Genomic DNA, 53,824 nt, shown 5'->3' with positions numbered 1-53,824 from the left:
TTATGAATTCCAAACTTTTTTATCTGTCCATGATATTGATTTCCTCACTCGGTTATTTGTCCAGCGTTTTGATTTCTCGTTTCCAAATTCATTTCAATGGTTGTCCATTTTTTAGGGTGCATATCAGAGGTATCGGGATCCTTGACCCAGGCATAGCCGTCATTGAAGTGGTCTGCCTGAGGGTAGGGGCCAACATCGTAAATGGGGGGAATGACCTCGTTGCCGTTGACGTCCACATAGCCGATCCGGACGGTATTGGTGGAGTCATATGCGGTGACCATTGCCATCCCGTCCTGATAGTCGTAGACCTTGAGATATTTGGGCGGCACCACTACATTGCCCTTCATGTCCAGAACGCCGTAGCCGGTCTTGCCGGTGTAGGGGTCGATGCCCTCGAAGACCTCCCGTCCGTCGTACCAGCTTCTGCTCTCCCAGAGCACGGTATCACTGATGAAATCCGCTTTGGGGGATTCGAAGAGAATGGTGTTGTTCTTCACGTCATAGAAGCCGTAGCCGATGCCGTCTCCGGTGGCTTTGTCCGTACGTATAAAACTCAGATAGCCGCCTTCGTACAGCTGGCCCCAGGTCAGGGAGCGGTCCAAACGCTGGACAGAGATGGTGGTCCCGTCCGACAGGGTGTAGCCGGTGGGGATGGGGTTTCCGTCGTAGTCGGTGTAGGCTGCCTCTGCTGCCGGGACGGTGGGGATGAGCGTGAGAACCAGCGCGCAGGTCAGCAGCGATGTGAGGATACGCTTTTTCAAGGCTTCGTTCTCCTCCTTTTTGCGTTTCCGCGTGGATTCTGATATGGGTTAGCCGGCGTAAGTGAAAACCGGCTCCCCGTTATCCCAGTCAAGATAATAGCACACCTGACAGGGGACGCCCAGATAGTCCATAAAGACGTCATCAAAGACATACCATGTATCCTGGATGGAAGCCTCAATACCAGCGCGGGAATTGGCGTCAACGGAGGACAGAAATTCCTCCGGCGTCAGGGCGCTGCCCGGACTCATATTGTATGCCACGGTCACCAGCTGGTTCTCTGCATCATAGGTGGCCTTCCAGCGGTCGTCATCGCCGATGCCGAAATCTTCTTTTATACATTCAAAGATCTTGGAAACCGCCAGACTGGCCAGTCCCTGGCTGTCCTCATAATCGCCAATATCCATGAGTGTCCAAAAGGCGTCTATATAGTCTTCGATATACTGGCCGTTCTCCAACTGTTCGAGAACGTTATTGTATGCGCCGGACTTCACACTCTGATCCAGATAATACTGTGCGCTGTCGGCCATTTTCCGGCTGTCCTTGTAGGTGTCCAGGGACTCAAAAATCTCAATTGCTTCCTGATAATACAGCTTGGAGAGATTGGCGTCGGAAGAGATGGCCTCGCCTTCAGGTACGATGAGAGGCAGACCTTCATCACTGCCGCTCTCGCCGTAGGACATGAGGGCCATGGCCTTGTCGTACATGGCCTGCTTGGCCTGGTCGGCGCTGTCCTTGTAGTCGCCCAGGGCCTCAAAGGCGGCGGCTGCGCCGTCATAGTCCCCGGACGCCAGAAGGCCGGCCGCATTGTTGTATGCGGAGCTGTTTTTTATGCTTCCGAAGATCAGCGAGCCGGCCACAATCACAACGATGGCGGCGGGGACCAGAATCATGGCCAGCTTGCGCGTCTTTTTGGCTTTGGCCTCCGCAACGGCTTTTTCCGCGGACTCTCTTTGCAGCCGCTCATCCCGGTCGGCCTTCAGCTGCTCCAGATCCAGGTCTGACAGGGAAGCGAACGTCCTACGGCAGTTGTGGCAGGACTCCTCGCTCCGGTGGTTGAGTGCGCCGCAGGAGCAATACCACAGATCCTGCTCCGCTTTGAAGGCGAATTTGCAGTCGCTGCCGAACTTGATCTGATACTGCTTTATAAGCTCAGAGTCGAGGAACGCGTTCAACAGCGGCACAGGGGCGGAGAGGGGCTCCCAGGGCGCCCCGGAGCTGGTCCATATGCTGTTGTCGGAAAAGATCACCTGGGTCACCGTGGCTGAAAAGGCCCGTGTAGCCGCATCCGGGAGGGAGATGGGGACTTTTTGGCCGAAATCCATGTTTCGTGCCGCGTTCAGGTCCAGGTACTGGTGATCAACCGGGCTGCCCAGGGGCTGATTCACCGTGTCCAGCGGGGTAATGGTGACGGTAGCCGCCTTGATGGTCTTGTTTTGAATGTTGCGGATCTTCAGCTGTGCCAGAACCTTGCCCGTCTGGTTGTCCTTGAGGAGCGCGCCTGCCGCAATGATGACGGGAGACCCCACAGAATACAGATTTTCAGGCAGGGAAGAAAGCCTTGCGTATCTTTCGCTCATGGCTCCCCTCTCCTTTACAGCTCGGGGAGGTCGTCAGCGGGTGCAGCAGGGGCCTGAACGCCGCCGTTGCCCGCCATCTGATGGACGTCATCCACCAGCTGACCGAAGGCGTACAGCGGCCAGGAGGACAGCAGAGCGAGCAGACCGGAGAGGCCGCAGCTCAGCAGCAGGACGCCGTTGAAGGAGTCGAAGAAGGTGAGCAGTTCCACGATAACACCGACCGCTATGCAGAAAATGCCGATGCCGCCGCATACCATTGCCAGGGTTCTCAGTTTTTTGCCGATGTTGGAGTACAGTTTGTTCATGATAGTTTTCCTTCCTTTCCGCACGACCTTTGAAAAGGCATGCTTTGCAATTTGTGTGCCCTCGCTATGCTTCGTGTGCATTACAGCAATGGAACAACCTAGCTTCATTTTATGGCTACAGAAAGAAAAAACAATATTCTGGCTGCATAGTGTTTTCCTGACCAGGGGTTTGGAGCCGGGAACTTTGACACGTTCCGCCCAATTTGGGAATTGTGACACACACAGGGAGAATATGATATATTGTAACTGGTACGGCAGCAGTGAAGCGTTTGGCTCACAGATGACGAAAACGCGAGGTGAATGAAATGACACATGAGGAATTTCAGGCAGCGGCAAACTATTGGAAAGAAAAAGATGCCAAGAGTGTCAAGATGGAGCGAACAAAGCTGGCGGAGGCGGTCGAGGCGTATATCCGATCCAGGAACACCTGTGCACTGGCCACCGGCGCGGGGGACTTTGTCCGCTGTACACCCCTTGAGTACAGCTATCACGATGGGTTCTTCTGGATTTTCTCTGAGGGCGGGGAGAAGTTCATCGCCCTGGAGAAGAACAGCAATGTGTGCCTGGCCATCTTTGACGGCTACGGCGCCTCCGGAGGGCTGCACGGAATGCAGGTCATGGGCAGAGCGGAGATGGTGGAGCCCTTCTCCGAGGAGTACATGGCCCATGCTGCATACCGGAAGGTATCCACTGAATTCCTGGAGAAGCAGAAGCCTCCTATGAACCTTATCCGCATCAAGCCCGCAAGAATCGACTATCTGTGCTCCGACTTCAAAAAGGCAGGCTGCTCCAGCAGGCAGTCCCTGGTGCTGGAGGAGTAACCTGCTCAGAGCCAGAAAAGAAAAAGAACAACAGACCGGGCAGAGCGCTTTGGTGCTCTGCCCGGTCTGTTGTTTTATCCGGAAGACTCCGTATTTTCCTCATCTTTGGGGCCGCCGGGGGAGAAGGGAATCATGATATTGACATAAAAGATATTTTCAGCCGTACCCACGGAAAGATTGCCGCCGTACTTTTCCGCCATGAGCCGGACGCTCTTGAGACCAAAGCCGTGATAAGCGGCCTGGTCCTTTGTAGTGCGGGGCAGGCCGTCCACAAAATCCAGGGGACCGGAAAAGTAGTTTTCAATATGAATATAGATGAGGCTGCCCTTCCGCTTCACGATCAGGGCGATAATTCGCTGCTCCGGAACGGTGAGCTTCATGACCGCCTCCACTGCATTGTCTATCAGGTTGCCAAACATGGAGTACAGGTCGGTGGTCTGAATAAAATCCAAATCCTCACCGTCGGCCATACAGGTGAGTTTAATGTGGTTTTTGCTGCAGAACATGCTCTTTTCTGTGAGAATCACGTTGAGCACGTGGTTGTTGGTGGTAATGGATGCATCAAAGTCCCGCAGGGCTTCGGACAGATTTTGGCGGTAGGCGTCATCCACCGGTGCGGCGGATCCGTCGCGGACAATGTGCTTCAGGTCGTGGCAGTAAATGTTCAGCAGCTCCATATTCTCCTGAGCACTTTCGAATTGCTTTTTGTCATCGGTCCACAGCCGCTTTACAATGTCCAGCTCGTCCAGCAGACGGCCTTTCTGAAATATGCCCAGCAGCAGCGCCAACTCCAGCAGGCAGCAGAAGAGCGCGTAAAGGGAGGCAATGAGATTCAACTCCACATTGTCCGCACTGGTGTACATGCTGCGCATGGAATTGAGGAAGATATTCAGCAGGATGACCACAGCGGACACCACCACCAGGGACTTGTGCTGACTTTTCAGCATGGGGTCCTTCCTGGTCTGTCTGGTGATGAAGAGGTATTCGGCCAGGTACACCAGGCCATACACCAGAACGGTGAAGGGCATGGAAAACTGAAGGTTGAAATTTACGGTGCTGAAGGCGGCTATGACGGAGTAGCCGGTGTGCTGGAGGATCAGGCCTGCAATGCCCCAGTAGAGAGTGCTCCACAGATTCATACGGAAGCAGGAATGGATGGTAAGGAGGGTAAGCAGCAGCACAAGGCAGTACCGGAAGGGGGCAAAGACGCCGGTGGCGGGGATGGGGATGAAGATAGCGGCCCCATAGCTCAGGGCCAGGGACACCACTACCCGAAGAGGAAACCAATTCCGCCTGGGCTGGTAGATGGTGAGAACAAAGTCGGCGAGAAAAAGTTCGGTCAGGACGATGAGAACTTCGATGGAGATGTGCATCAGGGGGTACCTCCGAGAAAATTGGTCAGCTCATTGATAAAATATTTCTTTTTGGGCCGGCTGATGGCCAACGCCTCTCCGCCCACCAATACTGTGTTGTCCTGAATACCGGTGACGTGCATCAGGTTGACCAGGTAGCAGTTGTTGCAGCGGCGGAAATGGTGCTGCTCCAGGGTGGCCTCAATCTCCTTCATGGAACCGCGGGAAGTGTATGTTCCGTGCTCCGTGTGAAAGGAGAGCTGATGGGCCGCCACCTCTACATAGAGAATCTGAGAGACGGCGAAGCGGTGCACACTGTTCTTGGTGGTGATGGTGATGGTTTTCTCAACGTTGTTCTCAATCATCCGCAGAACCTTGGGCATCTTCAGCGCCAGAGAGTAGGTGTCGATGGGCTTGAGGAGATAGTCGGCGGCATTGACCTCATAGCCGTTGATGGCAAAGCGGGACAGGTTGGTCAGAAACACCAGCGCCACCGAGGTGTCGGTTTTCCGCAGCTCTTTGGCGGCTCTGATCCCATCCATGCCGGGCAGGTCGATGTCCAAAAACAGCAGATCGAACTGGGACTGGTAGGCCTGGAGAAAGGTCTCTGCGTCGGCGTAGCGGGTAATGCGGCAGGCGGTTTCCCGCTGTTGGAAGAACTCCGTCAGTGCCAGCTTAAGCTGGGAAAAATCCCCTGTATTGTCCTCAACCACGGCAATCTGAATCATGGCTGCGTCGTGTCCTCCCTACCTGAAAAATATAGCCCGCAGATCACCGGAAAGAGGCTCTGCCGGGGGAAAAGACTGCTGGGGGCAATGCGATATTCCGGATGATTTTGTTAAAAAGCCGGGGACCGTGCCCGAGCGAATAGGCTTTCATATGACATTTTCGTATCTCTTATTATACAGCATTTTTTCCGCCTGTGGAACAGGATGTGGCGTTTGAAATACAGGACGTGCCAGAAGATTGCAAAGGCCGGAAGAATCTTTTAGACTGCATTTCGAAACAGGCAGATACCCGTAAATTTCCAGGGCAGACTGCCAGATTTGCAAAGGAGATGGAAGTATGTTGGGAATCAACATGGAAGACGTTATGAACGTCCTCCGCAGCTGCATGCCGTACCTGATCTTCTTCGGCGTGGTGCTGGTGCTGGCGATCATCGCCATGGTATTCAGCGCCGTGACCAAGAAACTGGGCCGGCCCGGCAAGTACATGGTGCGCGCCCAGGCCGGCGTGGCCATTCTGCTGGCATTTGTCATCGCGGCCAACCTCATTGCCCTTGGCCCCGTGTCCAACCTCATTGACCTGGCTGCCGCCAAGGAGGAGATCAGCCAGGAGTCCATTGATGAGGCCAGCCGCTTCGGCGTGGAGGTGGCGGAAGAGGGCATCATGCTGCTGGAAAACAAGGACAGCGCTCTGCCGCTGGCCCAGGGGAGCAACCTGAACGTGTTCGGCTGGGCCTCCACCAACCCCTGCTATGGCGGCAGCGGTTCCGGCGGCATCTCCGACGCCTATGACACCAAGAGCATCCTGGAGGGCCTGACCGACGCCGGCTTCCAGCTCAACACCGAGCTGTCCGACTTCTACACTGCCTACCGCTCCGACCGTCCCGTGGTGGACATGTTCGGCCAGGACTGGACCCTGCCCGAGCCCCCTGTTGACACCTACACCGATGAGATGATCCAGAACGCCGTGAACTTCTCCGACACCGCTCTGGTGGTCCTGGCCCGCACCGGCTGTGAGAATGCCGACCTGCCCATGGACGTAAGCACGGTCAACTATACCAACAACTCCGACCAGTATGAGGACTTTGGCTCCGACCGGCACTATCTGGAGCTGAGCCGCAGCGAGGAGAACCTGCTGGCCATGGTCTGCGAGAACTTTGAGAATGTTATCGTGGTCTACAACGGCTCCAGCGCCTTTGAGTTCGGCTTTGTGGACGACTATGACAACGTCAAGGGCCTGATCTGGTGCCCCGGCGCCGGTCAGACCGGCTTTGAGGCCCTGGGCGAGATCCTTGCCGGTGAGGTGAATCCCTCCGGCAAGACCACCGATATCCTGCCCCGGGACTTCACCCAGGCCCCCAGCTACAACAACTTCCGCATCACCAACTACGACAACATGGACGAGTTCGGCGTCCAGAGCGTGGACTTTACCACCGGCGAGAACGTGACCAAGGTTCCCTCCTTCGTCAACTACGTGGAGGGCATCTACGTGGGCTACCGGTACTACGAGACCGCCGCTGAGGAGGGTTTCATCGACTACGACGAGGCGGTTCTCTATCCCTTCGGCTACGGCCTGAGCTACACCACCTTTGAGCAGGAGATGGGTCAGCTTCAGACCGACAGCGAGGGCAACATCACCGTGGACGTGACTGTCACCAATACCGGTTCCGTGGCGGGCAAGGACGTGGTAGAGATCTACTACAATCCTCCCTACACCAACGGCGGCATTGAGAAGTCCTCCGTGAACCTGGTGGCCTTCAGCAAGACCGACCTGCTCCAGCCCGGCGACAGCCAGACCCTGACCCTCAGCTTCACCGCCGAGGATATGGCCTCCTATGATACCTACGGTGCGGGCTGCTACGTGCTGGAGGCCGGCGAGTACAAGATTTCTCTGCGCACCGACTCCCACACCGTTGTGGACGAGCAGAGCTACACCGTGATGTCCGATATTGTGTACGACGAGAGCAATCCCCGTTCCACCGACGACGTGGCCGCCACCAACCAGTTCGGCTTTGCCGAGGGCGACGTGGTGTACCTCTCCCGTGCCGACCACTTCGCCAACTACGCTGAGGCCACTGCCGCTCCCGCCAGCCACAGCATGAGCGAGGAGTACAAATCCGTCTACCTGGACAACAGCAACTACGATCCCAATAACTACAATAATCCCGACGACGTGATGCCCACCACCGGCGCAGACAACGGCCTGAAGCTGGCCGACCTGCGGGGCAAGGACTACGATGACCCCATGTGGGACGACCTGCTGGACCAGATGACCGTATCTGAGATGGCCGAGATGATCGCCTATGGCGGCTATCAGACCATCGCCGTCAAGAGCATTGACAAGGTGGCCACCATCGACTGCGACGGCCCTGTGGACATCTATAACAACTTCACCGGCGTCAGCTCCATCGGCCTGCCCGCCGTGGTCATGCTGGCCAGCAGCTGGAACACCGACCTGGCCCAGCGTTACGGCTCCTGCATTGGCAAGATGGCCGCCGAGATGAACGTGAGCGGCTGGTATGCCCCCTCCATGAACATGCACCGCTCCGCCTTTGCCGGCCGTAACTTCGAGTACTACTCTGAAGACGGCTTCCTGTCCGGCAAGATGGCCGCAAGCGTGGTCAAGGGCGCTGCCGAGCACGGCGTGTACAGCTACATCAAGCATTTCGCCCTCAACGACTTTGAGACCGACAGATGGTACAAGGACAGCGTGTGGGCCAACGAGCAGTCCATCCGCGAGATCTACCTCAAGCCCTTTGAACTGGCTGTAAAGGAGGGCGGCGCCACCGCCGTCATGTCCTCCTACAACTACATCGGAACTGTCTGGGCCGGTGCCTGTGCGCCCATGCTCCAGAACGTGCTCCGTGATGAGTGGGGCTTCCGCGGCATGGTCATCACGGACTACTTCCTGGCTGCCGGCGGCGCCATGAACTCTGACCAGGCCATCCGGGGCGGCTCCGACCTGATGCTCACCAACATCGACGCGGGCACCAATAACCTGGTGGACACCACCAGTGCCACCGGCGTGCTGGCCATGCGCAACGCCTCCCACAACATCCTCTACACCGTGGTCAACAGCCGCGCCTACGCATCTGAGAACCAGGGCAGCAGCTTTACCTGGCGTCAGGGCCTGGCTGTGGGCGACGTAGTCCTGGCCGCTCTGGTGGTAGTGCTGGAGGCCGTTGTCATTCGCAGCGTCTATAAGAAGAAAAAACAGCGCCAGACGGTGTAACAGAATACCGCTGAGACAATGTTGAAACCCCCGCCGGGGACCGCTCTGTGCAGTCCCCGGCGGGGGTTTTGTTAGTCTTGCAGCCTATTGATAAGCTCCTCTACCTTGCTGTGAATCCGGCAAATGACGTCCAGAAAGACCTGGTCGCTCTGGCCGGTGGGGTCGGGCAGCTGCCAGTTGTCGTCAAAGGCCCGGCCGATATAGGGGCAGCCCACGTCGCAGCCCATGGAGATGACCAGATCGGGGGTGGGAATCTTGTCAATGGTCTTGCTGTACTGCTCCCTCTCCATGTCGATGCCGTAGACCTGCTTCATCAGCCGTACCGCATCCTGGTTGATCCGGGGCTTGGTCTCGGTACCGGCGGAGTAAAAGTCAAACCGGTCTCCGGCCAGGTGGCGGCCCAGAGCCTCGGCCATCTGGCTGCGGCAGGAGTTGTGCACGCACAGAAAGGCAATCCGCTTTTTGGCCATACTCACCGTCCCCAGTCCTCCAGCAGCTTCACCACCTGGCTGGCCTTGAGTACCCGGCCGCCGGAGGCGATTCTGCCGTTGATCTCCAGGGCGGGCATCATCATGGCGCCGCTGGCCATAATCTCCTTCATGTCGGTTACATACTCTACCTGGACGGGCAGACCCAGGGCGCGCACTGCCTCCTGGGTGCTCTCCAGCAGGGTGTGGCAGTTTTTGCAGCCGGAGCCCAGCACCCGCACCCTGGTGATGGGACCCAGGTCGGAGGGGGCGGCGGACGGCTCACAGCTGCACCCGCAGCCGCAGGTGCAGGAGGGCTTCTCTTCCTCATTTTTCTTTCCAAATCCAAACAGTGCCATAAAATTCGCTCCTTTTATAATAGTAGTGTTTTTATAAAAGCTGTGTTTTCATACCAGCAGGGGCTGGAGGGCGTTGAAGAAGTAGCCCACCAGGATGATGCCTGCGGTGCAGATTGCAATGAAAATCCCCAGCAGCTTGGGCTTGACCGCCTTGCGCAGGAGGATGAGGGAGGGGAGGGACAGGGTGGTCACCCCCATCATGAAAGACAGTACCACGCCCAGCAGAGCCCCCTTGCCCAGCAGGGCCTCGGCGATGGGGATGGTGCCGAAGATATCGGCGTACATGGGCACACCCACCAGGGTGGCCAGAATCACGCCCAGAGGGTTGCTGCTGCCCAGCAGGGCCACCACATAGTCGGCGGGAATCCAGTTGTGGATGACAGCGCCGATGCCCACGCCGACCAGCACATAGGGGAACACCTTTTTGGCCGTGGAGACCACCTGCTCCCAGGCGTAGGCCAGCCGATCCCGGACCGTCAGAGTCTCCTGGGGCTGGTCCAGAACCTTGCCGCCCCGGATGTAGGCCTCCACCTGATTGTCCAGGTGCAGAGCCTCAATCAGCGTGCCGCCGGCCACGGCCACAATCAGCCCAAAAACCACATAGACTACCGCGACTTTCCAGCCGAACACCCCCATCAGCAGCACCAGGCTGCCCAGGTCCACCATGGGGGAGGAGATGAGGAAGGAGAAGGTGACGCCCAGAGGCAGCCCGGCGGCGGTGAAGCCCATGAACAGGGGGATGGAGGAGCAGGAGCAGAAGGGGGTCACGGTCCCCAGCAGGGCGGCCAGGCAGTTGGCCCCCAGGCCGTGGAACCGGCCCAGAATCCGTCTGGTCCGCTCCGGCGGGAAAAAGCTCTGAATATAGGAGATGAGAAAAATCAGGCAGCCCAGCAGCACCATGATTTTAATGGTGTCGTAGAGAAAAAACTGCACGCTTCCGCCCAGACGGCTCCCGGGGTCCAGCCCCAGCTTTGCCACCAGGGCGGTCATCAGGCGGCTGAGCCAGCCCATGCCCAGAATTTCATTCTGGAAAAAGTACCATATCGCTTCCAGCTGTTCCATAAAACCTCCCAATACAATAAATCAAAAATTTTCGATTTGATATTCCGGAAAAAGCGCCGCCTCCTTTCGGGGTGGCGCCGGAATATTCCGTTATCTGGAGCAGCCGCAGCCGCTCTGCCCCTCCTCCACACTGGTGATCTCCCGCAGCAGCGCCACGGCTCTGTCGCTGCCCTGGGGGCTGATGCGGTAGTGGGTCCATTTGCCCTCCTCACGGCCCACCACAATGCCTGACTCGCAGAGAATTTTCATGTGGTAGGACAGGGAGGACTGGGGCATGTTCAGGGCGTCGGTCAGCTTGCAGGCGCAGGTCTCACCGCTCCGCAGCAGCTCCAGGATCTGCTGCCGCCGGGGGTCGCACAGGGCCTTGAACACCGCTGCCCGCTCCTCGTATACTGTGGCCATGTGCACACCTCAAATCTAAAAATCTTGATTTATTATAAAACGAACCGCCGCCGCTGTCAAGGGGAATTCCCGGAGACGCGGCGGCGTGTTACAGGGCGACCTGCTGGAGCTGGCTGTGGATAAGTCCGTTGGAGGCCAGCAGAGTGCTGCCATGGGTGAGGGGGAGGGGAGAACCGTCCAGAGCGGTGACGGCGCCGCCCGCCTCGGTGATCAGCAGCAGCCCGGCGGCGTAGTCCCAGGGCTGGAGACACAGCTCCACATAGCCGTCCAACCGTCCGCAGGCCACATAGCTCAGGTCCAGGGAGGCGCAGCCGGTACGGCGGACGTCCTGGCAGCTGTCATAGATGCGCCGGATCTGGGCAAAGGCCTGGTCGGCCAGCTCCCGGTGGCCGGGCACCGTGCCTACTGAGATCATGCTGTCCGCCAAAGATGCCGCACCGCTGACATGGATGGGCGCGCCGTTGAGGAAGGCTCCCTCGCCGGCACGGGCGGTAAAGCACTCTCCGGTGTAGGGCTGGAGCACCACGCCGAAGGTGACCTTGCCTTCCTCCGCCAGGGCCAGGGAGATGGCGCTGTGGCGGAAGCTGTGAATCAGGTTGGTGGTGCCGTCCACCGGGTCCAGAATCCAGAAAGGACGGGCGGGGTCAATCTCCCGGCTGTCCCCCTCTTCGCCCAGCAGCTGGGCCTCGGGAGTCAGAGCCGCCAGGCGTGTGTGCAGCAGTGACTGGACCGCCAGGTCCACGTTGGTAACGAAATCCGTCTTGCTCTTGGCCGTCACCTGCCGGACGGCGTCAGGGTCACTCAGCAATGCTCCCGCCTCGCGGACGGCCTGGAGTACCTGCTGGATAAGCTGTTCTGTAAGGATGGTCATGCGCAGCCTCCTATGTCTGATGAATGGTAAGCGTATCACGCGGGCGTGGGGGTGCCCGCCTGTTTCCCCATTATAGCGCCCGGGGCAGTCTTGTCAATGGGACTCGGGCGGACGTTTTTTAACATTGCACTAACAAAACAGGAAACAGCCGTCAACATTGGGAGGCTACAATACGGTCATCAGGCAGGGAAAGATTCCACTGCATCAACAATGGAGGTATAAAAATGTCCAAAAAGAACTTTGTCTCTCTGGTTTTCGCCACAGTGGGCGGAATCCTGTTCGCACTCGGCATGTGCATGGCCCTGCTGCCCGCATGGGACGCCTTTCAGCAGGGCGTGGTGCTGGGGGCGGCAGGTCTTGCGGTACTGCTGATCATGGCGCTGGTGCGCCACAAGATGGCGGGCAAGCCCGTAATCGTGGCTCCCACGGCCAGAACGGTGGGCACTGTCCTGCTGGGCGCCGCGGGTGCGCTGGCGCTGGGGGTGGGTATGTGCATGACCATGGTCTGGAACATGATGACCGGCGGCATTGCGGTGGGCATCGTGGGAATTGTCCTGCTGCTGTGCCTGATTCCCGCGGTAAAGGGGCTGAAATGATGAGAAAAATGAAGATGAATCCCATTTTCTGCGTGACGGTGCTGGCTGGGGCGGCAGCGGTTGTGGCCGGTGCTCTTCTCAAAAACCGGCCCAGATACTTGAAAGGAGCATTTGAATGAAAAAGTCAAAGCTGGTTCAGACAAACGAGCGTATTGCAGAACATGTGGTCCAGGACTACAAGAAGATAGAGGACGGCGTGGTAGGCGGCTACAAGCGGGTGGAGCAGGGGGCCGTGGACGGCTTCCAGAAGGTCTCCGACTCGTTCGTGGAGCGGTTTTTCACCCGGGAGGGGGAGACTGTGGAGGAGGCCAAAGCCCGGATGGCCGGAGAAAAGGGCAGGTGAGAAGGTGGGGACGGCGCTCACGCCGTCCCCACTTTCCGCCACGGGGAAAAGCAGGACAGCTGAAAACTTCTTTGCCGGAAGCGGCGGCCGAAAACAAAACTTTAACATTTGCATGGTATCATACTCCAGAACATCGCACATGGGAGGGGTATTCATGTTTAAAATTCTGGTGGTGGAGGACGACAAGGCGCTCAACCGGGGCGTGTGCGCCTTTCTCAACCGCAACGGCTATGAGGCCGTGGGGTGCCTGGGCGCCGCTGAGGCCTATGATGCCATGTATGAGACGGTATTTGACCTGATTGTGTCCGACATTATGATGCCGGACATTGACGGCTTTGAATTTGTGCAGTCGGTGCGCACGCTCAATGAGAATATCCCCATTCTCTTCATGACGGCCCGGGACGACTTTACCGCCAAGCAGCGGGGCTACCGGGTCGGGATTGACGACTACATGGTCAAGCCCATTGACCTGGACGAGCTGATGCTGCGCATCGGCGCGCTGCTGCGCCGGGCCAAGATTGCGGCCAGCCGGAAGATTGAGGTGGGCAGCTTTGTGATGGACGCCGACGAGCACACAGCCTGCCTGAACGGAGAGGAAATTCCGCTGACCGCGCGGGAATTCAGCCTGCTGTACAAGCTCCTGTCCTATCCGAAGAAGACCTTCACCCGCAGCCAGCTCATGGACGAGTTCTGGGGGGTGGACACAGCCTCCGGCCCCAGGACGGTGGACGTGTATATGACCAAGCTGCGCAGTAAGCTGGCCGCCTGTGATTCGTTTGAGATTGTGACCGTCCACGGCCTGGGTTACAAGGCGGTGCTGAAATGAAGGGGAAGCTCCGGATGGCGCTGGCGACGCTGTACCGCTACCTGCTCTTTTTCCTGCTGATGGCCTTTGTCATCACCTGCTGCATGCTGCTCTTTTTCAACGCCCTGGCCGCCCGTATGGACCTGGTGCTGACGGAGGAGAATGTGAGCATGGCGGCCAAGCTGACCTTCGGCAATGTTATGCTGCTCAGTCTGGCCTGCACCGTCATTGACAGCATACGCCGCAAAATAACCGTGGATCGGCCGGTCAGGCAGATCACCGAGGGCGCCCAGCGGATTATGAGGGGCGACTTCACCGTCAGGCTGCGGCCCATCCCCAGCCCGGTGGGGGAGAACCGGTTCAACGAGATCATCGCCTGCTTCAACAAGATGGCGGAGGAGCTGGCTGGCACCGAGACGCTGCGGACGGACTTCATCGCCAACGTGTCCCACGAGCTGAAAACCCCGCTGGCGGTTATGCAGAACTACGCCTCCATGCTCCAGCAGCCGGGGCTGCCGGAGGAGGAGCGGATGGAGTACGCCGGCGCCATTGACGCCGCGTCCCGCCGGCTGGCCGACCTTATCTCCAACATCCTGCGGCTGAACAAGCTGGAGAACCAGCAGATTTTCCCCCAGACCCAGGTCTGCGACCTGAGTGAGCAGCTGTGCCAGTGCCTGCTGGGCTTTGAGGAGCTGTGGGAGCGCAAGGGCATTGAGATTGAGGCCGACATCCAGCCCGACGTGCTGGTGCGCACGGACAGCGAGATGATGAGCCTTGTGTGGAACAACCTGTTCTCCAACGCCCTGAAATTCACGGAGCCGGGGGGGCGTGTGACCCTGCGTCTGAGGACGGAGGGGGAGCTGGCGGTGGTGGAGGTGTCGGACACCGGGTGCGGCATCTCGCCGGAGACGGGCAAACGCATATTCGACAAATTCTATCAGGGCGACACCTCCCACGCCACCCAGGGCAACGGGCTGGGCCTGGCGCTGGTAAAGCGGATCATCGACATTACCGGAGGTGAGATCTCCGTGACCAGCCAGGTGGGCGCGGGCAGTACCTTTACCGTAAAGCTGCGGAGGGAACCGGATGAACAGGGGCCGGAAGATGCTGCGTAAGCTGCTCTTTCCCCATCCGGCGCTGGTGGTTCTGATAGCTGCCGCTGCCGCCGCTGCGCTGACCTGGGCCTTTTCGGACGGAGCGGAGGGGAGTCCAGGGGTATATGGAGCCTATACGCTGTCGGCCTATGGGCTCACGCTGGTGTGCGTGAGGGTTCCCGCTCTGGTGCGGGGCGTCCGGCGGCTGATGCGGGAGGAGCCCCGGATCCGCCGCTGTATGGACGACGCCGGGCTGCGGACCAGGCTGACCCTGATTCCCTCCGTGGCCGCCAACGGCGGGTATGCCCTGCTGCAGCTGGGGCTGGGCATCCTCAACCGCTCCGTCTGGTACTATGCCCTGAGCGCCTATTACGGCCTGCTGCTCCTTATGCGCTGCACCCTGCTGCTGAAGATGGGCCGTAATAGCCTGGGGCAGGACCTGCGGAGCGAGTACCGGCTCTTTCTCGGCTGCGGCGGAGTGCTGGCGGCGATGAACGCGGCGCTGGCGGTAATTGTGTCCTACATGGTGTGGCAGAACCGTGGGTTTACCCACCATCCCATCACAACAATCGCCATGGCGGCCTACACCTTTTATACCCTGACCATGGCTGTCATCAACGTGGTGCGCTGCCGCCGGTACAACAGCCCGGTGCTGTCGGCGTCCAAGGCGGTGAGCCTGGCGGCGGCGCTGGTGTCCATGCTGTCTCTGGAGACGGCCATGCTCAACGCCTTCGGCAGCGGGGACGACAGGGCCTTCCGGCAGGTCATGCTGGCCTCCAGCGGCGGTGTGGTGTGCCTGGCCGTTCTGGCCATGGGGCTGTACATGATGGTCCGGGCGGCAAAAGAGCTGGGCCGGCTGAAAAAAGGAGTGCTGGATTATGACGCATGAGGAACACAGCGGGACCTTTGCCTACACCTATTCTGCCAAGCAGCAGGAGGAGGTCCGGCGGATACGGGACAAATACACGGACAGACAGGAGTCCAAGCTGGAGCAGCTGCGCCGTCTGGACCAGAGCGTGACCAGAAAGGGAATGCCCGCGGCGCTGACGCTGGGGATTTGCAGCTGTCTGGTGCTGGGCGTGGGGATGAGCTGCTGCCTGGTGTGGGCCGAGCGGCTGTTTGTGCCCGGCATTGTGATTGGGCTGGCGGGAATTGCCGGCATGTGCCTGGCCTACCCGCTGTACAGCCATATCACCCGCCGGGAGCGGGAGCGGCTGGCGCCGGAGATTCTCCGGCTGACGGACGAGCTGATGGAACAGTAAAGAAATATGAACATGAAAAGGCCTCCGGCCCCGGAAGAATCCGGGGCCGGAGGCCTTTGTGACGAAAGGGAGCCATTAGGCGGTCTCTTCGGCGAAGTTTCCGGTGTAGAGCTGGTAGTACTTGCCCTTTTTCTCCATCAGATCGTCGTGGGTACCCCGCTCAATGATGCGGCCCTGTTCCATGACCATGATGCAGTCGGCGTTGCGGACGGTGGAGAGCCGGTGGGCGATGACAAAGGTGGTCCGGCCGGTCATCAGGGCGTCCATGCCGTCCTGCACCAGCTTCTCGGTTCGGGTGTCGATGGAGGAGGTGTCCTCGTCCAGAATGAGCACCGGCGGGTCGGCCACGGCGGCACGGGCGATGGCGATGAGCTGCCGCTGGCCCTGGGACAGGTTGGCGCCGTCGCCGGTGAGCACGGTGTCGTATCCGTCAGGCAGGCGGCGGATGAAGCCGTCGGCGTTGGCCAGCTGGGCGGCGGCGATGCACTCCTCGTCGGTGGCGTCCAGGTTGCCGTACCGGATGTTGTCCATCACCGTGCCGGTAAAGAGGTGGGTGTCCTGGAGCACGATGCCCAGGGAACGGCGCAGGTCAGGCTTCTTAATCTTGTTGATGTTGATGCCGTCGTAGCGGATTTTGCCGTCGGCGATGTCGTAGAACCGGTTGATCAGATTGGTGATGGTGGTCTTGCCAGCGCCGGTGGCGCCCACGAAGGCGATCTTCTGGCCCGGCTTGGCCCAGAGGCTGATGTCGTGGAGCACCAGCTTGCTCTCGTCGTAGCCGAAGTCCACGCCGTCAAAGACCACACCGCCCTCCAGGCGGGTGTAGGTCACAGTGCCGTCAGCCTTGTGGGGGTGCTTCCAGGCCCAGACATTGGTACGGTGATCCGCCTCGGACAGAGTGCTGTCGGCGTCCTCCCTGGCGTTGACCAGCTCCACATAGCCCTCGTCGGCCTCGGGCTTCTGGTCCATCAGGTCAAAGACACGCTGGGCGCCGGCGGCGGCGGTGACCACAAAGTTCACCTGCTGGCTCACCTGGGTGATGGGCTGGGTGAAGCTCTTGTTCAGACCCACAAAGGAGATGACGGTGCCCAGGGTGACGTCGGCCAGGCCGTTGATGCCCAGAATGGCGCCCACAACGGCCACCAGGGCGTAGCTGAGCCAGCCGATATTGGCGTTGATGGGCATGAGCAGGTTGGCGTACCGGTTGGCCTTGTCGGCGCTCTGGCGCAGAGCCTCGTTGACCTGGTGGAAGTCAGCCTTGGCGGCCTCCTCGTGGCAGAATACCTTGACCACCTTCTGGCCGTCCAGCATCTCCTCGATGAAGCCGTCCACAATGCCCAGATTCTTCTGCTGCTGGACGTAGTAGGCGCCCGACAGGCTGGAGAATCTGGCGGTGACCAGCAGCATGACCACGGCGGTGGCCACCGAGATGATGGTGAGGGTGGGGTTGAGCAGCAGCATGGTGATGAGGGTGGCCGCCATGGTGATGGAGGAGTTGATGATCTGGGGGATGCTCTGGCTGAGGAGCTGCCGCAGGGTGTCCACGTCGTTGGTGTACACGGACATGATGTCGCCGTGGGCGTGGGTGTCAAAGTACTTGATGGGCAGGGCCTCCATCCGGCGGAACAGGTCGTTGCGCAGGTGGAGCATGGTGCCCTGGCTGACAGTGACCATGATGCGGTTGTAGCCGAAAGCGGCGGCGATGCCCACAACCAGCAGGACAATCAGCCGGAGAATGGCGGAGGCCAGGCCGCTGAAGTCGGTGGAGCCGGCGGCCAACATGGGGGTGATGTAGTCATCCACCAGGGTCTGGGGGAAGGTGGCGGCCACCACTGTGGCCACGGCGGAGATGAGAATACAGAGAATAACCAGTACAAAGGGCAGCTTGTAGAAGTGCAGCATGTAGCGCACCACCCGGCGGAGCACCGGGAGAGAGCTGGCCCTGGATTTTGTTTCACTCATACGGGGGATTCCTCCTTTCAGGCGGGCTGGTCGAAGTCGCCGCCGCCCTTGACCTGGGACTCGTAGATCTCCTGGTAGATGGCGTTGGACTTCAGAAGGTTTTCGTGGGTGTCAAAGCCGTCGATGCGGCCGTTATCCAGCACCAGAATGCGGTCGGCGTCCTGGACGCTGGAGATCCGCTGGGCGATGATGATTTTTGTGGTGCCGGGGATGCGCTGGGCGAAGGCCTGGCGGATTTTGGCGTCGGTGGCGGTGTCCACGGCGGAGGTGGAGTCATCCAGAATCAGCACCTTGGGGCGCTTCAGCAGGGCACGGGCAATGCACAGCCGCTGCTTCTGGCCGCCGGACACGTTGGAGCCGCCCCGCTCAATGCGGGTGTTGTAGCCGTCGGGGAAGCGGTCGATGAACTCGTCGGCGCAGGCCGCCCGGCAGGCCTCCACGCACTCGGCCTCGGTGGCGTCCGGGTTGCCCCAGCGCAGGTTCTCCAGGATGGTGCCGGAGAACAGGGTGTTTTTCTGCAGTACCACGGACACCTGGTTGCGCAGGGACTCCATATCGTACTTCCGCACGTCGGTACCGCCCACCCGGACGGCGCCCTGGTCCACGTCGTATAGCCGGCAGATCAGGTTGACCAGGCTGCTCTTGCCAGCGCCCGTGCCGCCGATGACGCCGATGGTCTCGCCGGATTTGATGTGCAGGTCAATGTCGGTCAGGGCGTTTTTGCCGCTGCCGTGCTTGTAGGAGAAGCTGACGTGGTCAAAGTCGATGCTGCCGTCGGCCACCTGGAAGACGGGCTGCTCCGGCTCCTTCAGGTCGGGGATCTCCCGGAGCACCTCACTGATACGGTTGATGCTGGCCAGGGACATGCTGATCATGACCACCACCATGGACAGCATCATCAGGCTCATGAGCAGGGACATGACATAGCTGAACAGGCTGGTCAGCTCGCCGGTGGACATGCTGCCGCCCACAATGAACTGGGCGCCCAGCCAGGAGACCATGATGATGCAGAAGTAGACAGAGAGCATCATGGCGGGGCTGTTGAAGGCCAGCAGGCCCTCAGCCTTGACGAACATGCGGTACAGGTTGCGGGAGGCCTTGGAGAACTTGTCGTTTTCGTAGTCCTCCCGGACGAAGGCCTTCACCACCCGGATGGCGGACACGTTTTCCTGCACGCTGGCGTTCAGGTCGTCGTACTTGCGGAACACCTGGTTGAAGATTTTGAGGGTGACCACCATGATGGCGCCCAGCACCGCGATGAGGAAGACCACCGCGATGAGGAAGGTCAGGCTCAGCTTGGGGCTGATGATGAGGCACATGATGTAGCTGAACACCAGCATGAGGGGGGAGCGGACCGCGATGCGGATGATCATCATAAAGGCGTTCTGCACGTTGGTGATGTCGGTGGTCATACGGGTGACCAGACCGGGTACGCTGAATTTGTCGATGTTGGAGAAGGAGAAGGTCTGGATATTGTTGTAGATGGCCTCACGCAGGTTGGCGGCCAGGCCGGAGGAGGCGCTGGCGGCGAACTTTCCCGCCAGGGCGCCGAACACCAGGCTCATGGCGGCCAGGACCACCATAAGGATGCCGTAGCGGTATACGGTGGGCAGGTCTGCCTTTTCCAGACCCTGGTCGATGATGATGGCGGTGATAAAGGGCAGCAGGATCTCCATGACCACCTCAAGGGCGGCCATGGAGATGCACAGGAGGGTGTCCCGCTTGAAGCGGCCCAGCTGACGCAGTACGGTTTTCACGATTTCGATTCCTCCTTTTGAGTTTCCTTCATAAGTGGGGACAGGTTCCGCAGCAGCTTCTGCTGCAGGCGGTCCAGGGTGTCCAGCTCCTCCGGGGAGAAGCCGTCGTACAGCCGCCTGTGGACTGCGCCGATGCTCCGCTCCAGCTCGGGCTGGAGCAGCCGGGCCGTCTCAGTGGCGAAGAGCAGGCGGCGCCTGTCGTCCCCGCGGCAGTGCTCGGCGCGGATATAGCCCTTCTCCCGCAGCCGCTTGACCATACAGGACAGGGTGGGCATGGAGTAGCCGAAGGACCGGTGAATATCGGTCAGCAGGGTGCCTTGCTCACCTTGGTGCAGCAGAAAAAGGAGAATGTGGGCCTGGACGGCCGTGATGTCCATGGGGGACAGACGGCGGCTGACACACTGTTCGGTCTGGATGCACAGCCACCTGCATTCCCGGAGGAGCCGGCCCTCTTCCATTTCAGTCATTGCAACTGTCCGCCTTTCTTTTTGTTTGGACAGAAACTATTTGTCCCGTCCTGTTTATACCACAGGAATTCTTGTAAGTGAAATTCAAATGTGCTATATTCTATAAAAGAAATTTATAGATTACTTGAATTGAACAAAAGCCCGGGACAGGGGAAGCGGAGGGTATGTGGAAAGGTCACAGACACCCGGCGCAGGCCTGTCCGGGCGGAAGGGAGGAGCGTATGAACACCACACAGCTGGAGTGCTTCATGGAGGTGGCCAACTGCCTGAATTTCTCCCGGGCGGCGGAGCACCTGTCCATTACCCAGCCCGCGGTCAGCCACCAGATCAACACCCTGGAGAACGAGCTTGGGGTCAAGCTGTTCCACCGCACCAGCAAGAGCGTCCGCCTGACTCAGGAGGGCTTTCTCTTCACCCAGTACGCCGGAGAGCTGCTGAAGATGACGGCCATTTCCAAGGCCAGAGTGAAGGAGTACCAGCAGGAGGCGCCCATGCGCCTGGTAATTGGGTGCCGGAATACCATGGAGCTGTGGCTGCTCCGGCCGGTACTGTCCCGGCTCCGCCAGACCCGGCCGGAGGTACTGCCCATCCTGCGGCTCATCCCATTTGACGCCATGGAGAACCTGCTGGAGGAGGGGAGTATCCACGTCATGTTCTCCTTCCGGGATACCGCGCCCCAGAAGGCGCGCTATCAGGAGCTGCTCCGCTGCCAAATTGCGTGCATCTGTGCGCCCGATCATCCGCTCTCGGAGTATTCTTCCGTTACACTTCACCAGCTCCAGGAGGCGGGACGGATTGCAGCCTGCCGGCCGCCGGCCTGTCCCCGGGGGCTGTTTGAGCTCCAGGGAAAGGCCATGGGGAACAGAAGCACCAGTGAGATCCTCTTCTGCGACAACCTGGAGGCCATCTACGCGCTGACAGAGGCGGGCTACGCCTTTGCTATGGTTCCGGACCTGCCCCAGACACGGATTCCCAATCTGCGTTACATTCCCCTCTCCGATGCCAAGCCCCTGTCCTTCGGCGCGGTGTACCTGTCAGACAAGGGAAACCCGGCACTGCGGTATTTTCTCAGCCAGCTGTCCCAGAGTGCTCAGGACGGCGAGTAAGGGAGCTGCCCCGCAGGGTGTGAGATACAAAATCCCCCTTTTGTGGGAGTGACAGAGAGGTGAATTCCAGCTATAATATATATTGAGAAAAAAGCGGAAAGGGAGCGAAATGGTGGGAAAACTCTACTTTTCGGAGGAAATATCAAAAAAGTTATCAAATCTGTACTGCAGAGGCCTTGTAATGGTGGAAGCACCGGCCGGATATGGAAAGACAACGGCCGTCCGGTGGGCCATGCGTGATGTACCTTCGGAGCAGATCCATTGGTTTACAGCGGTGAGCTGCCTTCAGGACACCAGCCTGGACTGGTTTATCCGGCAGATTGGACAGTTGGACTCGGACGCGGGCATTGCGCTTCGGCAGCTGGGATTTCTGAACCGGAGCAATGTCAGCATTGCAGCGGATATTTTGGCAAATCTCTATGTCCCCGAGCCCTGCTACCTGATTGTAGATAATTTTCAGTTCATCAGCGATAACTGGCCGCTGCCGCTCCTGCAGGCATTAGCGGATCGCAGAAGGGACGAGCTGCATGTCATCCTTATCTCCCAAAACTTCGGGAAGCTGCGTGCGGTTTTTGAAAATACCACCAATGTATGCCGCTTTTCCTCCCGGGATCTGCTGCTGAACCGGAAAAACATTGCGGAGTACGGCCAGCAGCTGGGGCTGAACCTGTCGAGACAGCAGACGGAAACCATCTACCGGAATACGGAGGGCTGGGCGGCGGCAGTGTCGCTGTATTTTGCTCACCTGTGCCAGGACGGCGGCGGTCTGCCGGAATTTCAGGATATGGACGCCCTTCTGCATGAGTTTTTCTGGGGAAAACTCTCCCGTGAGGAGCAGGATATGCTCCTGCGGGTGTCGGTGTTTGATTATATTCGGGATGAACAGCTGCCGGAGATTGCACCCGGCCAGGAGGCGGCCCTGAGCGGCCTGCTTGTGCGCATCCCGCTGATGCACCACGACCAGCGAGAGCGGACCAGCTATCCCCATGAGCTGCTGCGGCATTTCCTCCTGCGAATGCTGGGAAACACGCCTGCTGACTTCCGCAGCCAGGTCTACGAGTCTGCCGGTGAAATTTACCGCAGGGAGGGCAACAACAAAAAGGCGGTGGAGTGCTTTTTCCGGGCGGGAAATGACGAGAAGCTCTTCTCCTGCGAACTGACGGGACTGCTCAACGAGAAGTTCGGCGATACCAGCTATACCGTCCTTGCCCAGACGGTGCTGGAGCGCTGCCCCCGCGAGCTGCTGGCGGCCTGGCCGCTGTCCATGCTGCGGCTGTGTCTGGCCCTGTTCGCGGGCACTGATTTTGACGGCTTTGCCGCGGCGCTGGAGCGCTGCCATGACATTATCGCGGAAAACGGAGATCCCCAGCTGATGGGAGAGTGGCACATTGTGGCCGCCTTCCGTGAGTTCCCCGATATCGCCGGAATGAAAGCGCATTACCTGGCGGCGGACAAACTGATGACAGAGCCCTCCCGGATCTTTACGCCCAGAGAGCCCTATATGTTCGGCACACCCTCCATGTGGTATCTCTTCTACCGGAAGCCGGGCTGGATGCTGGAGACGGCTGAGGAGCTGCGGGACATGCTGGAGGTCTACAACCGCCTGACAAACCACCACGGCGCGGGGGCCTATGAGCTGTATCTGGGAGAGGCGCTGAGCGTACAGGGCAGGTTTGACGAGTCGGATATCTACGCCCACAAGGCGGCCATGCTCTCGGAGCGCTGGCAGAATGCCAGCGTGACCTATGGCGCAGCACTGCTGCTGGGCATCAACGCTATCTACCAGTCGGACATGATCTCCCTCCAGAAGGCCATTGAATATCTGGAGAACAAGGCCCTGGCCTATCCCTTCCTCCGGCACACGGCCATCAATACCCAGATGGCCGAGACCGTGCGTGGCTATCTCCTGGGCCTGATGATGGAGCCCGACCGCTCGGCTGAGTGGGCCCGGGGCCCGGCGGATATGCTCAACGACCTGACCTTTACCAACTTTATGGCCAAGACCAACCGCATCACCGACCTGATTCTGCGCAAGGAGTACAAGCGGGCCATCGCCAGCGTGGAGGCGTCCCTGTCTCTGGACAGCCGCCTCATCTCCCTGTCCACCCGCAACTTCATGTGCGTGGGTCTGGCGCTGTGCTATCTGGCCATCGGACTGCCCAACCGGGCGGCAGAGTGGCTGGACCAGTCCCTGACCCTGGCCGAGCAGGATAAAAACTATACCTTCCTGGCCTGCTTTAGAAAGTATCTGTCCATTTTGTTCCTGCTTCCGTCCATGAAGAAAAAGCACGGAAAGGCCATCCAGGAGATCAAGGCACTGGAGATCCACTATACCAAGGCGGAGGAGAGCCGCATCTTCTTCATGCTGGAGAAGTATCCGGAGCAGATGGGCGAACTGACCGAGCGGGAGCGGGAGGTGGCCCAGCTGGCGGCGGCCAGTCTGCGCAACAAGGAAATTGCCGAAAAGCTCTTCATCTCTGAGGAGACCGTAAAGAGCCATATCCGCAGCATCTTCAATAAAACCAATATTGACCGGCGCAGCCGCCTGGTGGAACTTTTGAAGTAAACAGGAAAATCCCCCCTTTGGGGGATGTGGAGCAGCATAGGATTTCTGTATGATAAAAATACGGAAATTCTATGCTGCTATTTTTTATATGGAAGGTGGGAAATACCATGGATGAAATGGGTGTCGTGCTGCAAGTGCTGCCCGGCTACCAGCTGAAGCTCAGCTTCCGCAATGGGAGCGAGGCGATTGTGGACATGAGGCACAGAATTCATGCCGTGCGGTTTGGCAGGCTGGCCTCACCTGCGCTGTTCCACGCCGCCAAGCTGGAGGGCAGCGAGGTGGTCTGGGATGATGGGAACCACTGTGTCCGGGCTTCGATTAATGAACTGCTGGACTCCATGCAGATGGATTGATGTGTACAAAATCAGGAGACAGGGAGATCGCATGAGGAGGAAATGCCTATGAGCACAAAAAAGATACTTCACCGGAGCCTGGCGCTGCTTCTGGCGCTGGTTATGACCATGGGTCTGGTGCCCCAGCAGGCGCTGGCCTATCTGGCCGAGCGTCCGGAGGAACTGTCCATTGTGGATAAGGACGGCAACACGGTGGCCGTGACGGAGGACTGGGAGACTGCCTTCCCCTACGGCACCTTTGCCTTTTCCGATTTCCAGGTGGTGGCGGAGGAGGGCGGCAATACCGCCGTCATCAAGGTCTACCGCCTGGGCGGCACCCAGGGCCGGGCTGTGGCCTACATCACCTATGAGCCCGCCCTGACCCAGCTGGAGGACGGCAGCGCCTCGTACAGCACGGCGGCCGGCTCCGACGACATCATCATCGAGGTAGAGAACCCGCTGCCCGGGACGGAGAACCAGCCCATCGGCCAGCCGCAGCCCCCCAGCCAGCCGGAGGAGCCGGTAAAGGTGGTGAGCACCGCCGCTGAGACTGACGTTATCCTGTCTATTGACGTGGAGGCCGAGTCCTACCAGTGGTATGTGCTCTACGGCGACAGCTGGGAAATTGTGGACGGCGCCGTGGACAAGGATTTTGTGGTGGCCCAGGAGGACCTGGAGAACTACGACTTCCGCTGCGTCTACACTGCGGACGGTGTAGAGTACTGCTCCGACAGCTATCTGGGCGTAGCCTACACCGTGGAAACGGAGGAAGAGCCTGTTCCGGCGGAGGAAGGGGAGCTTGACCTGCTGGTGGACCTGAACGCGGAGCCCACCTATACCCGCATCACCCCTGAGAATGCCGAGGACCCCTACTCCGGCTATGTCTTTGACATGACCTTCGCCGAGGGCGAGTGGGTGAAGGAGATCCGGATCACCGTGCCCGAGGATGAGGATGCCGAGGCCCTGAAGTTCGGTACCTTCACCATCGTGGACAACCTGGGCGCGTCCCTGTACGACACCGCCAACACCCTGACCCTCCAGGTAGTGGACAACGACGAGGCCGAGGCGAGCACTCTGGGCTTTGCCGTTACCGAGGTGCGGGCGGACAAGGCCGCCGGTACGGCGGAGCTGACCGTAGTGCGCACCGGCGGCAGCCAGACCATGCTCACCATCGACTACGCCACCGTGGATGGCACCGCCGTAGCGGGGACGGACTACGCCGCCGCCAGCGGTACGCTGGTGTTCTACGCCGACCGGAACGAGCAGGTGATTGAGGTCCCCCTCATTGACGACGGCGTGGCCACCGACGAGGAGAGGACCTTCCAGGTGGTGCTGTCCAACCTGAAGGGCGACGGCGATGGCTTATGCACCCTGGAGAGTACCGAGGCCGTGGTGTCCCTGTACAACAGCGGCGAGGGTACCGGGGAGCAGAACCTGGCCAGCTACCTCTACCAGAGCGACGTCACCGACCTGTCCGGCTCTGTCACCGAGTCGGAGAACGCCCTGGCCCCTGTGGGCGGCGGCGCGGTCACCGGCCAGCAGGTGGAGAACGAGGGCGAGGTGCTGACCGCCCAGATCGGCGGGGAGGACGGCGAGATCTCCCCCCTCAGCTACAATTACCCCAACAAGCTCACCTTCTCCAATGGTGGCTGGAGCCGGTACGAGAACATCCCTTCCAGCGGCTGGTCGGGCGGAGAGTCCTACGACGGCGGCATCTGGACCTACCGCAGCAAGGGAGCCGGCTCCGCCACCCTGACCTTTGATCCGCGGCTGTACTGCGGGATATCGGCCAACTTCAACTGGACGTGTTCCCTGGCCAGCGGCTGGACGCTGACCTTGTACGGGATGGAGTATACCTATCCATGGGCCAAGCTGCTCACCGCCGACGGCAGCCAGTGGGCCAGAACGGACAGCAGAGTCAAAGACAACGGCAGCTATTTTACCCCGTCAATCAGCTGGACCAAATCCACCGGGATATACAGTTCCTGGTCCATTGCGGACAATGTGAACCGGCTCCAGCTGGGTACCAGCCGCCATGACGCCCATGACTCCGAGGACAACGCGGAGGCCAACCTGAAGAGCGGAACACTGGAACGCCGCACCTTCGGCGGGGACTTCTATCTGCAGATCCACACCGCCAACGACAGCGGCGAGGGCAGCGGAAATACTCAGACCGCCCCGGAAGGCGCCGCCTCCCTCACCGAGAGCTCCGGCGTCTATGACTCCATGAAGCCTGTCATCACCATCCAGAGCGGCCAGGGCGGCGTGTCCAACGGCAAGCTCTTTGTGGGCACCACCCTGCAGGTGACCCTCCAGAACACCGCCAGCTATACCCCGGCCACTTCGGACAGCAGCCTCAGCTATGCCGTCTACCTGACCAGAGACGGCCAGGTGGTGCCCGCCAACATCACCAACAGCGGCAATACATACTACATTCAGCTGCTGTGGAACGGTATGACCGACGAACAGGTCAACAGCGGGGACTACACCATCAACGTGGTCATGACCCGTAAGCAGAACCTGGTGCTGGATATCAGCCCCTCCGTGCCCCGGCTGACCGATGAGAACGGCAACATCACCGCAAACATCGACACCAATAAAATCACGGACGCCGTCAATGACTTCTGGGCCAGCACCAACGGCGGCATCACCTACGGCTACTCGGACGAGAAGACCAGTGGCGCTACTATTACCTACGAGCAGAAGGAAGGCACCCTGACCAAGGATTCCGGCTTCACCCAGAGCAGCGCGGTGTTCACCAAGGCGGATCTGACCAACGTCCAGTGGATCAACTTCAACCTGCCTGCGGAGGACAAGATCGTCTACAACGGCCGCACCTACAACGGCAACGAGAAGATCTGGCTCAACGTGTCCGACCTTGCCACCTCCAACATGACCTTCTACTATTACGATTCTGAGTACCTCAGCGCCGTCAGTGTCATGACCGCCGCCATAGCGGAGGTGGAGCTCTTCCTGGACATGAGCGGCAACGGCATGATTGACGGCTACTACAATACCGAAACCGGCTACTTCATCGTGGATGAGAACTCTGAAGATATCAGCCTGGGCTTCCTGGACCCGGGCATGAGCTACAACGAGCTCTACTTCCAGCCGGTGCCCCTGGGCGAAGGTAAGTACGCCCAGTATTTCATGAAGGTGTACTACAACATGAACCCCCGCAGCCTGATTCCCGATGAGGGCACCGACACCAGTACTGTGGCCCAGGTGCTGCCCGCCTTTGTCAGCACCATCACCGAGGGAACCAGCTATGAGCTGCTCACCGAGGAGCAGAAGGCCTACCGCTATATCATCAGCGGAATGACCCAAATTGGCGCAGACGGGGAAGCGTTCCGCTCCTCGGACAACCATGTGATGTACGGCCCCGAAGCCAGTGCCCGTTCCATGGTGGACGTGCCTCTGGGCGGCGATATCAGTCCCGCAAAGCTCAACGACGACGGCACAGCCTACACCTGGACACCCAATTACCAGGGCAACCTGCTCTATCCCTTTGAAAATCCAGAGCCTATTATCATCGAAGAGAGCCTGGCGGGGCGCAATATCCCCATTGCGGAAATCAAGGGCTATGAGAACGGCCAGGTGGTGCTGGAGGAGGGCGGCGTTGACAAGCTCAACGGCTACCTGGGCTCCCTCACCGCCAACAACACCGTGGCCCTGGCCGTGCAGGAGCAGAAGGCCACCACTGATGAGATCGCCGCGGCCAACGGCGTGGATATTGACGGCGGAGATGTGGTCCTCCAGTCCGAGGGCAGCACGAAGGACTCCCTGGCCCCGGAGAGCGTGACCCCGGCGGACTCCAAGATCACGCCAGACGCCCGCCACCTCCAGGAGATGAGCTCCGGCGACGCGGCGGCCCAGGCCGGCGTTGATATGAAGGAAAACGTGGACTTCCCCTACTCCGAACTCAACCAGGACTTTGCGGTGGACCTGCCCTCCACGGAGATCGGCGTCACCGACTTTGCCAGCATCGTCATGGACGGCGACACGGTGGGCTTTACCATCGGCATCCCCATGGGCGGCTGGAACTCCAACGGTGACGCCGGCGCCGGCGGCGCCGGCGGCGGCGGCAGCGACTACCATACCGACCCGGGCGAGGCCCTCAAGAGCTCCGGCGAGACCATTGCCAACATGTTTAAATGGATTGCCCATCCCAGAAGCATGGCCCAGGAAGTGGATGACAGCTACAAGGCCACCAAGGACCAGCAGAACTGGTACAACCAGAAGATGGGCCAGGGCGAGGGCGTGACTGCCAAGGAGTTCAAGGCGGAATTCTCCATATCCGCGGCCTTCATGTTCAAGTACGACCCGGTGACCAACCACTACGAGTTCAGCCGGTTCGCCGCGGCGTTGGGCGTGGAGCTGGCCTTCACCTACAAGGCCCGGTTTACCTCCTGCCCCCTCATCTACCTCTATGTCACCGTCCATCTGGACGTTGAGTTCAGTCTGAGCGCCGATGTGGAGCGGGAGACTGTGGAGAAGGACAGCCTGATCCCGGCAGAAACGGGTATGGTGGAAGACACTGAGGGCAACCGCTATGTGAACCTGCCCAAGGGAACGTCCGTGGTGCTGAGCAAAACGCAGTACAAGGCCCTCAACCTGGACTTCGACGGCAAGGTGCTGCTGGAGGTCTATACAGACGCGGCCTGTAATACGCCGCTGGACGGCTTCCGGAAGGGCTATCTTTCCTCTACCGGCGATGACGATGTGCTGGTGGTGCTCAAGCAGACCAGTGACGCCACCATGGGCCAGGATGTCTATATCAAGCTCACCGCTCTGGCAGATACCAAGCTCTACGGGGCTGTGGAGGTGTCCAGCTCCCAGAACAAGTCCAGCTTCGGCAGCTTTGAGATCGCGCCGGAGCTCTACGTCCAGGTGGGCGCGGGCATCGGCATTGAGATTGTGAAAGCCGAGATCTATATCAAGGTCAACATCGGCTGCGCGATGGCCTTTGGAAACTACACCGGTGATGACTATGAGGTCTTCCGGCTCAGGACCTTTGACTTCGGCGCGGCTCTCGGTGTCAACGTGCAGTTCCTCCTCTTCAGCTATGAGCTGGAGCTCATCGGCATCTCCATCGGCTATGACTACGAAGGAAACCCCCAATGGACCTACAGCTGGTCGGCCCTGAACGGCGCCTACGGTGGAGAAGGCGACTTGAAGACGCTGTCCGAGGACGGAGGAAGCACCGGTGTGAAGGTCAGCCTGCCCGGCTCCTCGGCGGATACCCAGACCATCTATTCCACCACTGCAGGCAGCGACCTGGAGCCTCTGGCTATTGACCCCAACGACAAGGAGGTCCCCTTCCAGCTCTCCGGCTACAACAGCTCGGGTGACGCCTTCAAGCTGGCCGACGGTCTGGTTTCCGGGTATGACTACAAGGTGGTCACCGTGGGAGAGGACAACTACCTGCTCTACACCATCAGCCGTACAGACGCTGCTCACCCCGTGGACAACTCCATGCTGGTGCTCTCCCGCATCAAGCTGACCAGCACCGAAGGTGTGGACGAGTACGGCCTGGTGAATCCGGTGGATGAGGACGATCCCACCCCCTACATCATTGTGGACGACGACGGCACCGGCGACCTGGAGTTCACCGGCTGGGCGAATGGCGACACCATCCGCATCGCCTGGGTGAGCTATGCCACTGTAACAGGATCTGCCCCTACTGTGGGGAAAAAGCCTGATAGCGAGTGCCCGAACGACATGGATGAGAGCAACTATAAGGAGGTATACGCCGCTTTTGTGGCCACGAAGCCCGAAGCGGTACGAGACCCCGGAGAACCTCCTGTAGCCCCTGCGCGGAAGGACTACTATGTAACTGCAGATGAATATAACGCTATGACAGAGGAACAAAAGGCGCTGTATAATTCTACGGCTGATACGGAAACTGGAAATTACTTTGTCGTAACGTATACCTCCTATGCGGATGCTGAGGCAGCCTATGAGGCGAAGATGAAGGAATACGAAGCTGAGAATACCCAGTATGAAAAAGACAAGGCAGCATACGAGGAGTATCAATCCGCGCTGAAGACCTATGAGGAGAAACTGAAGGTCTATGATGAGTGGAAGGTATACTTCCAGTCCGTCACTGACAAAAATGCATATAACCAGGCGATTGCCGACGCGGCGGCCAAGAACACCGTGGTCAAGACCGCCAGCTTTGACACCAATGCCGGCGACAATAATGAAACTGCAATTGACCAGAAGAATGTGACCACCGTCAGCGCCATTCCGACCGAAGATCAACCGGGTAGCCACGTGTACCTCCCCGGCGGCAGCGATGACGGCAGCGTAATCATTTACGCCCAGGCCCAGCACTACACTGATACCACAAGCCTGGAGAAGGATTACGAGGCCTATCTCGAAAGCTTCTACCCCGACACCATGGGAAGCGGCGCCGCGTCCATCCGGGAATACCGTCTGACCTATCAGAAGGGCCTGTGGGACGCCTACGGCGAGGGCACCGAGCTCCACGCCGTGGTGGGCGACAAGAACGTGGGCATCGAGCTGCGTGCGGGCCAGGTGCTGGACAACATGGAGATCACCGAGATTGGCGACACCTACTACGTGGCCTACACCACCAGCCAGCAGACCTATATCAATGCTGACGGCAACACCACCACAACGGTCGGCGAGGCTACTGACCTGCTCACCACAAGGCGGCTCTACCTCCAGACTCTGACCGCTGACGGTGACCCCACCTGGGGCGAAGCCCTGCTGCTGCGCACCCTGGTGGATTATGACCGGAATACCGTCACAGATGGTGTCTATCAGGGAGGTTCCCTTACCGCCTACCAGGACCCCTACTTCTCCGACCTCCAGTTCCTCAACGGCAAGCTGGGCGGCCTGACCGGCACGGACGAGAAGTTTGATGTGGTCACTCTGGCCGACGACACCCAGGAGTTCCTGCTCTTTGAGATGAACGGCTCCACCTATGTCATCCCCCAGGCCGACCTGGAGAGCATCGCCGGAGAGACTCATACCGGCTCCATCATCCCCTTCTTCCAGCCGGAGAAGCAGACGGGCGCCGACGGGAATGAGGTCACCTCCAACACCACCGGCCGGTCCCAGGTCACCATCGGCGCCGACGGCGCGGGCAACATCTCCGCCGTCTATACCGCCAGTGTGAACGGCACCACCAACAACGCCCTGTACCTGGCCAAGTGGGACCCCAAGTCCCAGACCTGGGGCGAGGGCACCATGCTGGCCATGAACTACATGCAGGTGTATGAGGACGCGGTGGCTGACGGCCTGAGCGCCTCGGAGACCGAGCAGGCCTATCTGGGCAAGCTGGACGGCTATGACGGCGGCATGGACCAGTTCGTCTTCTCCGACCTGCAGATTGCCCTGGGCCAGAAGAAGACCGACACAGGTACCACAACCAGCGACGGTGAGCAGACCGTCCAGGCCAATGAGGATGGCGCCCAGAGCCAGGATACCCTGCTGGTGCTCACCAGCGGCGTCACCACCTACCTCAAGGAGTACACCTATACCGACGAAAACAATCAGCAGCAGACCGTCCTTATCCCCCAGAGCGACGAGGAGGCTCAGAAGGCGTATGCCGACGGCACGCAGACCAAGAAACCGGGTACCGGTATCTACGCCATCAGCTACGGCGTGGGCCAGAAGGAGCTGGGCAACGCAACCCTGACCTTCGGTGAGTATGACTTCACCGCAGGCAGCCGGCTGGAGGCCATCGGTTCCTTCCAGAACGTCGGCGACGTGGGCATCCGGGGCAGCGAGGCCAACCCCATCACCGTGAAGCTGATGCTCAAGACCAGCGAAAGCGCAGACCCGGTCACCCTGGCCACCTGGGAGATTACCGAGAACATCACTGCCGGTCAGACCGTCAGCCTGGTGGGTACCTGCGACGCCCTGACCCAGGACCTGCCCAAGGGCAGCGAATTCTACTTCGACCTGTCGGAGGACAAGGAATACTTTAAAGATGATGCATTCAGCGGCAGTACTGGCCCGGTTCTGACCGTGGAGGATAAGCCGGAGCTGGGCTTTGAGCACCTGAGCATCTCTTCCGCCAGCGTGGACGCCAGCGGCAACACCGTTCTGGATGTGAACTTCCAGGTGGGTAACCGGGGCAGCGCCACAGCGGGGGATGTATACGTCCAGTTCAGCTATGAGAGCGGCCGTGACGAGAACAACAACCCGATTTACACCCCGCTGGATATCACCAACAGCAACCTGACCGTCTCCAGGCAGGAGCAGCTTGAGACCCTGGCGGACAACAGTGCCGACGCTCAGAACGGAATCCTGCGGCTGAACAACGCTGAGGATGGCGATGACATCGCCTCCAATATGGGACGCACGGTGTCCGGTACCATTACCGTGCCGCCGTCGGTCTACAAGGGCGCCGAGACCGGCAGCCTCAACCTCCGGGTGGAGATCTTCTCCGCCGCAGACACTGATATGATCCGCGGCGCCGACGGACTCATCACCGCTGACCACGGCGAGTACAACACCGGCAACAACACCCAGATTACCGCGGTGGAGCACAAGACCTACTTTGACACTGCCGACAAGATCACCCTGGCCATGGGCAACACCATGCGCCTGCCCGTGTCCATCGCCACCAGCACCGGTAAGGACCCGGCCATCCAGGTGACCGAGGTGCCCGACACCCAGGGCGGCGCCAAGAACCTGGGCGTGCTCTACTACCAGCAGAGCGGCACTTCCGGCACAGGCAACACCCAGGGCGTGCTGGTGGTGACACCCTCCCGTGAGGGTACCGGCGTCCTGGAGATCAAGGACCAGGCCACCAACACCATCCACTCCATCACCTATGAGGTCACCGCGGAAGGCGAAGGCATCAACGTCTTCAAGGACAACGGCCTGTTCACCTTCTACAATGCCGACAGTACCGAGTACGACGAGACCGCTGCGGCGGGCACCCAGGACTGGAGCTTCAACGGCGACATCATGACCTGGGGCACCGGCAGCGGCGCCACCCGGCCCTATCTGTCCAACCTGGCCAACGGCAAGGTGGGCGCCTACTTCACCTTTGACACCGTGGCTGAGTCCATCGACTTCAGCTTCAACGGCAAGATCAGGGTGAGCAGCACCTACCCCGGCTTCCAGGCCAGGGAGATCACCTGCACCGGCGGCACCGAGAAGACCAGAGTCACCTTCGGCGACCTGGGCCAGACCCACACGGTGACCGTCACCGTGCTGGACAACGGAGATACCAATCCCACCGCCGACTTTGACGTGATTGTGGAGCAGTTTGTGGGCAATCAGCCGCCCGTACCCGCGGCCGACGCCACCTCGCCTCACATCTACTGGAACCGCAGCTTCCCTGATACTGCGTCTCTGAAGACGGGCAGCGGCAGCGTGGACCTGACCCTCTACATCCTGGACGACACCGGCCTGGCCACCCTGACGGTGAACGGCGTGACGCCCACCATCAGCGAGCGCGGCGACAACTACTGGGAGGCCGACGTGACCGTCTCGGAAAACGGCACGCTGAAGGTGGAGGCCATGGACACCGCGGGCAACCGCACCACCCAGACCATCACGGTGGACTGGTTCAACACCACCGTGACCGTCAGCACCGTCAGCACCGCCCCTGACGTGAGCGCCGACTTCTACAAGAACGGCAGCCAGAATCCCATGGACGGCAACGACTATGTGACTGCTAGCGACAACGTGGTCGCCAAGGCCAGCTCCAACACGGACGACGTGACCTTCAGCGCCCAGCGCCTGACCATCCTAGAGACAAAGGAGGGCGGCACAGAGCTGGACGTGGCCGAGCTGGAACCCGTGAAGGACACCACGGATTCCTTCGACGCCAAGGCCAACGGCTTCTATCTGGTGAAGGCGACTGCCGAGGATGGCAGCTGGAGCCAGGTGGTGCTGGAGATGACTCAGGTGGATACGGACCTGCCCAGAGCCACCTTGAACGCGACAACTGCGATTGACGGCACAGTGTCCCTCTCCTGGCTCATCAGCAAGGAAAAAACCAATCTCTCCCCCATCACCGAGGCGGCTATCAACGGGTATAACGTGTTTGTACCCGCAGAGATGGCAGGCCGCACCTCCGTGGGCGGCAGTCTGCCTATCCTGTATGGCGGCAGCTACATCCTCACCGGAAAGGACGCGGCGGGCAACACAGCCAGCCAGACCATCACGGTGGACGGCCTGCCCATCCAGGCGGCCGAGGACTTTGTCACCGTGGTCCACGCCTGGAACCAGGACCGGAACAACGGCGTCATCACTGTGGACTCCACCAGCTTTACCGGCGGCGTCTACGATGCCACCAAGAGCACCCCGGCCAGTAACGAGTACGCCGGCCGCTATGAGGCTCTGCTGACCCCGGCGGAGGAGATTTTCGACGCCGAGGCCGTGCGGCAGGAGCTGCTGGACCAGTACAAAGAAGATTATTTTGAGCAGCACCCGGACGCGGAGCCCGACGACCCCAACGCTATTATGCCGGAGGATGAGCTGAACGCCGCCCTGGCAGAGCGCGAGGCGGAGGCTATGGCCACCTGGAAGACCCAGGTGATGGCGGCAGACAGCACCGCAAGCTGGATGGAGCTCACCGACAGCAAGAGCTTTGAAAACCTGGTGCCCGGCAGCTATGTCCTGCTTATCCGGGACGCCAACGACAAACAGAATGAGGACGTGACCATCCAGCGTACCCTGACGGTAAATGACGAGGCCATCGTCATGACCGCTGAGAGCGAGCCTGAGCACAACGGCACTCAGGACGGCGTCATCACCGCCCAGGCACAGGGCGGCCGCCTGAACTACGGCACCTATCAGTTTATTGCCCGGCCCGTTGAGATTCCGGAAGGAAAAGAGGAGCCGGAGCTCATGGATGTGAGCAAGCTGACTGACCCGCTGGATGAGGAGACCTACCCGGCGGAAAGTGGCTGGACCACGCCGGTCTGGCAGACCTCCGACCTGGCTTCCAGCTCTCTGTCCACCAGCATTTTCTCCGGCCTGCGTTCCGGCTGGTACCAGGTTGCGGTCCGCACAATGGAGGACGTGACCGCCGCCGAGATGCGGACGCTGATTGACCTCTACCAGGATTACCTGGCAGCCCAGGCCCGAGTGGAGGCGGCGGAAGTTGCCCTGACCGAGAGCAGCCTGAGTGACGCCGCGTACCAAAAGGTCCAGCGTATCACCGAGGCACTCCATGACTGGCAGGAAGCTGCCCTCGGGGTGGAACAGGACAATGCCTGGGCGCAGTACCTGGCACTGATTGATAACAGCGAGGATATTCAGGACCTTCTGGATGCCTGGGCCGCCGTCAGCTATGAGGACGGCGCCGAAAAGGACGCCTATGACGAGGCGGTCGCTGCCCTGGCCCGCCAGCAGGCCGAGACCGAGGCTGAGGCGGAGAAGACCGCCGCCGAGGCGGCTCTGCCCGGAATCGAGCAGGCCTATACGGACGAGAAGGCCAGGCTGGAGGCCAAGGCCGACGCGGCTTACGCGGCCGATGACGGCCTGTGGGACAACGCCGCCACCATGCTCATTGAGGTGAAGGCGGAGAACACCTACGTCTCCAACAAGATTGAGATCTACGACCTGCGCTACGACCGGGAGAACAATCTGGTAAAGGTCCACTTCACCTCCTACAAGAAGACCCTGAGCGACGGGGCGGAGAAGCGGCTGATTCAGGACAATGAGACCATGGACATCCTGGCGTACAGCAACAAGATGGAGGTCTTCATTCCCGCCGGAACCCTCAGCGAGGGCGATGACCTTATGGCCATGCTGATGCCCTTCCCTGACCTGCCCCAGGACGGCGAGTATCTGGTGCAGTACACCGACGCGAGCGGGGAGACCCATCCGGTGGCCTGGAGTCTGGTGACTCCCGGCAAGGTGTACTACCTGGCCACGGAAGTGGGCGAGTATGCCATCGTGGCGGCGGACGAGACCTTCACCGATGTGTCCGAGGGCTTCTGGGGCGAGGAGGCCATCTCCTTCGCGGCGGCCCGCGGCCTGTTCCAGGGTGTGGGTAACGGCGAGTTTGACCCCAGCGGCACCATGACCCGCTCCATGCTGGTGACGGTACTGGGCCGTCTGGCCGGTATTGACCCGGCGGATTACAGCGGCCAGAGCGCCTTCTCCGACGTGGACCCCGACGCCTGGTATGGCCCCTATGTGGCCTGGGCGGCGGAGACCGGTGTGGTTCAGGGCGTGGGCGGCGACCGGTTCGCCCCCGACGACCCCATCACCCGGGAGCAGCTGTGTACCATGCTGGTCCGCTATCTGGACAGCGACGGCATTGAACTGCCTGAGCTAACCAACCCGGCGGCTTTCACCGACGAGGACGAAGTGAGCGGCTGGGCCAAGGAGGCCGTGGAGCGCTTCCGTCAGCTGGGCATTGTGGAGGGCTCGGACACCGGCGCCTTCCTGCCCAAGAACAACGCCTCCCGCGCGGAGGTGGCCGCGGTGTTCCAGCGGCTGATCACCACCATTCTGACCAACATTTGACCATTTGCCCCTTCGGCGGGAGGTGCCCCAGCGGCGCTTCCCGCCAAAGGCGTATTCCGGGAAGGAGCGATATCCATGAAAATGCGCCGCCTGCTGGCCTTCACCCTGACCGCCGCCCTGGGCCTGACCCTGTGGCTCCCCGGGGTATCCGCTCTGGAGGAGGCCGGGGAAGAGACCGGCTATCTGTTCCGTATGAAGGAGACTGCCGTTATGCCGCTGAACGCGGCAGAGGGAGTACAGCCGGTGCCCTATGCAGATGGATATTACACGGCGGACAGCCTGGAGGAGCTGCAGCTCTGGCTGGACGCGGGGCTGGTGGAGATGGCCGTGCCGGACGCTCAGCTGGAGCTGCTGGGCGAGGGAGAAGAGGGCGGGGCGGTCTCGCCCAACGATCCCGGCGCGGCGCAGCAGTGGTATCTGGACGCGCTGGGCATGGATGAGGTGTGGGCCTCCGGCCTGGACGGCAGCGGCGTCACCGTGGCGGTCATCGACTCCGGCCTGGTGAAAGGCCACGAGGACCTGAACTACACCAATATCACAGGCTGCAACTTCCTGGCTACTGAGGGCAGTGTAGATATCACCGATTGGACGGACACCACCGGCCACGGCAGTCTGGTGTCGGGAATCCTGGCCGCCCAGACGGACAACAGCGTGGGCGTGGCCAGCCTGGCCGACGGGGCGGAGCTGCTGGTGCTGCGCTGCTTTGCATCAAAAGACAGCGGCACCACCGGAAGCGGCAGCGTCTCCACCATTCTCAGCGCCATCGAGTACGCCATTGACCAGGATGTGGACGTTATCAATATGAGTTTCGGCGGCACCAATGCCGACAGCCTGGCCGTCCTGAAGGAGCCCCTTGAGAGAGCGGCAGACCAGGGCATCATTCTGGTGGCCGCCGCAGGCAACGACAACAGCACCGCCTACCGCTATCCCGCCGCCTTTGACTGCGTCACCGGCGTGGGCGGCGTGGGGGAGAACGGCACGCTGTATGCAAACACCCAGAGAAACGACAGCGTGTTCCTCACCGCCCCGGCAGTGAGTATCTACAACATCGGCTATGAAGCGGAAAACAGCTACCGCTCGGACACCGGTACCTCCATGTCCACCCCCATGGTGTCCGCTATGGCCGCCCTGGCCAAGCAGGTGGACAAGGCCATCGATAACGACGGCTTCCGCACCCTGCTGAAGGCCAGCGTGACAGACGGCGGCGAGGCGGGGTACGACACCAGCTACGGCTGGGGTTACCTCTCGGCGGCGGCCTTTGTCCAGGCGTTGACAGCTGACCAGACCATCACCTATGACTGCGGCGGAGGAACCCTTCCCGCTGAGGGTACATGGTCGTCTGCCTATCAGATTGGCAAGGGGGACCAGGTGGTCCTGCCCACCCCGGCCCGGGAGGGGTACGACTTTACCGGCTGGTACCTGACGGAGGGCTGCGCCGGAGCGCCTGTGACCGCCATTCCGGCGGGCAGCGTGGGAGCTGTGACACTCTACGCGGGCTGGTCGGAGCAGACAACCCCTGTGCCCGAGCCTCCGGCGGTGGCCGAAGGGCAGGAGAGCCAAACTGGCTCCGCCACCCCCGCCTCCCTGGACGGCCTGACCGCAGTTCAGCCCTATACGGCGGACGTGTCCGGCTGGTTCACCAATGCCGAGACCTATGCGCTCTCTGCGGCTCCTGAGCTGGGCACAGCGGAGCTGGCGGGCAATACACTGACCTATACGCCCACCGCGGGAGCCGCCGGGCAGACGGTGACCTTTACACTCCATGGCGTCAGTGGGGATGAGAAGAGCGGCGACGTGACGGTGAGCGTGACCGTGGCAGCCCTGCCGGTGAGCGACGCCAAGCTGGAGCAATCCTCTGCCTCCTATGACCTGTACACCCAGACCGGCGGTGTGACCGTGGGGCTGAGCCTGTACGGGAACCAGCTCACCGGGGCGGCGGCGGGGGAGACTGTGCTGGCCGCCGGGACAGACTACATTCTGACGGACAGCGCCATTATCCTCACCCATGCCCTGCTGAGCAGGCTGGGCAAGGGAGCGCACACCCTGACATTCACCTTTGATAACGGCCGCACTGAGGCGGCGAAGCAAGCGGCGCTGACCGTCACCATTGCCGACACTACCCCCGTGACCCCTGACCCGGGGACGGGCGGCGGAGGCGGAAGTACCGGAGGAGGCGGCAGCAGCGGCGGAGGCTCCGGCGGCGGAGGTACTCCGGCCAAGGAGCCCGACCTGGAGCTGCTGGAATCCCAGGACGGCGCTTTCCGCTATGCCCTGACCGACGGTACAGCGGCCCTCACCTTTGATGAAGAACAGCTGGACAAGCTGGCGGCAGGGGAGGCTCTCTTGGATCTGTCCGGCGTGGAGGGGGCAGAGGCGGTCTCTCTGAACGGCACGGACGCGGCGGCCCTGACCAAGGGCGTGACCATCCGCCTGCCGTCGGGGAGCGCCGCACTTTCCCCGGAGCTGTTGGCCAGCCTGGCTGAGACTGCCGGGGAGGAGGCTCTGACGGTGGCGCTCTGCCCGGCGGAGAATCTGAACGCTGCCCAGCAGAACGCCGTGGCCGGGGGGACGGTGTATACCTTTGCCGTCTCGGCCGGAGGCAGCGCCCTGGAGACGCTGCCCGCTCCCGCCATCCTGACCCTGCCCTGGACACCGGAGGATACATCCCCGGCAGTGCCGGGCATGGCCCTGCTGGCGGAGGACGGCACCATGACGGCGCTGGAGACCAGCTGGGACCCTCTGGCCGCCACCCTGACAGCGGAGACTGACGCCGCGGGACTTATCGTCCTTACCAGTGAGCCCTGGCTCAATCCCTTTGCCGACGTATCGGAGACCGACTGGTACTATGATGCGGTGGGATACGTCTGCGCCGCGGGTATTATGGAGGGAAGCGGCAGCGCGTTCCTCCCGGAGGGCACAGTCACCCGGGGCATGATTGCCGTCATGCTCTACCGCCTGGAGGGAGAGCCGGAAACCGGTGCCGGACAGGCGGGCTTTGCGGACGTGGCTGAGGACGCCTACTACGCCGATGCTGTAAATTGGGCTCAGACCAGCGGCGTGATGAACGGCTACGGCGAGGGCATCTTTGGCCCTGAGGACCCGGTCACCCGGGAACAGCTGGCGGCCATTCTCTTCCGCTATGCCGAATACCGGAGCGGTGGTACGCCGGAGACGGATGACACCGTCCTGGAGGCCTATGGAGACAACGGCAGTGTCTCCGACTGGGCCTGTGCGGCGATGGCCTGGGCCGTAGATACCGGCGTCATAAACGGCAGAGCGGAGAGCCTTCTGGACCCCTCGGGTACAGCTGCCCGGTCGGAGGCTGCAGCCATCCTCCAGCGGTGGATTGGGTCTCTGAGCAGCAAATAAAAACAGGTATAAAAATGCCCGGAGCTTCTGCTCCGGGCATTTTTGCATGAAAGATATCACCAGTCAGCATGTTTGCATCTGACCGTTCAGTATTCTGAATTCTCTGGACACAAGGAGAATGGAGACCACAAATGCAATGAAATCTGCGATAGGACCAGCCAGCAGTACACCAAAGATACCAAAGCGCAGGGGAAGCAGGAGGACCAGAGGAATCAGAAAGAAGACCTGTCGGGTCAATGAGAGCAGAAGACCCTTGAGCGCTTTCCCGATGGCGGTAAAGAAGTTGGAGGAGAGCAGCTGGACGCCGTTGACCAGCACCATAAAGAGGAAAGTCCTCATAAACAGAACGGCGAACTCGATATAAAGGGGTTCTCCCTTACCAAAGAGAGAGATAATCGGGGTGGGGAAAAATTGAAACAGGCAGAAGCCAACGGCGGATACAACAAAATTCCATTGAATAGCCAAACGGTATGCCTGTCGTACCCGGTCGTATTTCCCGGCGCCAAAATTAAAGCCGATAATGGGCTGTACGCCTTGGGAGATACCCACGATAATGGCAAGCAGGATGGCGTTTGTTTTCATTACAATGCCGCAGGCGGCCAGGGGGATGTCTTCCCCGTATATGGAGCGGGCGCCATAGTAGGCCAGGGAATTATTGAGCACGATCTGGACCATGGTGATGGCAATCTGGTTGATACAGCTGCTGATGCCCATGTAGAGCGTGCGCAGATTGTCCCGTGGCTTCAGGCGGAAACAGGCCCTGGTCAGCATCACTGTGCGGAAACGCCACAGATAGCGCAGGGCGAGAAAAAAGGAGAGGAACTGTCCCAGAATTGTGGCCAGAGCTGCTCCGAATACGCTCCAGTCCAGAACAAAGATAAATATGGGATCCAAAATGGTGTTGACTACGGCGCCGGCCAGCATACACAGCATGGAATATTTGGGGCTGCCGTCTGCACGGATCAGGTTGCTGATACCGTTGGTCAGAATGAGAAAGGGCATTCCCAGCAAAATAATCTCCGAATATTGTCGGGCAAAGGGCATGACTTCTTCGGTGGCCCCGAATAACCGCAGAAGGGGTGTCAGAAAGCTCTCCCCCAGAATAAAGTAAAGAATTCCGGCTCCGGCCATCAGAACGACGCCATTTCCCACCAGCTGCGCGGCCCGCTCCGGTTCGTTCTTTCCAAGATAGATGGAGAATCTGGAGGCGCTGCCGATTCCCAGCAGCAGTGAGATCGCCAGACAGATGGTGGAGAGGGGATAGGACACATTGGTAGCGGCATTGCCCAGATAGCCGACCCCCTGCCCGATAAAGATCTGGTCCACAATATTATAGAGAGAGCTGACCAGAGTGGCTGTAATACTTGGAATTGCAAAGCCTCTCAACAGCTTGGAGATTTTTTCGTTTGCAAGGGGATTATCGCTCATCAAACTCATCCCCCTTCCGGACAACACCCTGAGCCTCTGCCATTCTCCTGCCAACTCCGGCCAGAACAGCCTGGAACTCGGCCTGGGTCTCAGGAGAAAGGCCATCCATCAAAGCACGCTCGGTCTCGGCGCAGGCGGCCCGAATCTGCCCGCTGATATCCAGCGCACGCTGTGTTGGGTAGAGCTGCCAGGTTCTCTTGTCCTGTTCACAGGGAGTCCGGGTTAAAAAGCCCTTTTTCTCCAGTGATGCGACCATGCGCACCATATTGCTGGGGTGGATATATACACTGTCCAGCAGGGAATCCTGAGAAATCCCGGGATGGTCGCATACTTTTAAAAGGTAAATATGCTGGCTGCTGTTGATGCCCAGAGGAGCCAGCCGTTCATCCAGATATGCTTTGGCAAACCGGTCCGCCACAGACAGCCACTTCAATAGCTTCATGTTTTTCGCCTCCAAGTATTTATCATACAGCAAAGTGCGTGCGCACGCAATTATATTTTGAAAATTATGAATCAGATCACAGTGACAGGTGAAATTCAATGGTGTTTCCACAGTTTTCAGTGAGGCAATGTCAGGCATGAAAGCAATAGAGCCACATTTGACGGGAATAAGCAGAAAACGCCGCAGATTTTCCTGCGGCGTTTTCCAGAACGCAAATGGTATTGTCCTTTTTGGCACTTCTCAATGGCAGCTGCCAGTGGGAACTGGAGTTGGTACGGGAAATTTATCCGAGCCGCTCAAAGGCGGAGGCGGGCTGCTTACAGAGGGGACAGGTAAAATCTTCGGGCAGGGTCTCACCCTCGTAGATATAGCCGCAGATTTTGCATTTCCACTTGCTTACAGGGCCAGATATTCCGCCCACGGTCTCTGTGCCGGAGGGCTGTTCCGGAGCGGGTTCCATTTCCTCGGCGGTTACAATGGGAGCTGAGGTCTGCTGCACCTGAGAGAAGACCTGCTTGGAGGCATGGCACAGGGGACATACCCAATCCTCGGGCAGGGAGGCAAAGGGGGCGTCCTCCTCTGCCTCATCATAGACATAGCCGCAGATTCCACAAATCCACTTGGCAGCATGGGGCGCTTCCGCCTTCTTTATGAGGCCGCTCCGGTCCTGATAGGTGGTGTGGAGCATCTTCTCCGCCTGTTCGCTGAGAGGGTGGCCGTAGAAGTCCGCATAGACCTCTTTGATTTCCGGATTTTCATGGCTGGTGCGCAGCGCCATGGAGCCATCCCGGCGGTACAGAGCTGCAATGCGGTTTTTACGGGTCTCATCGGCATTTTTCATCAGGTCCTTGGGCTGTCCGCCGCCGCCGATGCAGCCGCCAGGACAGGCCATGACCTCCACGAAGTGGTACTGCTTTCCGCTCTGCTTCATCTCTGCCAGAAACGCCCGGGCTCTGGCGGTGCCGTAAATAACGGCCACCTGCAGCGTCAGATCCCCGATGTTCACCTGGGCCTCACGCACGCCTTCATACCCTCTGACGGGATTGAGCTGGAGCAGGCTGTCCGGCGCCTTCCGGCCGGTCAGATATTCATAGGCGGTACGGAGGGCAGCCTCCATTACGCCGCCGGTGTTGCCGAAAATGACACCGGCGCCCGATGCCTTGCCCATCAGAGAGTCATAGGAGGAATCCTCCAGAGCGCTCCAGTCAATGCCCTCCGCCCTGGCCCACCGGGCCAGCTCACGGGTGGTGATCACCTGATCGGTGTCCCGCATTCCCTCCACACCATGGTAGTCGGCAGCGGCGTGCATCTCCTCCCGGCGAATTTCAAACTTCTTGGCCGTACACGGCGTCAGGGCCACATGGACGATCTGCCGCGGGTCCAATCCCATCTTTTGGGCAAAATAGGTCTTAACGGTGGGGCCCTGCATGCCGATGGGGCTTTTGGCGGTAGAGAGGTGGGGCAGCAGCTCAGGGGCATAGATCTCCGCAAAATGTACCCAGCCGGGGCAGCAGCTGGTGAACTGAGGAAGAGGGCGATCCCCCTGGGTCACCCGGCGAACCAGCTCGTTTGCCTCCTCCACAATGGTAAGGTCGGCGGCAAAATTGGTGTCCAGCACATAGTCGGCGCCCAGAGCACGGAGCAGCGCCACCATTTTTCCCTCTACAAAGGCGCCGGACTCCATACCGAATTCCTCGCCCAGAGAGGCGCGGACCGCCGGGGAGGTGCTGACCACCACAACCTTGTTGGGGTCTGCCACAGCCTGACGCACCTGAGGGCACTCGTCCCGCTCGGTAATGCTGTCCACCGGACAGACATTGGCGCACTGCCCACAGTAAATACAGACCGCTTTCCCGCCGGTTTCCTCCAGGGTATAGGTGCCGTGCACGCCCATCAGATTGGTGCAGGCCTCCTTACACATGCCGCACCGGATACACTTTTCTTCCCAACGTACGATGCTGGGGTTGTCCGCTTCAATGGGGACGCGGACAGATAAGGGGAGATGTTTCAGTTTCCTCACATTCCTTTCTGTTAGCTGTTCTTTCTGCACTCCACGCACAATGTAACCACGTATTTCGCACGTAACTTCCGCAAATGGGGAGGCAGATAATCATGATTGCGATTGCTATGGAATCAGCGAAAAAAGAAGCGTCCATCATACAGTAGTGGCAGGCTGTGTTTTAGTTAGAAAATACTAACTTTAAAAGAAACAAAAGGCAACGCACCTGAAGGTTCGCTGCCGGCGGAAAAGGGACTGTATATTTCGATGGACGGCCCCAGTATATCCAATCGTCACAGTACTGTCAACGAATTGACTTCACCTTATCGAATCTTAAGGTTAGGCGATGTACCTGGAGGATACTATGTGCAATACTTTTACTGTCAGTCGGAGTAAACAAGTGACTGGCTGTGCACGGTTTTAAATGATACCAGTCTTCTGCACTTGTGAACGGAAGGGAAAAATGGTATCATGACAACACCGGTGCTGCCGGAAATTCAATCTAGGAGATATGCTGTTTGAAACGAAACAACGCCTTGGAGATTGTGCCCTGACCAGAGGCCAGAGCATCATTCTCTTGCCTCCCAATATTGAATCAACAATATTCAGGAGGAAACAGTCATGAAGGAAGAAAATATTATCATTCGCAGAGAAACCCCGGCAGACTATGCCGCTGTAGAGAACCTGACCCGGGAGGCATTTTGGAACGTATACCGCCCCGGCTGTCTGGAGCACTATGTGGTCCACGTGCTGCGAAGCGATCCCGCCTTTGTTCCGGAACTGGACCTGGTTATGGAGCGGGACGGGCAGCTCATTGGCCATATTATGTATATGAACGCCAAAATTGTGGCTGATGATGGCCGGGATATCCCCATGATGACCTTCGGCCCTATCAGTATCCGCCCCGACCTTCAGCGGAAGGGCCTGGGCAAACAGCTGCTGGACTACTCCATGGAGCGGGCCAGGGAGTTGGGGGCCGGGGCCCTGTGCATCGAGGGCAACATCGACTTCTACGGCAAGTCTGGTTTTGTAGTGGCCGGGACTCGGGGCATCCGCTACCACGGGGAGCAGGAGCAGGAGATTGTTCCTTATGTTCTGCTCAAGGAACTCCAACCCGGCTTTCTGGACGGCATCACTGGTGTCTACCATACGCCGCAGGGCTACTATGTGGATGAAGCTGCGGCAGAGGAGTTTGACAAAAGCTTTCCGCCGAAGGAGAAGTTGAAACTACCCGGACAGCTGTTTTAACGCAAAGAATAAAGAGGGCCTGCGGCACTTTGCCGCAGGCCCTCTGATTTAATACAGGCTCGAGAGGAATTCTTTTCTTGTATCGGAATGCGTCTGGGTGAAGTTTATAGCACTAAGCAAAAATAAGAGGACACGACGAAAGCCGCGTCCTCTTATCTTGGTGGACCTGAACGGGATCGAACCGTCGACCTTACGGATGCGAACCGTACGCTCTCGCAAGGTGGTAAGTTTTCTGCCCATGGACTGCGGTGTATGGTTTGATGAAAATGATAGACGAGGGGCTATAAAAAATACCGCTTTCAGTGTTCCGATAAGGAACTGAATGGCGGTGTTAAGGTGGACTGTCCGTAGTCAAAGAAACAGTTCGCAATCTTTCCACTCAGAGCATACCTTCTTCAGCATCAGGCTGGCAGCAGAGAGCATAAAAGTACCGGCAGCGATCTGGTTGTAATCCGCAACATTTTCAGCGCGTTGAAAAAAGCAGGGCTTATCACGGTGCCCAGCTGTGTGTCGATCCATCCCAAATCACATTGTATCTGATCTATAGCGTACTGGAACCTAAAGGGGGCCCCTCTCTGGTTGAGATTCATTTCTGCGAGGGCCGTCCCTGCACGGTGGCATAGAATGTCCGCAAAGTGCTGGAAATCCCGTACCACGGGATTGAGAATGCCGTCAAGGAAGGGATGGAACAGACTACACTGGCATCCATGAGTGAGAAGTTCTGCGGACTGGTAAACTGTCGCAGAATTTCCAACATAGAAGTAAGCAGCAGCGCCTCCGGAAGCACATCGTAAGATGTTGCCTTCGGAGGCGCTGCTGCTGATACTTTGTTATTGTCCACAGTCGGCCTTTTTGAACTCAAATACTGTCGTCTGGAGCCTGCCCGTCATGTGCCATCCATTTGCAGTCTGTTACTTCCATATTGGTGAAAGCCGCGCGGAAGGACGAGTCCTCAGGGCTGCAGGCGTAAATGCCAAAGGATATTTTTCCCTCAGCTTCATTCAGGTGACAGATGCGCATCTGATGGAATGACTTACCGTCTTCCGAGCACTCGATGCAAAAATCATTTTCTCTGCGGCTTAAGCGGTACCACATGGATTTTATATGGGCAGAGATCTCCGTGGTCGCCCAGTCAGAATAGCCGTGATTGGTCACCACACTGCCCAGGTGCTGAAAGGTCTCATTTTCATATTCAATAGAACCCTTCAGCCAGTTTTCACTGTCCAGATACAGCACAACCCCACACTGGTCAAAGCGGTGATGGCTTTCCGAAAATTCCGTTTTTACCACAAAGGAAAAAAACGTTTCTTCCGTTTCCATCTGCAATACGGGAGCATTATCGTTGCGGAAATGGTAATAGGTTCTTTGCCAAAGATCCGTGTGGGGTTTCGTGACAATTTCGATTCGATCCTGTGTGATCACACAACTCTTTGGTTCTCGTGTCCATGTTAAGTTTTGAATGTCAAATTTCAAGATAATTTCCCCCTGTAGTTCCGGCTCTTGCTTTTTATCTCCAGCTGTCAGCTTTTACATGGTTCACTGATAAGGTTGTGTCATTCGAAATGCCAGGCAAAAGTTGATTCTGCTCCATATACGGCGGTAGTATATCATACTTTCAGCAGATTCTCAACTTTGGCAAAAACTGCCTCGCCGCTGCCGTGGCCGATGCAGCACATGCCCAGGCTGGAAAACCTCAAGCTCTGAACATCATGGCCGCTCTTATACCGGAGAAGATTCGGGGAGATCCAGTCCCTGCACCCAGGAAGCCACAGTGTTCTGGGACGCACTGCCGCTGAACCGCTGGCCATCCAGCCACCGAGCGTTTTCCGTCAGTTCCTGCAGGCCGTCGGCACTGGAGCCGATACCGCTGGAGCTGGAGGTGCAGAAGGGAACGATAGTGGCGTCGCCGAAGTCACAGCTCTCCAGGAAGGTGTAAATCACCTTGGGGGCCTGCCCCCACCAGATGGGGTAGCCCAGAAACACCACATTGTAGTTCTCCGGATGTTCCAGAGTACCAGTGATGGCGGGCCGGGCGGCAGGATCATTTTGCTCCTGGTTGGCGCGGCAGTTGTCATTGCTGTAATTGAGATCTTCGTCGGTGTACGGCACTTCCGGAACGATCTCATAGAGGTCGGCATCCAGGATGCTCTGGAGATGCTGGGCAATGCCTTCGGTGTTGCCGGTGGCGGAGAAGTAGGCCACCAGAACGCCGTCTTCCGGTGTTTCCACGTCAGATTCGCCTGCCTCCGGCGTGGAGAAAGCGGGAGGGGTGGATTGGTTGGGAGTGGACGACTCCTCCTTGGAGGATATCCCCTCCTGCTGCGTCTGGGACTGGCCGGGGTTGCTCTGGGTTTCCACCTGGCCGCAGGCCGTCAGGCCAAGCAGCAGAGTCAAAGTGATTAGAATCGTAAACAGTCGTTTCATTTTTTGGTGCCTCCTCCTGGCGTGGTTTGTGTCTTGCGTATCTCATGGCGCAGGTAATCCAGCCGCTGGAGCTGGCGCTCCTTAAAGTGTATCTCATCCAGAGCAGCTGTGCGCTTTTCCTCCAGCATTCTGAGTCGTTGCTCCTCCGTGTGGGGCTGCTCCAGGAGCAGGCGCATATAAGTCTCCACCTCCGATGTGGTAAAGCCCAGGTCATGGAGCGTCAGGATGGTGCTCAGCCGTTCCAGATCCGTGTCGTCGTACTGCCAGGCCCCCATCACTTCTTTTACCGCCCCGCAGAGCCCCCAGCTTTCATATTCGCTCAGGATGTGCATGGGGATCTGGTAGCGCTCGCTTGCCTCCTGTTTCGTCATCATAAAACCTCCAAAATGAAAATGCAGGCGTCCTTCCTCGGACACCTGCATTGTAAATCAGACTTTTTGCTATGTCTAATGCTTATTTTCTTTTTCCAAAAATGCCTATTGCACATTTTTGATATGCTGATGGAAGGCCTCCACCACCGGTGTCAGTACCAGATCCTTCTTCCAGACCAGGACGGTTCCTGTGTCCATCGTGGGAGAAAGCGGTATGAATCGGAGATCATCAAAAGAAAAATTCAAATCAAAACTCAGCGCGGTTCCCACACCATAGCGTACCATGTTGGCTGCGTTGAGGATCAGATTAAAGCTGGCGGCAATCTGCAGCCGCTCCCATCGGTCACCAAACCAGTTGGCTAACTCCCTCTGGACACGCTCACGGCCGCTGATAATCAACGGAACCTGTTCCAGATCATCGGGTGTGACGGAATCCAGTCCGGCGAGCGGAGAGTCCAGGCGCACCAATACCCCCCCAACGATCACGTTCTTTCATTCGGCAGAACGCATATCGCCCTACATCCACTGGTTCTGTCAGAAGGCCCATATCCAAAAGGCCCGTGTCCAACCGTTCCTTCACATCGTCGGCGGTGGCGCTGAAAATTCGGAAGGTGACCTTGGGATAGCGTTCCCGGAAAGAAACCATGGCGCGGGAGAGGAAGGACATGCTTCGGGTCTCTCCTGCACCAATGGCGATTTCTCCCATCAGCTCTGTTTCACGCATGGTAAACTCCCTGGTCGTCTTTTCTGCCAGATCCACCAACTCCTGCGCACGGCGGCGCAGCAGCATTCCGTCTTCCGTCAGTTCAATGTGATATCGGCTGCGGCGAAAAAGCTGTACCCCCAACTCCTCCTCCAGCTGCATCAACTGCCGGGAGAGGGTGGGCTGGGTCAGGTGAAGCAGAGCTGCTGCCTTAGTAATGTTTTCCTCCCTGGCCACCGCCAGAAAATATTTCAAGACACGAAGTTCCATGGTTCTGCCTCCTTGAGTCCATCGTATCATATCCACTCCCATCCGGCAATATAAAAATGCCTTACAAGAATATTTCTAAATAGGAAATGAGTATTTTACATTTTTAGGTGCTGGATTTACAATGAGGTCAAAGGAGGTTTCATCTATGAACGCATTGGTTGCTTATTTCTCCGCCAGCGGTACCACCGCTAAGGCGGCAAAGGTCCTGGCAAAGGCCGCAGATGCTGACCTTTATGAAATCAAACCCGCAATTCCCTACACAAGAGCGGACCTGAACTGGATGGACAAGGGCTCCCGCAGCAGTGTGGAGATGAGCGACAAGCACTCCCGTCCGGCCCTGGCCGATACGGATGCCCCCATTGCTGGGCACGATGTCATTTTCCTGGGCTTTCCTATCTGGTGGTATGTTGCTCCCACTATTGTCAACACCTTCCTGGAGAGTTACGACTTTACCGGCAAGACCATTATCCTTTTTGCCACCTCCGGCGGCAGCGGGCTGGGCAAATCGGCTGTTAGCCTGCGCGCCAGTGTGCCCGGTGCCAGGATCGTGGATGGACGATTACTCAACGGACGGCTGAACGCGGACGAACTGAAAACATGGGTGTCCGGGTTGAAACTCTGAGGTGAATCGATATGAGACATACAAAACTGGGCAAATCTGATTTGAATGTCTCCCGTATCTGCATGGGGTGCATGGGCTTCGGAGACGCCCAAAACGGTCAGCACTCCTGGACCATTGACGAGGCGCATTCCCGGGAGATCATCAAGCGAGGACTGGAGCTTGGGGTTAATTTTTTTGACACCGCCATTGGCTACCAGAGTGGCACCAGCGAGCAGTATGTGGGCCGGGCCCTGCGGGACTTTGCCAAGCGGGACGAGGTGGTGGTAGCTACTAAGTTCCTGCCCCGCACCAATGAGGAAATTGAGGCCGGCATCAGCGGCCAGGAGCACATTCGGCGGATGCTGGACAAGAGCCTTCAGAACCTGGGGATGGACCATGTAGATCTCTATATCTATCACATGTGGGATCACCAGACGCCCCTTTATGACATCATGGAGGGACTGAACAACGCTGTAAAGGCGGGCAAGGCTCGGTATATCGGCATTTCCAACTGCTTTGCCTGGCAGCTCGCCAAGGCCAACGCCTTGGCGGAGAAAGAGGGCTTTACCAAATTTGTCTCCGTTCAGGGGCACTACAACTTGATCTTCCGGGAAGAGGAACGGGAGATGGCACCCTACTGCCGGGAGGAGAACATTGCCATGACCCCTTACAGCGCTCTGGCCGGCGGGCGGCTTTCCAAGCGCTCCGGTGAGACCTCCAAGCGGCTTCAGGAGGACAGCTACGCCCAACTCAAATACGGCGCGGCTCACGATCAGGACGCTCCCATTTTGACCCGGGTGGCGGAGCTGGCGGACCGCCGGGGCGTTTCCATGACAGAAATCTCCCTGGCCTGGCTGCTGACCCGTGTTACCGCTCCGGTGGTTGGAGCTACAAAACTCCATCACATCGAAGGGGCCGCCAAGGCGGTGGATCTCGCCCTGACGGTGGAGGAGTGTGCCTACCTGGAGGAGCTTTACACCCCCCATCCGCTGGTGGGTGTCATGGCCCAGAACACGATTGCTGCAGCGAAAAAGGACCATGTCTGGTCTACCGGCAATCAGATTATCTGAACAATCAACGAGATTACAAAAAACCGCTTGAAGGGCACTCCTTGCAAAAGGGGTGCCCTTCAAGCGGTTGTGGCTAAAATCTTTTGCCTGTTTTAATCGTTCCAATTGGAATCCTGGGTACGACGATACTCGGTTGGGAGTATCTGTGTCACATCTTTGAATGCTTTTGAAAATTTCCCTTGGGTTTCGTAGCCCACCCGATCTGCGATTTCGGAGATCGGAATCCTGGTTTCTCTCAGCAGTTTCATGGCCTGTGCCATGCGGTATTCTTTCATGTAAGTGGCAATGGGCAGGCCATATACGGTCTTAAAGACTTCCTTCAGCGTGGAGGTGTTGATGAGGTATTGCTTGGAGAGTGCCTCAATGGTAAACCGCTGATCCAAATGTTCTGTCAGCTGACGGTGGATTTCCTTGATCAGTTCCGTCTGTTGAGAACCGTATTGCGTCAGTGCATGCTTTTCGGGCTCCACATCCGAGAGATAGAGCAGCAACTCCTGGATTTTGAGCTGTAAGTAAGCCCTGCGCCGGAAAGAGGGGGCTGAATACAGGGGCGCAAAGATCCCTTCCAGTTCCGGGCAGGCCGGGATAGCTACCGGTTTTTCACCGCAAAAGGTGCTTTGTATGGTTGGAAGATCCAAGCCGGACTCTTTTAGAATTTCCGGGCAATTTGCGTCCAGGACCGGCAAATCGATGGAAAGAGAAATGCCCTCCGCATAGCCCAACGGAAACATCATGGCCGAGTCCGCACAGCAAGCGGAGCTGTGAGCGGTGAGATCTCCGGCACCCAAATAGACCGCTGTGCCACCCCGCATATTCCAGCCTACACGGCCGTTACGGCAGTAGAATAGCTCCAGAACAGAGGAGGAAGCAGCGTGGTGTACGGTGATTTCCGCAGCTGACAGCAGGTTGTAGGAAGCGTCGACGCCGGGGAATACATGGTAGGCTTCTATTTTCCCTTTTCCAACTGTTTTTGCAGAAAATTGCCCGGTTAGAAGGACATACTCCTGACCGGATGGAGAATTGCGAACGATTGTCAGGCCTCCGGCCGGAACATCCTGTAATTGCTGTGTGACATGTGTGGGTTCCTGTTGTTTCATGCGAACTTCCTCACAAATTTTGCTTTGATGGGCAGGCAATTACCACTAAGTCTTCAATCATGTGATGGAGCAGCTGAGCCTGCTGTGTGTTTGCCGCGGTATAATATACTTCTTTTCCCGCCCTGCGGTTGACAATCAAACCGGCGGCTCTCAGTAGTTTGAGGTGATGGGATACCGCCGGACTGCTCATCCCTACCATGGCGGAGAGATTGACCACACATTCCTCGCAGTGGCACAGCAGCCAGAAAATACGCAGGCGACTGCCGTCCCCCAGTTGCTTAAAAATATCTGACAGCGTCTGAAAATTCTCCACGCTGGGCATATTCTGCAGTTCTTGCTCCATGGGCTGTCCATGGTCGTGAGGCAAAGAAGTGGTTTGCATCGGATCACCCTCCTGTTTGATTTATCATACCACAGGTAGGTGCGGGTGCAAACTTATTCCTGTTTCGGTCCTGCGTCGTGGGTATAGTCCAGGATTTGAACCTTGTCGCCAACGGCATTCTGTACCAGATCCTTCATCCGCTTGGCAAAGGGGCAGGGATAGCCGATGGGCGTGCCCTTTTGGATACAGGAGGCAAACGCAATGGTGTCCGCCCCCTGGCTAACCAGAGAGTTCGCCCGCAGCACTACTTTCTTTCCGGGACAGCCTCCGCAGTTGATAAAACCCACCAGCTCAATATCCTCCACACCTGCAAAAGCGCCTTTCCGCTCACGGATGGTTTGAAAATCCCCACTTCCGGGGCAATAGTCCTCTGTCTGCGTACAACGAATAATTCCCAATTTCATATTTAGTGTCTCCTTTCCTGATATGTTCATCGTTGATCCGCCTCCCGAAGGGCGGATAAAATCTCGCCCAGCGAGCCGTCCAGACCAAATGACTTGCGTTTGATACTGTCTGCAATGTAGACCTCGCCCAGATTGATGGTAACATAGGTGGCGTTGGGCTCCTGATCCACCAAACGCATCAGAGGCGCTTTGATGAGTTGATTGCGCCATCCGATCCCCAACTCCAACACGACCAGCTTTTTTCGTGATATTGGTTCAGAAAACTCTGGAATCTCTGCGTGGCGCCGTGGTCCGGAACCATATTCGGCCCTGCTGCCATATGAACCTCCATGGGGCCGCCGCATCGGGGACACCGGGGCACCAAATCAGAGGGGATTCTGCCATCCTGTTCCGCAGCTGCCATCTGCTCTGCCAACTCCAAAATGGGATAGAGGGTATCATGGCAGGGGCGGGCGCATTGCATGGTCAGCCAGGTCCCCTCGATTTCATAAATCTTCTCCGGTGCAAATCCGCTGCGTTCAAAGTGACATTCTCCGTTGGAGGTAAGGACGAAATAGTCCCTGTTGCCCACAATGGCTTTCAAGTCCTGCATGACCTGTGTGGGTTGATACTGTCCGCAGTAGTGGTGGATGAGCCTGCTCCAGAAGGCCCATTTTACTTCTTCTGAAGGCCAGCGGGTTCCCATCCCATGCAGCAGGCACCGAAGGCCGTACTTGTCCTTAAAGTCGCCGAACAAATTCTCAAATGCCTGGTTATCTGCAAAGAGGTGCAGTCCTTCAGTCATGGACAGGCCATTGCTGGCCCCAATCAAGATGGCATCCGCTTTTTGGATTTTCTCTGCGACTGGTCTTAGATCATACATGATGAGTCTTCCTTTCCGGACATATGTGCTGCCGCATCCTGCAAGACAGCGGCAATATCCTCTTTGATGGCCCAACCCTTTTGAGATAACGCTTGGGGCAGGAGCGCGTCTTTTGGGTTGATGGTGATGTAATATGCCTGCGGGAGAGAATAGGTCAGATTCCAAAAGGGTTCCTGAACAAACATGGGGGTCATGCGCCCCACCCCCAACTCCAGGAAGAGGATTTTTTTATTCTGATTAGCAGTCAGGAACTCATTGATCTTTCTGTATTCTTCCTTGTACTTCTTACCCTCCAAAAAGGTATAGCCTCGCACCCAAGGTTCCATTTCCGCACCGCATTTGGGACACCGAGGGATCAATTCTGCCGGGATACAGAGATTTTCATCAATTGCATCGTTCATTTCATAAACCATCTCTTTGTTCCAGTAGATCTCGTCGTGGCAGCGGCGGCTGCACTG

40 protein-coding genes and 2 pseudogenes are annotated in these 53,824 nt (G+C 58.6%); 16 read left to right on the top strand and 26 right to left on the bottom strand.

Annotated features, from left to right (window positions below; all coding sequences use genetic code 11):
- Positions 1-44: 44 nt before the first annotated feature.
- From ACOX7T_RS12790 to ACOX7T_RS12780, 3 genes are read right to left on the bottom strand one after another with little or no spacing between them, the layout of a single operon-like run.
- Positions 45-761, bottom strand: coding sequence for a WG repeat-containing protein (locus ACOX7T_RS12790; RefSeq protein ID WP_433443372.1), 717 nt, complete (start codon positions 759-761; stop codon positions 45-47).
- A gap of 48 nt (positions 762-809) precedes the next feature.
- Positions 810-2,339, bottom strand: coding sequence for a hypothetical protein (locus ACOX7T_RS12785; RefSeq protein ID WP_433443370.1), 1,530 nt, complete (start codon positions 2,337-2,339; stop codon positions 810-812).
- 14 nt (positions 2,340-2,353) lie between these two features.
- Complete coding sequence (locus ACOX7T_RS12780) at positions 2,354-2,644, bottom strand: hypothetical protein (protein ID WP_433443367.1); 291 nt, start codon at positions 2,642-2,644, stop codon at positions 2,354-2,356.
- A gap of 371 nt (positions 2,645-3,015) precedes the next feature.
- On the opposite strand from ACOX7T_RS12780, the gene ACOX7T_RS12775 reads away from it, so the two are divergent.
- Positions 3,016-3,465, top strand: coding sequence for a pyridoxamine 5'-phosphate oxidase family protein (locus ACOX7T_RS12775; RefSeq protein WP_433443364.1), 450 nt, complete (start codon positions 3,016-3,018; stop codon positions 3,463-3,465).
- A gap of 74 nt (positions 3,466-3,539) precedes the next feature.
- Here ACOX7T_RS12775 and ACOX7T_RS12770 read toward each other — a convergent pair whose 3' ends face one another.
- Together ACOX7T_RS12770 and ACOX7T_RS12765 are read right to left on the bottom strand one after the other, a co-directional pair.
- The gene (locus ACOX7T_RS12770; RefSeq protein ID WP_433443362.1) at positions 3,540-4,838 is read right to left on the bottom strand and encodes an ATP-binding protein; all 1,299 of its coding nucleotides are present in this window, start codon (positions 4,836-4,838) and stop codon (positions 3,540-3,542) included.
- Positions 4,838-5,545, bottom strand: coding sequence for a LytR/AlgR family response regulator transcription factor (locus ACOX7T_RS12765; RefSeq protein WP_433443359.1), 708 nt, complete (start codon positions 5,543-5,545; stop codon positions 4,838-4,840). The genes ACOX7T_RS12770 and ACOX7T_RS12765 overlap by 1 nt, the downstream gene beginning before the upstream one ends.
- A 337-nt stretch (positions 5,546-5,882) precedes the next feature.
- On the opposite strand from ACOX7T_RS12765, the gene ACOX7T_RS12760 reads away from it, so the two are divergent.
- Complete coding sequence (locus ACOX7T_RS12760) at positions 5,883-8,774, top strand: glycoside hydrolase family 3 N-terminal domain-containing protein (RefSeq protein ID WP_433443356.1); 2,892 nt, start codon at positions 5,883-5,885, stop codon at positions 8,772-8,774.
- 71 nt (positions 8,775-8,845) lie between these two features.
- On the opposite strand, the gene ACOX7T_RS12755 is transcribed toward ACOX7T_RS12760, so the two are convergent.
- From ACOX7T_RS12755 to ACOX7T_RS12735, 5 genes are all read right to left on the bottom strand, one after another.
- Positions 8,846-9,244, bottom strand: a complete 399-nt coding sequence (locus ACOX7T_RS12755; protein ID WP_433443376.1) for an arsenate reductase ArsC — start codon at positions 9,242-9,244, stop codon at positions 8,846-8,848.
- A 2-nt stretch (positions 9,245-9,246) separates the two neighbouring features.
- Positions 9,247-9,600 (bottom strand): thioredoxin family protein, encoded by a 354-nt coding sequence (locus ACOX7T_RS12750; protein ID WP_433443353.1) that lies wholly within the window; start codon positions 9,598-9,600, stop codon positions 9,247-9,249.
- A 48-nt stretch (positions 9,601-9,648) separates the two neighbouring features.
- Positions 9,649-10,662, bottom strand: coding sequence for a permease (locus ACOX7T_RS12745; protein WP_433443350.1), 1,014 nt, complete (start codon positions 10,660-10,662; stop codon positions 9,649-9,651).
- Positions 10,663-10,752: 90 nt separating this feature from the next.
- Entirely contained in the window at positions 10,753-11,064 is a 312-nt protein-coding gene (locus ACOX7T_RS12740) for an ArsR/SmtB family transcription factor (RefSeq protein WP_433443347.1), read from the bottom strand.
- A gap of 88 nt (positions 11,065-11,152) precedes the next feature.
- A complete protein-coding gene (locus ACOX7T_RS12735) occupies positions 11,153-11,935 on the bottom strand; it encodes an inositol monophosphatase family protein (RefSeq protein ID WP_433443345.1) in 783 nt (260 codons plus the stop codon).
- A 224-nt stretch (positions 11,936-12,159) separates the two neighbouring features.
- On the opposite strand from ACOX7T_RS12735, the gene ACOX7T_RS12730 reads away from it, so the two are divergent.
- The 6 genes from ACOX7T_RS12730 to ACOX7T_RS12705 all read left to right on the top strand — a co-directional run bounded on the left by ACOX7T_RS12730 (position 12,160) and on the right by ACOX7T_RS12705 (position 16,035).
- A complete protein-coding gene (locus ACOX7T_RS12730) occupies positions 12,160-12,531 on the top strand; it encodes a hypothetical protein (protein ID WP_433443342.1) in 372 nt (123 codons plus the stop codon).
- Positions 12,532-12,646: 115 nt separating this feature from the next.
- Complete coding sequence (locus ACOX7T_RS12725) at positions 12,647-12,874, top strand: hypothetical protein (RefSeq protein ID WP_433443340.1); 228 nt, start codon at positions 12,647-12,649, stop codon at positions 12,872-12,874.
- A gap of 154 nt (positions 12,875-13,028) precedes the next feature.
- The gene (locus ACOX7T_RS12720) at positions 13,029-13,700 is read left to right on the top strand and encodes a response regulator transcription factor (RefSeq protein WP_433443337.1); all 672 of its coding nucleotides are present in this window, start codon (positions 13,029-13,031) and stop codon (positions 13,698-13,700) included.
- The gene (locus tag ACOX7T_RS12715; protein WP_433443334.1) at positions 13,697-14,794 is read left to right on the top strand and encodes an ATP-binding protein; all 1,098 of its coding nucleotides are present in this window, start codon (positions 13,697-13,699) and stop codon (positions 14,792-14,794) included. Before ACOX7T_RS12720 ends, ACOX7T_RS12715 begins: the two co-directional genes overlap by 4 nt.
- A complete protein-coding gene (locus ACOX7T_RS12710) occupies positions 14,766-15,662 on the top strand; it encodes a hypothetical protein (RefSeq protein ID WP_433443332.1) in 897 nt (298 codons plus the stop codon). The genes ACOX7T_RS12715 and ACOX7T_RS12710 overlap by 29 nt, the downstream gene beginning before the upstream one ends.
- Positions 15,652-16,035 carry a hypothetical protein gene (locus ACOX7T_RS12705; RefSeq protein ID WP_433443330.1) on the top strand — a complete coding sequence of 128 codons (384 nt, stop codon included), beginning with the start codon at positions 15,652-15,654 and terminating at the stop codon, positions 16,033-16,035. Before ACOX7T_RS12710 ends, ACOX7T_RS12705 begins: the two co-directional genes overlap by 11 nt.
- A 75-nt stretch (positions 16,036-16,110) precedes the next feature.
- Here the strand turns inward: ACOX7T_RS12705 and ACOX7T_RS12700 are convergent, their stop codons facing one another.
- Genes ACOX7T_RS12700 through ACOX7T_RS12690 form a run of 3 tightly spaced genes read right to left on the bottom strand, consistent with a single transcriptional unit; the run spans position 16,111 to position 20,221 of the window.
- The gene (locus tag ACOX7T_RS12700) at positions 16,111-17,997 is read right to left on the bottom strand and encodes an ABC transporter ATP-binding protein (protein ID WP_433443328.1); all 1,887 of its coding nucleotides are present in this window, start codon (positions 17,995-17,997) and stop codon (positions 16,111-16,113) included.
- Between the two features lie 17 nt (positions 17,998-18,014).
- Complete coding sequence (locus ACOX7T_RS12695; RefSeq protein ID WP_433443326.1) at positions 18,015-19,754, bottom strand: ABC transporter ATP-binding protein; 1,740 nt, start codon at positions 19,752-19,754, stop codon at positions 18,015-18,017.
- The gene (locus tag ACOX7T_RS12690; RefSeq protein WP_433443324.1) at positions 19,751-20,221 is read right to left on the bottom strand and encodes a MarR family winged helix-turn-helix transcriptional regulator; all 471 of its coding nucleotides are present in this window, start codon (positions 20,219-20,221) and stop codon (positions 19,751-19,753) included. Before ACOX7T_RS12690 ends, ACOX7T_RS12695 begins: the two co-directional genes overlap by 4 nt.
- Positions 20,222-20,442: 221 nt before the next feature.
- On the opposite strand from ACOX7T_RS12690, the gene ACOX7T_RS12685 reads away from it, so the two are divergent.
- The 5 genes from ACOX7T_RS12685 (at position 20,443) to ACOX7T_RS12665 (ending at position 40,065) form a co-directional block, all read left to right on the top strand.
- On the top strand, positions 20,443-21,327 hold the full coding sequence (locus ACOX7T_RS12685; RefSeq protein ID WP_433443321.1) for a LysR family transcriptional regulator: 885 nt from the start codon (positions 20,443-20,445) through the stop codon (positions 21,325-21,327).
- A 181-nt stretch (positions 21,328-21,508) separates the two neighbouring features.
- The gene (locus ACOX7T_RS12680) at positions 21,509-23,893 is read left to right on the top strand and encodes a LuxR C-terminal-related transcriptional regulator (protein WP_433443319.1); all 2,385 of its coding nucleotides are present in this window, start codon (positions 21,509-21,511) and stop codon (positions 23,891-23,893) included.
- Between the two features lie 107 nt (positions 23,894-24,000).
- Positions 24,001-24,246 carry a hypothetical protein gene (locus ACOX7T_RS12675; protein WP_433443316.1) on the top strand — a complete coding sequence of 82 codons (246 nt, stop codon included), beginning with the start codon at positions 24,001-24,003 and terminating at the stop codon, positions 24,244-24,246.
- 48 nt (positions 24,247-24,294) lie between these two features.
- On the top strand, positions 24,295-36,696 hold the full coding sequence (locus ACOX7T_RS12670) for an S-layer homology domain-containing protein (RefSeq protein ID WP_433443314.1): 12,402 nt from the start codon (positions 24,295-24,297) through the stop codon (positions 36,694-36,696).
- Between the two features lie 75 nt (positions 36,697-36,771).
- Positions 36,772-40,065, top strand: a complete 3,294-nt coding sequence (locus tag ACOX7T_RS12665) for a S8 family serine peptidase (protein WP_433443312.1) — start codon at positions 36,772-36,774, stop codon at positions 40,063-40,065.
- 63 nt (positions 40,066-40,128) lie between these two features.
- Here the strand turns inward: ACOX7T_RS12665 and ACOX7T_RS12660 are convergent, their stop codons facing one another.
- The 3 genes from ACOX7T_RS12660 to ACOX7T_RS12650 form a co-directional block, all read right to left on the bottom strand.
- Positions 40,129-41,493: an MATE family efflux transporter gene (locus ACOX7T_RS12660; protein ID WP_433443374.1), complete on the bottom strand. Its 1,365-nt coding sequence runs from the start codon at positions 41,491-41,493 to the stop codon at positions 40,129-40,131.
- Entirely contained in the window at positions 41,483-41,935 is a 453-nt protein-coding gene (locus ACOX7T_RS12655) for a MarR family winged helix-turn-helix transcriptional regulator (protein WP_433443309.1), read from the bottom strand. Before ACOX7T_RS12655 ends, ACOX7T_RS12660 begins: the two co-directional genes overlap by 11 nt.
- A gap of 283 nt (positions 41,936-42,218) precedes the next feature.
- Positions 42,219-43,955: a [FeFe] hydrogenase, group A gene (locus ACOX7T_RS12650; RefSeq protein ID WP_433443306.1), complete on the bottom strand. Its 1,737-nt coding sequence runs from the start codon at positions 43,953-43,955 to the stop codon at positions 42,219-42,221.
- 600 nt (positions 43,956-44,555) lie between these two features.
- Here ACOX7T_RS12650 and ACOX7T_RS12645 point away from each other — a divergent pair.
- Positions 44,556-45,182 (top strand): GNAT family N-acetyltransferase, encoded by a 627-nt coding sequence (locus ACOX7T_RS12645; RefSeq protein ID WP_433443303.1) that lies wholly within the window; start codon positions 44,556-44,558, stop codon positions 45,180-45,182.
- Between the two features lie 858 nt (positions 45,183-46,040).
- Here the strand turns inward: ACOX7T_RS12645 and ACOX7T_RS12640 are convergent.
- The 4 genes and pseudogenes from ACOX7T_RS12640 to ACOX7T_RS12625 form a co-directional block, all read right to left on the bottom strand.
- Positions 46,041-46,655 (bottom strand): DUF1349 domain-containing protein, encoded by a 615-nt coding sequence (locus ACOX7T_RS12640; protein WP_204875489.1) that lies wholly within the window; start codon positions 46,653-46,655, stop codon positions 46,041-46,043.
- A gap of 246 nt (positions 46,656-46,901) precedes the next feature.
- Positions 46,902-47,606 carry a flavodoxin gene (locus tag ACOX7T_RS12635; protein WP_433443300.1) on the bottom strand — a complete coding sequence of 235 codons (705 nt, stop codon included), beginning with the start codon at positions 47,604-47,606 and terminating at the stop codon, positions 46,902-46,904.
- Positions 47,603-47,980, bottom strand: a complete 378-nt coding sequence (locus tag ACOX7T_RS12630) for a MerR family transcriptional regulator (RefSeq protein ID WP_418055077.1) — start codon at positions 47,978-47,980, stop codon at positions 47,603-47,605. Before ACOX7T_RS12630 ends, ACOX7T_RS12635 begins: the two co-directional genes overlap by 4 nt.
- 102 nt (positions 47,981-48,082) lie before the next feature.
- A pseudogene (locus tag ACOX7T_RS12625) lies at positions 48,083-48,950 on the bottom strand (LysR family transcriptional regulator).
- A gap of 145 nt (positions 48,951-49,095) precedes the next feature.
- Between ACOX7T_RS12625 and ACOX7T_RS12620 the strand changes: the two are divergent.
- Both ACOX7T_RS12620 and ACOX7T_RS12615 read left to right on the top strand, forming a co-directional pair.
- A complete protein-coding gene (locus ACOX7T_RS12620; protein WP_006572293.1) occupies positions 49,096-49,572 on the top strand; it encodes a flavodoxin in 477 nt (158 codons plus the stop codon).
- 11 nt (positions 49,573-49,583) lie between these two features.
- Positions 49,584-50,621, top strand: a complete 1,038-nt coding sequence (locus ACOX7T_RS12615; protein WP_433443297.1) for an aldo/keto reductase — start codon at positions 49,584-49,586, stop codon at positions 50,619-50,621.
- 92 nt (positions 50,622-50,713) lie between these two features.
- Here ACOX7T_RS12615 and ACOX7T_RS12610 read toward each other — a convergent pair whose 3' ends face one another.
- From ACOX7T_RS12610 to ACOX7T_RS12585, 6 genes and pseudogenes are all read right to left on the bottom strand, one after another.
- On the bottom strand, positions 50,714-51,718 hold the full coding sequence (locus ACOX7T_RS12610) for a helix-turn-helix domain-containing protein (protein WP_006572291.1): 1,005 nt from the start codon (positions 51,716-51,718) through the stop codon (positions 50,714-50,716).
- A 10-nt stretch (positions 51,719-51,728) separates the two neighbouring features.
- Positions 51,729-52,100: an ArsR/SmtB family transcription factor gene (locus ACOX7T_RS12605; RefSeq protein WP_040646649.1), complete on the bottom strand. Its 372-nt coding sequence runs from the start codon at positions 52,098-52,100 to the stop codon at positions 51,729-51,731.
- A 53-nt stretch (positions 52,101-52,153) separates the two neighbouring features.
- The gene (locus ACOX7T_RS12600) at positions 52,154-52,504 is read right to left on the bottom strand and encodes a CGGC domain-containing protein (RefSeq protein ID WP_040646647.1); all 351 of its coding nucleotides are present in this window, start codon (positions 52,502-52,504) and stop codon (positions 52,154-52,156) included.
- A 26-nt stretch (positions 52,505-52,530) separates the two neighbouring features.
- Positions 52,531-52,683, bottom strand: a complete 153-nt coding sequence (locus ACOX7T_RS12595; protein WP_433443292.1) for a hypothetical protein — start codon at positions 52,681-52,683, stop codon at positions 52,531-52,533.
- The gene (locus tag ACOX7T_RS12590; protein WP_433443289.1) at positions 52,683-53,366 is read right to left on the bottom strand and encodes an NAD-dependent protein deacetylase, SIR2 family; all 684 of its coding nucleotides are present in this window, start codon (positions 53,364-53,366) and stop codon (positions 52,683-52,685) included. The genes ACOX7T_RS12595 and ACOX7T_RS12590 overlap by 1 nt, the downstream gene beginning before the upstream one ends.
- Positions 53,354-53,824, bottom strand: a pseudogene (locus ACOX7T_RS12585) (NAD-dependent protein deacetylase); the annotation flags it as partial. The gene ACOX7T_RS12590 and the pseudogene ACOX7T_RS12585, both read right to left, overlap by 13 nt.

The sequence above is a fragment of the Pseudoflavonifractor sp. genome, assembly GCF_050943825.1.
GTDB lineage: Bacteria > Bacillota > Clostridia > Oscillospirales > Oscillospiraceae > Pseudoflavonifractor.
Note: the sequence above shows the minus strand (reverse complement) of the source record. Positions and strands in the feature narration are given on the sequence as shown.

Coding starts and splice junctions, on each gene's coding strand:
- ACOX7T_RS12785 (WP_433443370.1), bottom strand. CDS start 2,339: ATGAGCGAAAGATACGCAAGGCTTTCTTCCCTGCCTGAAAATCTGTAT.
- ACOX7T_RS12780 (WP_433443367.1), bottom strand. CDS start 2,644: ATGAACAAACTGTACTCCAACATCGGCAAAAAACTGAGAACCCTGGCA.
- ACOX7T_RS12775 (WP_433443364.1), top strand. CDS start 3,016: ATGGAGCGAACAAAGCTGGCGGAGGCGGTCGAGGCGTATATCCGATCC.
- ACOX7T_RS12770 (WP_433443362.1), bottom strand. CDS start 4,838: ATGCACATCTCCATCGAAGTTCTCATCGTCCTGACCGAACTTTTTCTC.
- ACOX7T_RS12765 (WP_433443359.1), bottom strand. CDS start 5,545: ATGATTCAGATTGCCGTGGTTGAGGACAATACAGGGGATTTTTCCCAG.
- ACOX7T_RS12760 (WP_433443356.1), top strand. CDS start 5,883: ATGTTGGGAATCAACATGGAAGACGTTATGAACGTCCTCCGCAGCTGC.
- ACOX7T_RS12755 (WP_433443376.1), bottom strand. CDS start 9,244: ATGGCCAAAAAGCGGATTGCCTTTCTGTGCGTGCACAACTCCTGCCGC.
- ACOX7T_RS12750 (WP_433443353.1), bottom strand. CDS start 9,600: ATGGCACTGTTTGGATTTGGAAAGAAAAATGAGGAAGAGAAGCCCTCC.
- ACOX7T_RS12745 (WP_433443350.1), bottom strand. CDS start 10,662: ATGGAACAGCTGGAAGCGATATGGTACTTTTTCCAGAATGAAATTCTG.
- ACOX7T_RS12740 (WP_433443347.1), bottom strand. CDS start 11,064: ATGGCCACAGTATACGAGGAGCGGGCAGCGGTGTTCAAGGCCCTGTGC.
- ACOX7T_RS12735 (WP_433443345.1), bottom strand. CDS start 11,935: ATGACCATCCTTACAGAACAGCTTATCCAGCAGGTACTCCAGGCCGTC.
- ACOX7T_RS12730 (WP_433443342.1), top strand. CDS start 12,160: ATGTCCAAAAAGAACTTTGTCTCTCTGGTTTTCGCCACAGTGGGCGGA.
- ACOX7T_RS12725 (WP_433443340.1), top strand. CDS start 12,647: ATGAAAAAGTCAAAGCTGGTTCAGACAAACGAGCGTATTGCAGAACAT.
- ACOX7T_RS12720 (WP_433443337.1), top strand. CDS start 13,029: ATGTTTAAAATTCTGGTGGTGGAGGACGACAAGGCGCTCAACCGGGGC.
- ACOX7T_RS12715 (WP_433443334.1), top strand. CDS start 13,697: ATGAAGGGGAAGCTCCGGATGGCGCTGGCGACGCTGTACCGCTACCTG.
- ACOX7T_RS12710 (WP_433443332.1), top strand. CDS start 14,766: ATGAACAGGGGCCGGAAGATGCTGCGTAAGCTGCTCTTTCCCCATCCG.
- ACOX7T_RS12705 (WP_433443330.1), top strand. CDS start 15,652: ATGACGCATGAGGAACACAGCGGGACCTTTGCCTACACCTATTCTGCC.
- ACOX7T_RS12700 (WP_433443328.1), bottom strand. CDS start 17,997: ATGAGTGAAACAAAATCCAGGGCCAGCTCTCTCCCGGTGCTCCGCCGG.
- ACOX7T_RS12690 (WP_433443324.1), bottom strand. CDS start 20,221: ATGACTGAAATGGAAGAGGGCCGGCTCCTCCGGGAATGCAGGTGGCTG.
- ACOX7T_RS12685 (WP_433443321.1), top strand. CDS start 20,443: ATGAACACCACACAGCTGGAGTGCTTCATGGAGGTGGCCAACTGCCTG.
- ACOX7T_RS12680 (WP_433443319.1), top strand. CDS start 21,509: ATGGTGGAAGCACCGGCCGGATATGGAAAGACAACGGCCGTCCGGTGG.
- ACOX7T_RS12675 (WP_433443316.1), top strand. CDS start 24,001: ATGGATGAAATGGGTGTCGTGCTGCAAGTGCTGCCCGGCTACCAGCTG.
- ACOX7T_RS12670 (WP_433443314.1), top strand. CDS start 24,295: ATGAGCACAAAAAAGATACTTCACCGGAGCCTGGCGCTGCTTCTGGCG.
- ACOX7T_RS12665 (WP_433443312.1), top strand. CDS start 36,772: ATGAAAATGCGCCGCCTGCTGGCCTTCACCCTGACCGCCGCCCTGGGC.
- ACOX7T_RS12660 (WP_433443374.1), bottom strand. CDS start 41,493: ATGAGCGATAATCCCCTTGCAAACGAAAAAATCTCCAAGCTGTTGAGA.
- ACOX7T_RS12655 (WP_433443309.1), bottom strand. CDS start 41,935: ATGAAGCTATTGAAGTGGCTGTCTGTGGCGGACCGGTTTGCCAAAGCA.
- ACOX7T_RS12645 (WP_433443303.1), top strand. CDS start 44,556: ATGAAGGAAGAAAATATTATCATTCGCAGAGAAACCCCGGCAGACTAT.
- ACOX7T_RS12635 (WP_433443300.1), bottom strand. CDS start 47,606: ATGAAACGACTGTTTACGATTCTAATCACTTTGACTCTGCTGCTTGGC.
- ACOX7T_RS12630 (WP_418055077.1), bottom strand. CDS start 47,980: ATGATGACGAAACAGGAGGCAAGCGAGCGCTACCAGATCCCCATGCAC.
- ACOX7T_RS12620 (WP_006572293.1), top strand. CDS start 49,096: ATGAACGCATTGGTTGCTTATTTCTCCGCCAGCGGTACCACCGCTAAG.
- ACOX7T_RS12615 (WP_433443297.1), top strand. CDS start 49,584: ATGAGACATACAAAACTGGGCAAATCTGATTTGAATGTCTCCCGTATC.
- ACOX7T_RS12610 (WP_006572291.1), bottom strand. CDS start 51,718: ATGAAACAACAGGAACCCACACATGTCACACAGCAATTACAGGATGTT.
- ACOX7T_RS12605 (WP_040646649.1), bottom strand. CDS start 52,100: ATGCAAACCACTTCTTTGCCTCACGACCATGGACAGCCCATGGAGCAA.
- ACOX7T_RS12600 (WP_040646647.1), bottom strand. CDS start 52,504: ATGAAATTGGGAATTATTCGTTGTACGCAGACAGAGGACTATTGCCCC.
- ACOX7T_RS12595 (WP_433443292.1), bottom strand. CDS start 52,683: ATGCGTTTGGTGGATCAGGAGCCCAACGCCACCTATGTTACCATCAAT.
- ACOX7T_RS12590 (WP_433443289.1), bottom strand. CDS start 53,366: ATGTATGATCTAAGACCAGTCGCAGAGAAAATCCAAAAAGCGGATGCC.